The following is a 57,671-nucleotide window of genomic DNA, read 5'->3' on the forward strand; positions in this document are numbered from 1 at the left end:
TGGTTTAGATCTGGGAACTTAAGAGGATCACGAAGGAAGAATACTGGCGTGTTGTTACCCACCATATCCCAGTTACCTTCTTCAGTATAAAACTTCAATGCAAAGCCGCGAATATCACGCTCAGCATCGGCAGCACCGCGCTCACCCGCTACAGTCGTAAAACGGGCAAACAAGTCGGTCTTTTTACCTACTTCAGAAAACAGCTTTGCCTTGGTGTATTTGGTGATGTCATGCGTAACAGTAAATGTACCGTAGGCACCAGAACCTTTCGCGTGCATGCGACGCTCTGGAATCACTTCACGATCAAAGTGAGCCAATTTCTCTAAAAACCAAACATCTTGTAGAAGCTGTGGGCCACGTTTGCCCGCCGTTTGAACATTCTGGTTATGAGCAACAGGACAACCCGCAGCTGTAGTTAGTTTTTTACTCATGGTCTATTCCTTAAGGTAAAAGATATCGCATCGTTGCCATATCTCCGATTAAAGTGGATTCAGTACTTTAAAAACCACTAAAATAATATGGATAAAGAATAGACCTGAGTGACTAGAAAATATAATCGTTTATATTTATCGTTGCTATCTATGAAACCTATCGAACAGGTGAGTTAACTAAGCCTTTGTATCACCGAACTTTATTTAAGAATTACATGGCCTAACCTCAGAGTTGAGGCAATGTTCCTCGCCGTTCTGGTTAGGTTCAATTCAGCTTCTCGTAGTACTTGCTCGAGTGGCTGAGGAGAGCGCACTGTTCCGAACAAGCTGCTCATTTCACCATATAAGGCTTCGACTTCAGTGCCCAAAGATCCTGCAATCCCTATCGTCGGAATGACTTGCAAGCTCGCACGTTTAGCAATGCCATAAGGCGTTTTTCCTTGAAGGGTTTGATTGTCCATCTGACCTTCGCCGGTAATCACAAGGTCTGCGCCTTTCAATACTTCATCGGCTTGTAAAACATCGAGTACCATCTCAATGCCCGGTTTAATCTGCATATTGAATAGCAAGCCAAGTCCCATCGGCGTACCACCAGCCGCGCCATAACCCGTGCGCTTGTGAACGGATTCATCGCCACTAACACAACCTTGCGCTTCAGCTACTTGAGCAAAGTTCGCAAGCGCCTGATCCAGCATCACAACTTGTTCTGGGCTTGCGCCTTTTTGTGGGCCGAATATATGGCTGGCACCATTATCGCCACACAGTGGATTATCCACATCGCACGCCACAATCAATTCGATATCAGCACAGCGTGAATCTAGATCGGTAAGATCGATAGATGCTAAATCAGCTAGCGCAGCGCCACCTCGGCTGAGTTCTTGCCCTGCACGATCAAGCAATCTACCACCTAACGCTTGTACAATTCCTGCACCACCATCATTGGTCGCACTGCCACCCAAGCCAAGAATGATCGTTTGAACGCCCTGCTGCATCGCTTCTAAAATGAGCTGACCTGTACCAAATGAAGAGGCTACCAATGGATCACGCTGCTCTGGTGTTAACAAATCCAAGCCTGATGCGGCAGCAATCTCAATCAGTGCAGTTTTTTTCTGATTGCTTGCGGATGGCTCAAGTATCGCCCACTCCGCGTTTACAAGTGCCCCCAACGGCCCTTCTACTTGGTGGCTTCGCTTCTGTCCTGCTAAACCTTGCAACAACACATCTACCGTACCTTCACCACCATCGGCCAGAGGTAAAGTCACATAGTCAGCGTCAGGAAAGATTTCACGAAAACCCTTTTCAATACACGCCGCCACCGATACCGCCGATAAAGATTCTTTAAACGAGTCTGGTGCAATAACAATTTTCATACTGATAAATCCAAGGAAATAATAATTTTGATAGGCTGTCGATCCAAAAATGCCCCTATGTCAGATTAGCAAGCCAATCAAGCAATAGGGGCAGTATATAAAGGTAAGCGGTATTAGTTAGTAACAGCTGCCTTTACTTGTGATTTCTCTTTGCTTTTTAGCCAGATAAATACTGCTGCTAAAACTGCAATTGGAATCAATGGATCAATCAGTGTACCGCCTTTACCAAACACCAAGTTTAGAACCATGATGATGCTTGCACCAATCGCCCATGCGATAGTTGAAGACACAGACCAGATCTTGATTTGGTCTGCTAGTTCAGTAATCCCTAGCGTACGGTTGATGATGTGGAAGTACGAATCGTTCAAATGAGAGAAGCCAACCGGGCCTACCGCACATGCAAGTGCTACGAATACTGGGTCTAGACCTAACGTTTCAACCAATGGCAGCGTCATCGTTGCTGCAACCATCATAGATGCCGTTGCTGAACCTTGGATTAGACGAAGCATTGAAGCAATGGCTAGTGGTACAAGTAGAGGTGGAATACCGCTGCTCGCGATAGCTTCTGCAACTTGAGGACCAGCACCAGATGCTTTAAGTACTGCACCCATTGCGCCACCACAGCCAGTTACCACAAGAATTAGACCTGTTGTAGATAACGCGTCATCCATTGAGCTAACCATGTCTTTACGTTCAATGTGACGAGTAAGACCGTATAGCGCCATAAGAACACCGATACCAACAGCAACCACTGGGTTACCAATTAGTGAAATAACGGTATGCATTGCAGTGTCACCTTGGCCAACAAGCGTGTTGATTAAGATGAATGCGATTGGTAGAAGGATTGGACCAAATGATAAGAAGTTACTTGGTAGCTCTTTGTCATCTGTCTCTTTTACTTTCTCTAGGTTTGCCCAATCAGCTTGGTTAGTAATCCATGTTTCACCGTTTGGTACGCGGTAGTACTCGTTACCTACTCGGCGAATGTAAATCATAGAAAGCAGCATCATAGGGATAGAAACCATCAAACCCCAAAGCATGTACTCACCGAGGTCAACGCCAAGAATACCGGCTACTGCAACTGGACCCGGTGTTGGTGGTACAAGTGCGTGAGTGATCAGTAGGCCAAGCGCTAGAGTCACACCTAGGCCAACCGCTGACTTACCAGTGTCACGTGAAATTGCGCGAACAAGAGAATGCAAAATGATATACGCAGAATCACAGAAAACCGGAATAGCGACAAGTACACCTGTAAAACCTAGTGCTAAGTCTTCGCGACCTTTACCACACAGCTTTACAAACGTTTTTGCCATTCGAACAGCGGCTCCAGAACGCTCAAAACACGCGCCCATGATCACGCCAAACGCGATAATCAAACCAATCCCGCCAAGTACGCCACCAAAGCCAGCTTTAATTGCGTTGATCAGCTCTGTTGGTGCCATTCCAGCAAACAGACCCATGATGATACTGGCAATAATCATAGCAAGTGCCACCGGGATTCTCGTTTTAATGATCATACCCATCATGGCTAAAATGCCAATTACGATGCCTATCAGTGCTCCATCCATTGTATTTTCCTTTTTGTACTATTTGTTGTGTAGGGTTTGCATGCGAGAGGCATAGGAGTACCGCCCGCAGCACTTTATTGTGCAGCGACTTTTATTTTGGGCCGCTTTATCTTATTTTTACGAGTTCAAATCTGCCTTAAAGGCTCAAGCTGGCTGCTTCTATAAATAGGGTTTAACCCATTCCAAACCAGCTTCAGTTGTATTTTTTGGGGTGTATTCACAGCCAATCCAACCTTGATAACCCGAATCATCCAAAACACTAAATAAGTGTGGGTAGTTCAGTTCGCCTTCCGATGGTTCATGTCTTTCTGGTACAGAAGCAATTTGGATATGACCGGTATAAGCGGCAACCTCACGAATCAAAGTACTTAAATCGCCATCCATGATTTGTGCGTGGTACAGGTCAAGTTGCAGCTTCACATTTGACCTATCGACCAACTTAATCAGTTCGACAGCATCACGTTGGTGAGCAACGAAGTAATTAGGAACATCACGGCTATTCAGCGGTTCAATCATCAATTCAATGTCTTGCTCAGCAAACTTATCTGCGGCAAAACGAATGTTTGAGATAAAGGTTTCAACGTGTTGCTGCCTCGTGAAATTCGCATCATGTAGACCCGACATCGCGTGAACTTTCTTGCAATTCAGCGCTTTAGCGTACATAAGAGCTGTATCAACGCTGGCTTTAAACTCTTCTTCACGGCCAGGAATCGCTGCGAAGCCACGTTCACCTGCATCCCAATCACCTGGAGGCATATTGAACAGGGCCTGTTCAAAACCAAATTTCTGCATTTTTTCTGCGAGCTCGTCCGCTTCAAACGCGTAAGGGAATAAGTATTCCACTGCTTTGAAACCGGCTTGGTGTGCTTTTTCAAAACGCTCCAAAAATGGCACTTCTGTGAATAACATCGTTAAGTTTGCTGCGAACTTAGCCATTATTTGCCTCTCCCTTTTAAATCCATCACTTCTTCGTCCGTTAAGTAACGGATATCATTCCCTTTCAATAAGAATGCTAATTTGGCGGTCTCTTCTAACTCTTCTGCATTGTCCACGGCATCGACAAAATCAGTGCCTGTTACTACTGGACCATGATTCGCCAACAAAAAGGCTCGGTAGTCGCCAGCTCGCTTTGCAAGCTCTTCAGCGATCTGAGGGTCTCCTGGGCGCAAGTAAGGAATCACAGGTAATTCACCAATTCGCATCACAAAGTATGGCGTAAATGCCTTAATCGCGTTATTACGATCTAACCCTACAAGGCATGAAAGTGCAGTCAGGTATGTTGAGTGTAAGTGCACAATCGCATTGCACTCTGCATTGTTTCTATAAATCGCTAGGTGGAATGCCGCTTCTTTTGACGGTTTCTTGCCTGATATATGGTTGCCATCGATATCGACAACCGATAATTCCTCAGCCACAAGACGACCAAATGAAGAACCGGTTGGTGTTGCTAGAAAATGCCCATTTGGCAATTTGATAGAGAGATTACCGGCACCACCTGTCGCGTAACCTCGTTCGAACATCGAACGAGCGAGCGTTACCATTTGCTCTCTTAACTGCTGTTCGTTCATCAAAACTTTACTCATCTGAATCTCGCTTATGAAAAGAATGATTGCGCTCTAGCGAAGAAATTCTCGTCACCAAAGTTGCCCGATTTAAGTGCTAGTGAAAGATCACCTTCAACCGACTTAACCCAAGGCACACCCGGTGCGATTTGAGGACCGATATGGAAACCTTTAACCGCTAAACTTTGCGTCACAACACCTGAGGTTTCACCACCAGCAACGATGAAATTCTTCACACCATGTTGTTGTAGCTTGATAGCTAACAGGCTAAAGAATTGCTCTACGGCATGGCTTGAAGCTTGTGCACCGTACTCTTCTTGAATGGCTTTAAGTGCAGCCGCATCAGCGGTTGCATACACTAAAGGAGCAAGCTCACCTTGGTTGTTAGTCATCACCCAATCGAATACTTCATTGGCGTATTGATCGTTGGTTAAGCATGCCTTCACATCGATAGCGAAGTGAGGAGCGAGTTGCTTGTAAGCTGTAACTTGTTGGTTAGTCATTACCGAACAAGAACCAGAGAACACAACCGTTGGCGCTTTTATTGGACTACCTGCGTTTTTTGCATCGCTTTGGTCAGCAAGATGTTCAGTCCAGTTTTTTGCGATGCCCGCTGCTAAGCCTGAACCACCTGTGATTAACTTCAGAGATTTAGCTGCTTGGCCTAACGTCACCAAGTGTTCTGCGTTAAAAGCATCAACGACCGCATAACGGTTGCCTTGAGCTTTTAGTTCATCAAAATGAGCGGTGACTGCATCAGAGCCTTGTTCAATAATTTGGAAGTTAACCAAGCCAGAAACACCCTCTGATTGTGCATCCATCATTCGAACGACACTGGAATCTGTCATCGGTGTCACCGGGTGATTACGCATGCCTGAATCACTTAATAGCTCACCAAAAACAAACAAGTGGCCGTTGTAAACCGTGCGACCATTAACTGGCAATGCAGGACAAACCATAGTGAAAGATTCGCCAAGCTCAGCCAAAAGTGCATCGGTTACGGGACCGATATTGCCCTCAGCTGTGCTGTCGAACGTCGAGCAGTATTTGAAGTAAAACTGTTGGCAGCCTTGAGATTGAAGCCACTTAAGCGCAGTCACCGAATCGGTTACCGCTTCATCTACCGGGCAAGAGCGAGATTTAAGGCTGATCACGACCGCATCCGCTGAAGCATCAAAGTCACCCGTCGGAATGCCGTTCAATTGAATAGTGCGCATCCCGTTTTCAACTAAGAAACCAGCAATGTCTGTTGCACCTGTAAAATCGTCTGCAATAACACCTAATAACATGATTACTTCTCCACTTTTGGTGTATTAACACCCGGTAGGTCAATGCCTTGGAACACTTTGATTACTGCGCTATCGTCTTCTTGACCAAAGCCAGCATTACTCGCACTTAAAAACATATTCAGTGCTGCACTTGATAGTGGAAGCGGGAATTTTAGGTCTTGAGCGGTATCCGATACCAAGTTCAAGTCTTTTACGAAGATATCGACCATAGATTTTGGAGAGTAATCACCATCAACAACGTGCTTCATACGATTCTCGAACATCCACGAGTTACCCGCTGCGTTAGTCACAACGTCGTACATCAGATCTAGAGGGATATTCGCGCGAGCTGCTAATGCCATTGCTTCAGCGCCTGCAGCAATGTGAACACCTGCAAGTAATTGGTGGATGATCTTTACAGTCGCACCAAGGCCAATAGCTTCACCGATGTTGTAAACTTTTGCCGCCGTCGCATCGAGTACAGGAGCCAATGCCTCGAATGTAGTAATCGCACCTGAAGCCATGATAGTCATTTCACCTGCTTCTGCTTTTACTGCACCACCTGAAACAGGTGCGTCAAGCATCACAAGATCATGTTCAGCAAGCTGAGCTTCGATTTGTTTCGCGTCTTCTGCTGAGATCGTTGCCGAGACCATAACTGGCGTGTTAGGTCTTAGTGCCGCCGCAAGACCAGTCTTAAACAGTACCGTGTTAACTTGAGCAGCATTCACAACGAGTACCAAAACAGAATCAAGTTTGTCTGCAAACTCAACCGCATTCGTCGATACCGCTTTTGCACCATATTCACCCAAGGTTTCAAGCGCTTGCGGATTCAAATCGAAACCATATACATCAAGCCCTGCACGCACACATGACTTAGCTGCGCCCATGCCCATTGAACCTAAACCGATAACACCAACAGATTGAACTTCACTCATAACAAGATGCCTTTCACGTAATTATTGAATTTTAAATTTGTTAACTATTGTTTATGTTTGTGATTATATGTGAAGCAACCGAATGCGACTTAGTGATAAGTCACACTTTTAACAAAAGTTAACACACATGGGTGATTTACCCCTTTCGAGGCATTAGATAATGGTAATTTCCGCAACAATCACAGTTCTTATTGCTATATCACAACAGATATTCACAGATATTCACAAAACAACGAAAGGTTGATAGGATAATGAAAAATAAGAACATAGAAGAAGAATCATGATTCCAGCAGAACGTCAGAGAACCATTTTGTCACTATTATCACATCAAGAAGTGATCAGTATTTCTGAGCTTGTTGAGCACCTAGAGGTGTCTCATATGACCATTCGTCGAGATATCGTAAAGCTAGAGACATCAGGGAAAGTGATTTCAGTTTCGGGTGGCGTTCAGCTGACTAAAGCACTTCACAGTGAATTGTCACACGACATCAAGGTAGAACAGCAAGCAAACGAAAAAGCTCAAATAGGTCAACTAGCTGCTCAATTAGTTCCTGAGTATTCGACTATCTACTTAGACGCCGGAACCACCTCTTTGGAGATCGCCCACCAACTTGCAGGGCGAGATGATCTGCTTATCATCACCAATGACTTCGCGATTGCCGCGTACCTAATGAACAGTACACAATCTGAGATTTACCATACTGGTGGTAAGATTGACCGTGAAAATCAATCGAGTATTGGGGGCAAAGTAGCGGAGTTCTTAGCAGGGATGAATATTGATATTGCGTTTATCTCTTCTTCATCTTGGAATCTAAAAGGGCTCTCGACACCTTGTGAAAATAAGGTATTAGTCAAACAAGCCATTGTTCAAGCAGCTCATTCAAACTATCTGATTTCAGACTCAACCAAATACGGGCGCATCGCTACTTTCCACGCCTTAGATTTAAGTGCGCTTGATGGCGTGATCACCGATATTGATCTTTCGAGTAGTGTGATTGATGAGCTTCAAGATAAAGGTATTAAGGTCATTAACTCGTAACTGTTCCCCCCTTCAGCTTCAGGCTCACCAATCAAACATTCAGAGCCTGAATACCAAAACTCCAAAACCATCTATTTATCCACTCGATAAAAATAATTCTTACAATTAAGTTTCTATATTCATTAATAATATTATCAGCGGACGGCATAATGGGCACAAATCCCTTCAGCGAGTCTGGTTATGTTCTACAAGTACCTTTTGCCATTGGCTTTACCGCTTACTTTTGTGTTTCCCACCCATGCTGAAACGTTTGATGAGCGAATGGCGCGCATCGAACAAGAGAATGTACTGGCGAAATCCATGAGTGAAGAACAAGTCGAATTGATACAAAAAGTCGTACAGACCAACCACTGCGCTAAAGTGGCGTTAACCCACCATCAACGCATTTTAGGCCAATATAAGGTTGAAACGTCCTCTTCAGAGTTATTTGTAAAATGGCGTCAACTCGGTAAGCAGTTAGACGCTCAATACGAAACGGATTACCCCGGCTACCCTAAGCACGCTTTTCAGGAGCACCTTGCGGCTTCAAGCAAAGTCGATGGTTACCTTTTTGCTTTAATCGACAATGGATTAAACGAGCAATTGTGGATCGCCAAAGAGTTTAAGCAGTGTAAAAAGAATAAGCTGATATCCCGAACCTAAGCTCTAGTCTGCTCTGGTTCGAGAGTGCTCATTCGCATTGGTTTTAATAAAGTAAGAACAGCCCTTCATAACCGCCAATTTCTATTTCACTCACATAGTCACCAACGTTACCGTTAGCATCAACAGGTTTCATTGGAACATCCAACGCAATGGTGAGTTTTGACGTTTCATAAAAGCTCGGATTCTTACCGTGGAAATCCGTACGATACAACACACGACCATTGTTGAACTCTCTCGCTAACACCATGTCCTCAGGACCACCAGCGACCACCTGATTTTCAGATTGATACATAAAGTACGTAAACGTCGGTAGAACGTGAGTCATACCATTGGGTAGATCAGCATGCACCATTTCGTTCATCGAGGAGTCGCCAACGATGGTGTAGTCAGCGGGCTGAGGTGTCGTTGTCGATAGCATCAAAGGGATCGGCTCAAAGCCTTGTAGAATTTGATGACTCGGCTCTCCCAAATCAACGGCCAATAACGAACTTGGTTGATAGGCGATGTTTTTAGGGACACCACTTTGCCAGAAAGTATCTGCAGTCGTGTTACCACTTCCATAGACGTAACCATTGTTCCACTGATTGAAATAGCTATGTTGAGCATGTCGATTGAGGTGGTAGATCGCTAGGGTCGAGTATTGGTCTTGCTTCCAGTTCTCTTCACTATTTCCAAGATACTGAACTCGCCCATAACGCGTTGTCGCCTGAAAAATAACACTTTGTCCATTGTAGGCGAGCGCAGAATTATCCCAGAATTTAGAGATTCCCGAATAACCACTAAACCCAGTAGATGGAAAAATGTAGTGCTCTCGTAAATACAGAGATCCCGCCTCGCTAAGATGAGACTGTCCATTTCGACCCAGCAAGTTCGCGGTTCCGATGTTCAACCCAATCGACGCATCACTTTCTAAAGCAGATAGATTTTTCAGAAACGCTGAAAACTGCTTTTTGTAGAGATCATCCGCTTGATTCGAACCCGCAACGGATCCTAACTCTTGAACATGCCCGCCAGAATGAACATAGAATTGGTTTGAACCAATGAGTTTATTTGTGTCGTCGTTGTACGTACCATTCAAACCTTGGCTTGTCCAGCTTTGCTTGTAGTAGCGATGAATGGCAGATAGATAATCCGTGTTTGCGACGTTCGTTAACGACCAAGATGAATTAGCGCTCCACATTCGACCAAATGGCACCACTCTTGATTCCCAACGAAAACGCGCTGTCGCGTTCTTATTGGTTCGATTTCGATACTCGCTCGGCGACAAGTAGTTATCGCCATCTAGGTCTGCAGACACATCAAAACCGCGGATTTTGCGCCATTGGCTGATAGCATCGCCACCCGGTGTTGTGCTCGGGGCATCGGTTAATTTGACGGTTGGAAAACTGTTTTTGAGTTCTACTTCTTTTAAACGCGGCCTGTCGTCAGCGTTCTCACTTTGCCAACGAACTCTCACAGCGTATAAGCGCCCACCATCTCTCAAAAAGGTTGAACCAAAATACTGGCCGCCACCATAACTCGCACCGCTCCCATCATGAGTTGTCGCTCTCACCCAATCATTAGGTAGGTTCCAAATCACAGACTGGTTTTTGGTCATATTGAGGGTTCTGTCTTTCTTAATATCAAGCCTTTCCCACCGAGACACCATTCCGCGAGAATCAATAACCGTTGGGTATTCAATCCAGAGTTCTCCGCTGCCAGCAAACTGTGAGAAATTGAAGGTCAGCCGTTCGAACTGCTCGGCATGATAGACGTACAAAGCCCCGCCCTGTTCAAAATTCTCAAACACATCGGCATCCCATGGAGGCTCTTGATACAGCCAAAATCCAGCATGATCTTCACCTGAGGTATAACCGACGATCATGGGCTTACGATTTAGTAGAGTGTTTTCACCGTGAGTATTATCAACTTCGGCAATGACAGTATCTTCAGAAAAGTGTAGGAAATAATCTTCGAAATTGAGGCCTTCTACCTCAGCTTGGTTACGGAGATCGTTCTCCAGCCAACCCGAGTTCATCGCCATGACTTGGTTGTACATATAACCAATTGTCGTAGCCCGCTCATTGTCGGCTTTGTCGGCATAGGCACCGAAGACAATATCACTGTTGGTAATTTCCCAATCAATGACAGCATTCGCAGATAGTGGGGAGCCCGAAAGATCAACACCAGCTTCATGTTGCCCTGGCAGCACAACTGCTATACCAACAGCAAAAGCGTAGCCAGCGATTAAACATGACGGTATGAATGCGAGCAGCCCAGAAGTGTAGGTTTTCATGAATCATATTTCCTAATCGATACTGTCATGCCTTAAATCACAAGACGAAAAGTCAGCCAACTTACGTGTCAATTTAGGAATCAAAATACGAAAAAAGTATCGACTACATTGCTGAATTGTTCAAGTGCTCGTCTGTCTTGTTTCATCGGTGGTAAGGAAAACGAGAAAATGTCGATTAAAAATCAAGATATTAAGGAAAAGATAAATTTTTGTGATTTTAATTTTATTTGGAAACCAAGTATCTCCGGCTAACGAAAAATCAGCTCAGATTTTCTCAAAATGAGAATAAAGCAGTTTGGAAGACAGAAGATTATCAGAACTTAAAGCTCAGAACGGGCTGAGATTTACTGCATCTAATCTCAGTTCCAATGCCACTCTATTGAAACTCAATTGGGATAGGTTAGTCTCGGAAGCTATATAGGAACAATGACGATAGAGAGTGGTAAATAAAGCAATGTACGTTGACTATCATAAGCGGCTGATTCCGGTTGTCCGCTATTTAGAGAAACACTTTAACGAGCCACTCAACCTAATCGAAGTCGCGGCGTTAGCCAACTTTTCACCCTACCATTTTCATCGCACTTTTAAAGCCGTTCAAGGCGAGACGCTTGCTGATTTCATCAGGCGACTGAGGCTTGAATCCGCAGCTGATGATCTTTTCAAATCCAAGCAACCAGTCCTGAATATCGCACTGGAATATGGTTTCTCGTCCTCGCAAAGCTTGGCCAAAGCATTCAAACAGCACTTTGGAGTAACTCCTACGGCATTTCGTGATTGTGGAGACTACCAAGCGTTTTCTGAGTTGACGCGAAGTAGCAAGATTGGACACACGTTGCGCAAGAATGGAAACGCAGCAACCGCAAGCAATTCATATACTGACTCCGAACCAACAACATGGAGTAGGACAATGAAAACACAACAATTCGAACCGTCAAAACTAGCGTATGTACGAGTGACAGGCCCCTATGGACAAGGGTATGAAGAGCCAAGCGGTCGTCTTTATCAATGGGCAGAAATTAAAGGGTTATCAGGCAATACCTGCATGTTCATTTATCATGACAATCCAGAAATCACACCGACAGATAAGTGCCGAACAGACATTTGTTTAATGGTCCCTGAAGATGTGGAAGTACCCAGCGGTATCGAACTGAAGGACTTTCCCGGCGGGCAATATGCGGTGATGAGACAAACGATTACCGAAATCGGCCAATATGCCAAAGCGTGGGATGATTTAATGAGTAACGTCATTGAGTCCGGTATTGAAACAGACGATCGACCTTGTTTTGAGCTTTACCACAGCTACGACCCGCAAACTCAACATTCAGACGTTAGCTTCTGTACTGCAATCAAGTAACGACAATGAAAGCCTACCTCGCGTAGGCTTTCATTTCTCTGGATCGCTTACCAAATAGCACGACCAATAAAGCGCCTTAAAGCCGTTTGTTCCACTTCCCTTGATGGTCGCGGTCGCAATTTTCTTGTGTATCGTAACTGACGTGCTTATCGATATTCTTCAATGTAATCCCAACCTGACTAAACGCCTTTTGGGTAATAATAGAGACCTCCTGCTGCCCTCCTCCCTCTATGAAGTTAGCTCTATCTTGATTGGTGTCGAATACGCAGACGATTTTCAAACTTTGCGGGAATGAAGAGAAATTGACCGTATGAGTCACCCAAAGAAAACCATCGTAGCTTTTCAACGTATCTTCACACACGTCCGTTAACACGTCTCTGATTTGATTTTCGATCTTCTTATCTGATTTGCGCATGAAGCAAAGTTCCTATTTAACACCTTAAAAAATAAGGTTTTTCGGTCAATATTGTCTTAACCGACATTGGACACTGTGGATGTTTCAAATGCAAAGTATTTATACTTACCTGATAAATTCCACAATGTGGGACTCTTGTTTCACAAAGTGGAATGTTGATAGTTATCACATTATCAATAGCAAACTACCGCTATATTTCTCTCATACAACGAGAGGCGGTTTTATGAGCAAGTTACAAGGTAATCAAGCATTGGTAAAAGCAATCGCGGTCATCGACTCGATCGCTGAAGGTAATCGACAACTGAAAGATGTGTGCGAACATTTAGAATTGCCAAAATCGACCGTGCACCGAATCATCCAAGGCTTGATAGAGGCTCGTTACATCCGCGAAGTAAAAGGAATTGGGCTGGTATTAGGAACCAAAATGATTCAGCTTGGTATCCGAGCTCAACAAGATATGCCTCTTAAAGAGATTGCGAAGCCTTTTATACGCGAGCTTGCTGCACGAACTAAAGATACTGTCCATCTAGGCATCAAAGATGAAGACCAAATCTTCTACCTAGATAAGATCCCAGGTGAGCGTGCGATTCAGTTACGTTCACAAGTGGGAGATCGACTACCAATGTCCGCAACGGGGATTGGAAAAGCGCTAATGATTGATATGCCAAAGATGGAATGGATTCGACTTATTTCATCGCAAACTAATCACGACGTTGAGTCGATGCTAAAAAGAATGAATGAATATTCTAAGCATGACTATAGCTATGACTTAGAAGATAACGAAGACCTTGTACGTTGCGTTGCTGTACCAATAAGAAATAAATATAACAATATTATTGCAGCTATATCAGTAACCAGCATTAAAGAATACATGTCTGACGAAAGAATGACGGAATTAATTCCTGTTATTACTGAATATTGTCAGAAAATATCCAAGCAACTTAATTAACCCTACAGGTGTATGTAACGTACACTTTATATAAATAATAAATTAATCAGGTACGACTATGTCTAGAACCGGAAAAATTCTAGCCATTGGTGGGGTGTTTGTCGCCTCAATCATTGGTGCAGCTATTGCTACAAATTCTCAAGGAAATAACCAATCGAGTATTGCAGCAGGTGAATCTCAAGTTCAAACATTACGTTTCAGCATGAGCTCTAATAACAAACACCCTATCTATGATGGTGCTGCTAAGTTTAAAGAAATTGTTGAGAAATTTACTGAACTGAAGGTGGATATATACCCTTCAGCGCAATTAGGTGATGACCGTGCGGCGATTGAAATGCTCCAATTAGGAACACTTGACGTATCTATTCCATCGACGGGTCCACTGGCTAACTTCTACCCTGAATACAATGTGTTCGACCTTCCCTTTATGATCACCAGTGAAGATGTCGCAGATAAAGTGCTACGCAGCAAATTTGGTGACGACATGCTGAAAAGATTAGAGTCAAAAGGCTTAGTCGGCCTGGATTTCTGGGAAAATGGCTTCCGTCATGTAACTAATTCACGTCGTGCTGTGAAATCGATTGAAGATGTGAAAGGCCTAAAAATCCGTACTATGGAGAGCCCACTTCACCTAGACGCATGGAAAGCGATGGGCGCAACCCCAACGCCAATGGCTTTCAACGAACTGTTCACAGCACTACAGCAAGGCACAGTTGATGGGCAAGAAAACCCATACCCGAATATCGCACTGAACAACTTGTTCGAAGTACAAGAAACCTTATCAAACACAGGCCATGTATACACGCCATTGGCTTTAATTGTTAGCCAAGCGACATGGAACAAGCTAAGCCGTCACGATCAAAGAGTTCTGCGCCAAGCCGCTATTGATGCTGGCGATTACGAGCGTCAAGTTAACCGTCGCGTCAATCTTGAAAGCTTGGATGTTATTAAACAAAACATGGAAGTTGTCACACTGACACCTGAAGCTCTGGTTGGTTTCCAAGAAGCGACTAAGCCCGTTATTGAGAAATACACACCAATCATTGGCAAAGATGTTGTCTCCGCTTTCCAAGAACAAATTAAAAAAGCTGAAAACGAATTAGCCGCTCAGTAACTTAAGCCATCACTTAACATTTAGACCATTACATTATTAATACTGACTATTTTAATGAATAACCCTCAATAACTATCATTAATAAATAATAAACAAGTAATAGGTCTAAGTAATAAGTGAACAAGGAACCTTATTATGTTGAATTGGTTAGATAAGTATTTTGAAAATACGATAGCCGTAATACTGCTCGTTATTATGACGGCGGCAATATTCTTACAAGTAGTATCCAGAACATTCGATTATTCAATTGCTTGGACTGAAGAGTTAGCTCGCTATTGTTTCATTTGGTTAGTTTATATCGGTATCAGCTTTGCTGTCGCGAAAAAGAGCCACATAAAAATAGAAGCCATAGGAATGTTAATTGATGAGAAAGAAAAAAAGTACCTAAGCCTATTTTCGGACTTCGTCTTCTTAGCATTCTCTGTTGTTATTTTATTTAAATCAACGCAGATGGTGGCGAACCTATATTACCTAGGTCAAACATCACCAGCACTTGGATTGCCAATGTGGATCGTTTATCTAGCAGGCCCAGTAGGCTTTGCACTTACATCAATCAGGTTGATTCAACAGATGGTATCCACCACTGATGACATCAAAACAGCGAAATAGGAGGTAATCATGTCAGTATTTATTTTGTTTGCGACTTTCGCACTACTCGTTATTGCCTCTGTGCCCATTGCTATCTCATTGGGTATGGCAACGCTACTCACCATTATTTCAACCGGCACCTTAAGCGTTGATTTTCTTGTGAGTACCTTAATCACCTCTGTCGATTCTTTCCCAATTATGGCAGTACCATTTTTCATCCTAGCGGGTGACATCATGGGCAGCGGCGGTATCTCGCAACGTTTGGTGAACTTTGCTAACTCATTAGTGAAAAACATCACGGGTGGCTTCGCGATTGCTTCAATCATTACATGTATGTTCTTCGCTGCTATCTCGGGATCAGGCCCAGCTACAGTAGCAGCGGTTGGCGGCATCATGATTCCAGCGATGATCAAGTACGGCTACGACAAGGGCTTTGCAACCGCGGTTGTCACAGCGGCAGGTGCGATTGGTGTCATGATTCCACCAAGCATCCCAATGGTGATGTATGGCGTATCTGCAGGCGTATCAATTGGCGACTTATTCATTGCAGGCATCATCCCAGGCATCTTGGTATCGCTTTGTTTGATGGCTTGGGCATACATCTACTCTAAGAAAAAAGGCTACAAAGGTTCAGACGAACCGTTTAGCTGGAAAGAGGTGTGGGCTCAATTTAAACACGCTCAACTCGCACTGCTTATCCCAGTAATCATTCTTGGTGGTATCTACGGCGGTATTTTCACCCCAACAGAAGCAAGTGTAGTAGCGGTGGTTTATGGCCTTATTGTGAGCCTATTCGCCTACAAAGAAATTACCTTTACAGACTTACCAAAAATCTTCACTAAATCGGTGATTACTTCCGTGATTGTGTTGTTGATTGTGGGTACTGCGACTGCTTTTGGTAAGTACTTAGCACTTGAGCAAATTCCAACACAAATTGCTAACGCGATGCTTGAGTTCTCTGATAGCAAGGTGATCTTCATTATCTTGATGGTAGCACTACTGCTGGTTGTCGGCTGTTTCATGGAAACCGTTGCGGCAATCATTATTCTGACGCCAATCTTGGTTCCAGTGGCCATGCTATTCGGTTTCAACCCAGTACACACCGGCATCATCATGGTGGTGACATTGGCTATCGGGTTTATCACTCCTCCTCTGGGTCTAAACTTATTTGTTGGCTCGAGCGTTTCAGGGGTCTCTGTTGAGAAACTTTCTAAAGCCATTATCCCGTTCTTCCTAGCCATGATGTTCGCGTTAACGCTGATTGTATTTATTCCTCAGATATCTCTGATTCTGATTTAAGTAAGGTATTTATTGTGAAAATTATTGATGTCATTCCACACGCAATCTCAGTTCCACTAGAGACGCCATTTTACTTCGCACAAGGCTGGGTTCATAACCGTAGCTCAATGATCATCGAAATCGTTACTGATGAAGGGATTGTTGGTTTTGGTGAAGCTCTGTGTCACGGCCTACAGAGCCCACACATTGCGGCGGCATTTATTGAACATACCTTTAAGCCGCTACTGCTCGGACGCAGCCCGTTCGACGTGGAAGTGCTTTGGGAAGAGATGTATAACGTGACTCGCCCATATGGTCAAGGTGGTTCTGCGGTGAACGCAATCAGCGGTGTTGATATTGCACTGTGGGATGTCATTGGTAAGGCTCTCAATAAACCAATTCACTCACTGATCGGCGGTGCTTTCCGCAAGGAAGTCACCCCGTACGCAACTGGCTTCTATCGTGTCGCAGGCTCGAAATATCCAGAAGCAGCTATTGAGGAAGCACATCGCTATGTCGAAGGTGGCTTTGAAGCGTTCAAACTCAAAATTGGATTTGGCGTAGATGAAGACATCGCCTTCATTCGTTCAATTCGTGAAGCCGTTGGTAATGATGTGAAGATCATGGCTGATGCTAATGGGGCGTACAACGCGGCAGCAGCACGTCGCATCATCAAAGAAACAGAAGAGTTCAACCTGTACTTCTTGGAGGAGCTGTTAGCTCCAGAAGACATTGCTGGCTATCAAGAAATCAAGAACCTTTCTAAAACTTATATCGCCGCAGGTGAGCAACTGTTCGGGAAAATGGGCTACCGCCCTTGGCTTGAACAGAGAGCGTTAGACGTGATTCAACCTGATCTATGTTCTTCAGGAGGTATCACGGAATGTAAGAAGATTGCAGCAATGGCACAAGCAAACCACACCATGATGATTCCACACGTGTGGGGTTCTGGTATTGGTATTGCGGCCTCTTTGCAGTTTATTGCTTCACTTCCAAGTTCACCACTATCACTCAACCCTATCGAGCCCATGCTTGAGTTTGACCAGTCTTCACACCCATTCCGCAAAGATCTCATTTGCGATGGCATCAAGATGGAAAACGGCAAGGTACAAATCTCTACCAAACCGGGCATCGGTGTCGATGTGAATACCGACATCATCAAGCAATACAAGGTTTACTAAATAAACAGAGTTAGCTAGACCCAAACGTTAACGGTTCGACAAAGTAAACCGATAAAAAGTACATCAACTAAACCTAAAACTGCGCGCCTTAGGGCGCGTCTGTGAGCTGTAATTATGAATCAAAAAAACAAAATCAGTTGGCTAATTCTGGATTGGGGAACGACAAACTTTCGTGCCTTTGCCATGGATGAACAAGGACAGGTCGTTGATAAAACAGAACGCAAAATGGGGCTGCTTCAGGTTGAAGATGGTGCCTTTGCAACCGAGCTTGAATCATTGCTGAGTGAGTGGCTTGGCGAATACAAACACTTCCCAATTTATATGGCAGGTATGGTTGGTTCTGCACAGGGCTGGGTCAACGTCCCTTATGTTTCCACGCCAACTAATGTGCAGTCCTTGGCTCAAAACACCCATCAATTCAACCTCCCTTGGGGGGCAACAGCCACCATCATTCCGGGTGTCAGCCATTGTGATGAACATGGCCACTACGACGTCATGCGTGGTGAAGAAGTTCAGTTGTTTGGACTTCTTGAGTTAGCAGGTAAGCCGACGCTTGAAGCAGCCTTTCCGGGTACTCACAGCAAACACGCAAATATTGAAGCGGGTAAGTTAGTCTCGTTTTCAACCTACATGACTGGCGAACTTTTTTCTGCACTGTCGACACAGACAATCCTAGGGCGTGGCTTACCTAAACAAGTCAGCTCTAATGCTGCTTTTGTTAAAGGGGTAGAGGAAAGCTCGAACCCGTCAATCACTAATCAACTCTTCAAAGCCAGAACGCATCGTTTATTCGGCAATCTAGAAGAGAGTGAGGTGTTTGATTACTTATCAGGGCTGTTAATCGGCAACGAAGTACGAGAACTGCATCAAGAGAGCATCTACTTGGTGGGTGGAAAAAACCTATCAGAACGCTATGACCAAGCCTGTCGTCAGCTAAATAAAACAACCGAATACGTGAATGGCGATGACACTTTCATCGCTGGAATGTTAAAAATTAAAGAGGCAATGAATAATGACAAATAAAGACTTTAACCTAAGTGATCACTTACCACTCGTTGCCATTATCCGTGGTGTAGAACCAGCAGATTGTATTCGTGTGACGCAGATTTTGATTGAGGAAGGCTTCTCAATGATTGAAGTGCCATTGAACTCACCAGATGCATTGACCAGCATTAAAATGCTAGTCGAACATTTCGGTGATCAATACTTAATTGGCGCGGGTACCGTTACCACACCAGAAAAAGCACAAGCTGTGATTGAGACGGGTGCAAACTTAGTCGTAACACCGAACTTCAACGAACAGGTCGTGAAAATGTCAGCGGCTGCAGGTTGCGTCAGCTTCCCTGGTGTTGTTACGCCAACAGAGGCGTTCGCTGCGCTTGCTGCTGGTGCGACGGGGTTAAAACTATTCCCAGTTTCAGTGCTTGGCCTTGATGGCTTTAAAGCGTTGAATTCCGTGCTGCCTCCCGAAGCAATCTGCTTACCTGTAGGAGGAATCAACCCTGCCATCGAGAGCATGAAACCATACTTAGACATCGGTGCGAAAGGCTTTGGTTTAGGGGCGTCACTTTACAAGCCTGGCTTATCTGACGACGAGATTCGCGCCAATGCAAAGGCATTCAATACTGCCTTCAAAGCTTCTGTAGCTTAAGTAAGCTCGCCCAAAAAGTAAGCAGAACCAACAATACGGCTCATATTTGTCTATGTGATTTTGGTATCAAGTCATACAGAACAATATGAGTCGTATTTCTTTTACTAAGAAACTAGCTCGCCGCTTGTTCCCAATCAGTCAGTAACTTCATGATTACGCGAGAGTCTTGATGAGTTGCCATTGGCGCAGCAAGTTGTGTGTCACCTCGCTCAACCGCTTGGCGAACATTACGCACTTGATAATGGAAACCATCGCCTTGCGCTTCGACTTTCACTTCACGTTTCGATGTTTCGTAGATCTCAACCGTGAATGTGTTGTCTTCGGTCGGCAGCCATGGATTGGTGTCGAGCGTGATGCAACCTTTGCTACCTAGAATCGTGAAGCCATGCTTTAAGCCGTGGTCTTCCGCGGTGTGGATTTGCGCGTTAAAACGGTCGTTGAAACGCATCACTGCCGATGATTCACAGATATTGCCATCTTGGCCTCGTCGACCTATTGCTGAAATCTGCACATCATTGAATACGCTCTCGCCAAATTGCTGCTGCGCAACAGAATGAATCAGGGACATTGGGTAACAACCTAAGTTGTACAACGCGCCTTTGCTCGCAGGGTTAACGAACTGGTCAATCGCAGCAACGTATGAACCCTGAATTGAGCGCACTTCGCCAATCTCACCTGTCGCTAATTCTTGATGAAGCTTAGCGATAAGCGGGTGATTTAGATACATCAAACCTTCTGCGAAGAACACGCCAGATACTTTTACCGCTCGCAGAGCTTGCTCGGTTTTTTCCATATCAACCGATAACGATTTTTCACACAGGATCGCTTTGCCTTTTTGAGCCGCTTTAATCACGTATTCGTGGTGAACGTGATTTGGTAGAGCGATGTAGATGATGTCGACCGACTCATCTTCAATCAAAGCTTCATAGCTGTTGAAGGTCAATGTTGGTTGGTACTGCGCCGCAAACTCATTGAGTATTTTCTCTGTGCGTCCAGCTACGGCATACAGTTCACTTTGAGCATCGCCTTTAATCGCATCCGCCATTACACCTGATATAAAGCTGGTTCCTAGGATTCCCCATTTCATGGTTTATTTCTCCTACTTCTGAGTTTCGAACGCTTGAACCAACTCGGTAATGTCACGCTCAATAAACGCTTGAGTGTGAGGCATTCCAAAGTGCTGATTGATCGCTTCACGGTTCTCGTATTGTTCCAACAAGATCACGCGATCACTTTGGTTTTGATCATAGGTTGCTATTGCTTGTAGGCAGCCCGGTTCACTCTGCATGTCTAAGCAAAACTGTTCGATGGCTTCTACTGCAGCATCACGTTCAATGTTCGTTTTTATCTTAAGTTCGGCAGTAACAAAGATGGTTTCATTCATTTGAGACATTTCACGCTCTTATTTTAATTAATTATCGGTTTGCCATTAATATAATTAACCCCTAATAATTGATAAACTCACCTTTTGTTTATTATTTATCAACTGAGAGTGTTTAATGGATAAGTTAACCAGTATGAAGGTCTTCGTTTACGTGGTCGAGCAAGGCAGCTTTCGTAGCGCCGCAAATCACTTCAACCTGTCAGCGACCATGATAAGTAAACATGTCCATTCCTTAGAAACCGGTTTGAATTCTCAACTGATCCACCGCACCACGCGCAAGCAATCATTAACCGATTCAGGGCAGCTTTACTATCGAGAATGTAAGCGAATTCTCGAAGATATCAGCAATGCCGAAAACCTCATTCAAACCTTAGAAAATCAACCTCAAGGCACAGTAAAAATTAACTGCCCAGTCACTTATGGGAACAAGGTGATTGCCCCTATTGTGGCTAAGTTCCTCGCACATCACCCAACCATAAACGTCGAGCTGATGTTGAATAATGACCTTGTTGATCCTTACTCATCCGACATTGATTTGATGGTGCGAATTGGTGACCTATCCGATTCAAGTTTGGTCGCAAGATATTTAGGGGACTATGAGATGTGTTATTGCGCCGCTCCCGATTACCTTAACCAACATGCTGAAATCAAAGTATTAGAAGACTTGGCACAGCACCCATCGCTTGGGTTCGGTTACAGCAGCCAAGCCCCTCACGCCACATCGAATAAAGAACGTGTTCGCTTGATGTCGAATAATGGTAATGTGTTGCGATATGCCGCCCTACAAGGTGTGGGCGTGTTGTTGCAACCGACTATCTTGGTATCAGAAGAGATTGATCGTGGTGCACTATTGGAAATCCTACCCGGCATGGCACCGTTACCCAAGCCTATTCACTTACTCTACAAAACCAAGCAACTGTCGTTGAAGAACCGAACCTTTGTTGAGTTTTTATTAGCCTCTCTTTCCAAGTAACTAAGCGCTGACTAATTCAAAAAAGGCTTTTAAGTAATGAAGGATTTCCGGAACAACAAAGACCGCTAGACCGTTTGCCAATGGCTCATCAAGCGCTTGCCAACATCAGAAGGTGTGGTGTTATGGACGATCATCTCATCACATTGGTTGAACACCATGAAGTGTTTTATCTCATCGCATAAAGCATGAACCAGCGACTCATGGTTTTTAATTCGCTCTTCCACAACCAAGTTACGGATATTGAGCAAACCACTCTTCCTATCAACTTTACAATCCATTCGTGCCACCAGCTCACCTTGCCACAAAATCGGTAAGCTAAAATAACCAAACTGACGCTTAGCTTCAGGTACATAACACTCAAGAAGGTAGTCAAAGTTGAACAATGATTGCATTCGCTTTCGTTGAATCAACAGGTTATCAAACGGAGACAGTATCTTTAACTTGGTTCTAGAAAGAGGTTGATTCAACAGCTCAAAAGCATCCGGCAGGACATAATAGTTCGAGCCTTGAATATCCACTTTCAGCACCTGCTTGTCTTCAAGCATCTGTTGGAGTGTTTTCTGAACCAGAGACTTAGTGTTCTTGAGCAGGTAGCTTATTTCCGATGCTATTCCAACTCCGTTAGCCTCTAAATAACGTGTTATCAGATGCTCTATGTACTCTTGTTCAGTTGGCTCAGAGGTATCAATTCCGCTCGGCAAAACTCGCTCGGTGAGGTCATAAACCTTATGGAAGTTCACTCGGCTCGGCACCATTAAGTCACCTTGCATAAACAAAGTTTCTAGTGCCTGTTTGGCAGGTTTACCGCCCCATCCGCTGGGGTTTGGTCTATCCCCCTCAAAGTCTTTCGCCATTAATGGCCCTTCGTTCTCAATACGTTTGAGAACATGCGCCATCAGTGCATCATCCTTTTTATACCAATGCTTAAGCTTCCCGCTCGCAAAACCATTCTTGCGATGCAGGCTGAATCGGTAGTCACGCATGGGTAAATACGCGGCGGCATGCGACCAATACTCAAACACTTCTCGACGATCTAACAACTTATCAAGATGATTCAGTTGGTAGTCTTGATTACGATTCCACAGCGTATGATGGTGAGCTCGCTGAATCACAGAGATAGTATCAATTTGCACATACCCAAGGTTTTCAATCGCAGACAGCGTGTTCGCCAAAGCGCCGCCATTGCGTTGCTTCTTTGGGGACAGCTTCTTAGGCGGCAGCTTTTGCGAAAGCAATACAATTTTTTGCGCTTGAGCGAGTGACAATGATTCCATGTAATTCAGACTCTAATTGATACCAATAATTGGCTTATGATTCAGCAATAAGTTCTTGAAGAATTTGCTTGTACGTTTCGACCGTCTGCGCACCCGTCACTGCACTCTTTCGGTTGAATACCACGGTAGGAACCGCTGAGATTCCCATGCGTTGCCATTCAAACTCTTGCGCTTCAATTTGCTTCAAGTTATCGATGTTCTTTAGGCACTTCAGTGCCTTCGTTGAGTCTAAGCCAACCACTTCAAGTTCTTGCGCGATAACCTCAAGATCAGACAGATCTTTCTGCTCTGAAAAGTGCGCCGTGAAAAAGCGTAGCTTTAACTCAGTCTGTTTACCGTGTGCTAGAGCAAAATCAAGCAGTACATGCAGGTGACGTGAATTCACCATTCTCATGCTGTCATAGAAATTGAAATCGAAACCAACCGCTTTGCCACGCGCCGCAAGCTGTTCGCGTGAACTTTGACTCTCTTCTGCGCTAGAGCCGTATTTTCTCATGATATGGTCACGCAGGTTTTCACCTTCTTGCGGCATATCCGGATTCAACTCAAACGGCTGCCATTCAAGTTCAATTTGCTCCGCTAAGCCAAGTTCAACAATAGCTTGCTCTAGGTTTTTGTAACCGACCACGCACCACGGGCACATTACGTCAGAAATAATATCAAGTTGAAGTTTCTTGCTCATCGTCATTCCAAATGTCGTTGATAAGGCGCATCCAATACAACTGAATACCCGTCTTTCTAATCAGACTACAACAAGATGAACACTCGTTCAAATTTAACTCGATGCACCAGTAGCCAACAAAAAAGCCAACTCATCTTCACGAGTTGGCTTTGATAAAAATCGGATTGAGCTTAACCGCGTTACGCTAGCAGTTTCTCAAGCACTTGAAACACACCTGCATCGACGTTACTTGGCGCACCAAAACGAGCGATCTCTTTTAACTTAGGGTGTGCGTTTTCCATTGCGTAAGAGTGGTAGCTCTCTTTAAGCATTTCCAAGTCATTGAGGTAGTCACCAAAACTCATGGTCTGCTCGTAAGTGAAGCCTAATGTGTTTTGTAGGTGCTTAATCGCCGCACCTTTTGACGCTTCAGCGTTCATCACATCTAACCAAATTTTTGCACTTACCACCACTTGGTAGTTCTCACCGAATTTGGCATCAATAGTTGGGTTCACTTTCTCTTGTGAACCGTCAAAGTGACAGATAGCTACCTTGATGAAATCGTCTTCTACCGCCAGTAAGTCTTCTACTTGCTCACGGCGATGGTAGTACTTAGAGATTTCCGCTAAAGCACGCTCATCTTTGGTTTCGATGTATGCTGACTTCTTACCACATAACACCACATGTGCGCCTTCAATAGCACGCGCTTCTTTGATGATATCTTTGATGGCATCGGTATCAAGCAAGCAGCTGTAGAGTTCTTGGCCTTTGTGCATGACCAACGTGCCGTTTTCAGCAACGAACATCATGCGATCTTTTAGCGGAGCAAACGTCTCCATCAGACTGTAATACTGACGACCCGATGCCGCAGCAAAGATGATGTCTTGAGCTTCTAGTCGTTCGTAAAGATTGAAAAATTCAGGGTCTAACTTTCCGTGCTCATTAAGCAGAGTGCCGTCCATATCAGCAGCGATAAATTTGATGTTCTGTTGTGGCATTTCAGGGCTTACCTATAAGTAAAGATTAAAGTGTAAATTATGATTTTTCGTTATCTTGTGTAACGGTACTGCGCTCGATTATATCGCTAGAGTAGCCAGTGAATGCAATGCTTTTCGGTAGGCTTGTCTGTTTGAGTCTGACTTTGAATCAAGCTGACCAAATTCACCTCTTACAATAAGTCCTTCGATAAAAGTCATAACCGATTCACTGCGTAATTCGAGTATTGCAGTGTCTACTTCTTCATTACCTCTTACCACATCACGAATGCTGTTTTTGAGCCAAACCTTGTGCTGTCGCGAGAGCATCGTAATGTCATCTTCCGACTCTTTAAATTCGGCTAGCGCGTGCATGAACATGCAGCCTTTGAAGTCAGGTTGTTCAAACCACGCAAGATGCCAATCTAACAGCGCATCCAGTTGGTTTTGTAATCCAGAAGTTGATAATAGCGCCGCTTCTAAACTCGACTCGAAACGCTGATGACGCCTTTCTAACACAGCTTCAATCAGCTTGGTTTTCGAGCCAAAATGGCGGTACATAGATGTTTTGGAAACCGCCGCTTCGTCTCGGATCATATCCACCCCAACAGCGGTATAACCAAACTGATTAAACAACGACTCTGCTACATCCAGAATCAAATCTTTTTTACTCATCGTTCATCAACCTCAAATCGCTCTGAAATCGTAGAGCTCAATTTATCATTGCAAGAAGTGTACAGATCTGTATCATCCAAATCAAATGGTACAGATCTGCACACTTAATATAAAAGAGATAACGAAGAGGAAACGATTATGATCAACAAACTATCTGGTGGTGGAGCCCTTCCTCCGAAAGCAAGCATTAGCCAGCTTATTAAAGGTTTTATTGGCGGTACGCTGGGCATCTTGACCTTGTGTCTATTAGCCGAAAGTTCTGGGTTCCCGTGGTTAATGGCTCCATTTGGTGCGACGTGCGTACTGCTGTTTGCGGTGCCAACATCGCCGTTAGCTCAACCTAGAAACGTCATTGCGGGACACTTTATTTCAGCTGCTGTGGGCTTAATCGCGTTATATGGCTTTGGGGATTCTTATTTGACTATGGCTATCGCTGTCGGCTCATCCATCATGCTAATGCAATACTGTCGAGCGGTTCACCCACCCGCTGGCGCCAATCCGATTGTGATAGCTTTGGCAGGTACCGCACATGTGGATTGGATGTTCTTATTCACTCCCGTATTAGTAGGCAGCATCGCTTTGGTTGGTATTGGTGCGCTATTGAATAACAGCTATTCAGAACAAAAGTGGCCGTTATACTGGTTTGGTTCATCCAAGTCTTAGTCCATTGAATTTCAATGATAAATATGGATTTTGACATCAAATTTAGAAGCAAATTGAAAGATCACATTGACCCTTATATAAAATGGGCTTACTATTAATCGTCTTTTAACGATTATGGAAAGCGAAACATCAATATGAACGAAACTTGCCCTACAACTGGTGGCTGTGCTCTGCCAATCGGACATGGTGATGCCGAAGCTGAAACACAAATGGCAACTCTAGCGAAAGCGCTCGCTCACCCAGCAAGAGTTCGTATATTGAGTATCCTTTCAACGTTAGAAAAATCGGGGGGCTGTTTGAACAGTGACTTGGTTAGCGAATTAGGTTTAGCTCAGTCAACCGTATCAGAGCACCTAAGAATCTTGAAAACCTCAGGCTTCATCACTGCTGAATCAATACCACCGAAGATGTGCTACCGAATTAATCGAGATAATATTCAGCAATTTGAGTCGCTGATAGACACCATATTAAAATAGATTAACCACGCTTAGTTTGTCGAACACAATAAACTAAGCGTATTTTTTGCCTTTAAATATCGCTTTTCGACGATTAACGATAACAACCAAAGAGATAATATAATGAAACCAAAATTAGGTTTTCTCGATCGCTACTTAACGCTGTGGATCTTCATCGCCATGGGCATTGGTGTACTGCTTGGCACCTTGTTTCCACAAATCGAACAGTGGAACGAATCAATGTCTGTTGGCACAACCAACATTCCACTGGCAATTGGCCTTATCTTAATGATGTACCCACCTCTGGCTAAGGTTAACTACAACCTGCTAGGCACCGTGGTAAAAGATAAGAAAGCGATCAAACTATCTTTGATCATGAACTGGTTTGTCGGCCCAATTCTGATGTTTGTGTTGGCGCTAACATTCTTAGGCGACCACCCAGGTTACATGGTCGGTGTGATTCTGATTGGTCTTGCTCGTTGTGTGGCAATGGTTCTGGTTTGGAACGACATCGGCGGTGGTAACAAAGAATACGGTGCGGCATTAGTTGCTCTAAACAGTGCATTCCAAGTGGTGAGCTACAGCTTTATGGCGTGGCTATTCATCAGCGTTCTTCCACCAGTATTTGGTTACGAAGGCATGATGGTTGATATCTCAATGATCGATATTGCACACAGTGTTCTTATCTACCTAGGTATACCATTCCTAGCGGGCTTCTTAAGCCGTAAGATCCTAGTGTCGATGAAAGGCGAGCAGTGGTACAACGATGTGTTCATTCCACGTATCTCACCAATCACACTGATTGCTCTACTGGCGACTATCGTGCTGATGTTCAGCCTAAAAGGCGAGATGATTGTTGAACTGCCAATGGACGTATTGTTGATTGCTGTTCCACTGACTATCTACTTCACAGCGATGTTCTTCATCAGCTTCTTCATTGGCAAGAAGATGGGCATTGAGTACGACAAGAACGCATCAATCGCATTCACAGCGACAGGCAACAACTTCGAGCTAGCGATTGCCGTTGCTATCTCAGTATTCGGTATCAATTCAGACCAAGCGTTTGCAGGCGTTATTGGGCCACTGATTGAAGTACCTGTGCTGATTTACCTCGTGAACGTTGCACTTAAGATGAAAGGCAAATACTACAACGGTCTAACAGTGAAATCTGCGAACTAGAAAATCGAGTATCGCTTTAAACAGAAAGGCTCACAAATTACTTTGTGAGCCTTTTCTTTATTCTAGTTCATCCAATTTAAGTCTCATCCAGCTTATGTTTCGTCTAATAGGCCTTTCAATGCTTGTTCAAGCCATAGCAATGCAGGCCCCTTCGAGCGTGTTTTAGATAAAACCAAATCAACCGGAGGCGACCACGTTTTGTGGTCAAATGAGACGTTCACCTCAACTAAGCGCTGTTTACTCAGCTCTTCTTCAACAAGGTGTTTAGGTAAGTATGCCCAACCGACGTCACTACCGAGGATCATTTCTTTGATGACGATAAAACTGTTTGACCACCATACTTTGCCCGCTATGAGTGGAAACTGATCCATCATCTTACCTTTATCGCCCCTTAGCATGAGCTGACGATGTGGCAACAAATCAGACAATTTCGCGACACCTGTTTTGGCTAGCTTGTGGCTTGGGTGACACACAGCAACAAACGGCAAATGCCCAATAAAGCAAGGTTCAGAACCTACATCAAAAGCCAAGTTGGTGAACATCAAACCAAGGTCTACCTTCTCTTCAACTACAAAGGGATTCACTTCGGTGGTGGTACAAGCGATCAACTCAACCTCTGTCGCAGGGAAATGTTGGCTGAATTCACTTAGGATTCTAGATAGATTAGGGACCAACAAGGAATCGTCTAATGCGATTTTAATAAGCCCTTCTTCGCCAGTTCCTATCGCACTAACGGAAGCATTGAGATCTTCAACCTGAAGGACGATTGCTTTCACTTGTTTAAACAGTTGCTCCCCTTCTTTCGTCAGCGAAGGTTTGCGAGTCGAACGATCAAATAACTCTACATTGAAATCTATTTCAAGATTGCTGATGCCTTGGCTTACCGCCGATTGCACCTTCCCCAAATGACGAGCGCTTGCTGAGAAAGAACCCAGCTCTACTGCGTAAACGAACATTTTAAGCTGTTCAATGTTATACATGCCACCAACCTATTATCACCATTAGTGATAGTTACTATCTTTCTATAATCATAATTAAAGATAATATGCCTTTCAAACAGCAAATATAGATTCAACAGAAAGAGAAAATACATGTCACACAAAGAACGAATTCTACATATGGTGCTATTTGAAGTGTTCGCACTGATCATGATGGCGGGGCTAGCAACCTACATTACTGGTAATGGAGCTGGGGAAATGGCGGGGTTAGCACTTGCGATGTCGCTAATAGCAATGGCTTGGAACTACGTCTACAACTACGGCTACGACAAAATCTTCGGGGCAGACAGAACAAAACGAACCAAGAAAACACGAGTTTTACACGGATTGGGATTTGAACTTGGTTTAATGACTGTAACGCTGCCAGTCTTGATGTGGGTGTTGAAGCTAGATTTTCTAACCGTATTGATTATGGACATCGGCCTAGTCATTTTCTTTGTACTCTACGCTATCGGATTTAACTGGGCGTACGATTCAGTAAGAGACTACTTTGTTACACAAGGAAAAGTTAGCGCTCTCAATTAAGTCACCAATTCGTTCAAATATCATCACTGAGCGATAAACAAAACGAATTGCCAGATTCAGTATGGATCTGGCATTTTTTGTCATAGCTTAAGTACATCCTTGTTTGTTAACGCTTTTCCAACATTTGAGAACTAGGATAGGCCCACAAGATCCAAGTTTAATAAACCACCACTCGCGAATCAGCATCACAAATCCAAACATAAACTCCTCGTACCAGTTGCGCATTCATTTACATATAGGTAGTTTTAGCGGCTTCGCAACCTATCAATTCGAGCAATGACGTTCATGCGAGCATCTTTTCCGAACAAAAGTGTTCGGATTAACATTTCAAGTGACTTTAATTAACAATTTTATGTTCAAACGCTCATTTTTGATGTTCGTTTATTTTCGAGTTCGCAAATTTATGCACAATACACGTGCTAGATAAGCAAAACTAAAAAGGACTCGAACATGACAACAAACAAACAACCTTCTTTATTTGGGCAATGCCTCGCCGAATTTATCGGTACAGGCCTGCTCATCTTCTTTGGCGTTGGCTGTGTGGCTGCACTGGTATTAACTGGCGCAACATTCGGACAATGGGAAGTTAGTATCATCTGGGGCTTCGGTGTTGCGATTGCAATTTACTGTACTGCTGGCGTTTCTGGCGCACACATTAACCCGGCGGTAACCATCGCGCTGGCCATGTTCCATGGCTTTGATAAAGCGAAAGTGGTGCCTTACATCATTTCTCAACTGCTTGGCGCATTCTGCTCTGCTGCGCTGGTATACAGCCTGTACAGCAACCTATTTACTGATTACGAAATCGCACATAACTTCGTTCGTAGCAGCCAAGACGCACTATCAACTGCTGGTATCTTCTCGACTTACCCACACGCTTCACTCTCTTTCTTCGGCGCTTTTGCTGTGGAATTCGTGATTACTGCAGTGTTGATGTTTGCCATCTTAGCGTTAGGTGATGAGAACAACGGCGCATCTCGCGGTGCGATGAACCCTCTACTGATCGGTATTCTTATCGCGGTAATTGGTGGTTCTTTAGGTCCACTGACTGGTTTTGCAATGAACCCTGCTCGTGACTTTGGACCAAAACTGTTCGCTTACTTTGCAGGTTGGGATTTCGCACTAAGCGGTGCTCGAGATATTCCTTACTTCATCGTTCCAATCCTTGCTCCAATTGCGGGTGCGTGTTTTGGTGGTTGGTTGTACCCACGTGTTATCGGTGCTTACCTACCAATTGAAGGCCAAGGCTGCACAATTCCAAACCAATGTGAAACAGAAGAAGAAGCTGAACAAGCTCAAGCTTAATCCCTAAGCGACCTTACATTTACTAAAATATAAATAACGAAAGAAAAAGGATTCTTACCATGACCGAGCAAAAATACATTGTTGCCCTAGACCAAGGCACTACAAGTTCTCGCGCTGTAATCCTCGACCACGATGCAAACATCGTTAGCTCTTCTCAAAGAGAATTCACTCAGATTTACCCGAAAGCCGGTTGGGTTGAGCACGATCCAATGGAAATCTGGGCAACTCAAAGCTCTACATTGGTTGAAGCGCTTGCTAAAGCAGGCATTCGCAGCGACGAGCTAGCGGGTATCGGTATCACTAACCAACGTGAAACCACCATTGTTTGGAACAAAGAAACTGGCAAACCGGTTTACAACGCAATCGTATGGCAGTGTCGCCGTACAGCAGATATCTGTGAAGACCTTAAAGCACGTGGCCTAGAAGACTACGTACGCGACAATACAGGTTTAGTCCTTGACCCGTATTTCTCAGGTACCAAAGTAAAATGGATTCTAGACAACGTTGAAGGCGCTCGTGAAGACGCTGAAGCTGGCAAACTATTGTTCGGTACGGTTGATACTTGGTTAGTTTGGAAGATGACTCAAGGACGTGTTCACGTTACGGATTACACCAACGCGTCACGTACTATGTTGTTCAACATCAACGACCTATGCTGGGACCAGAAGCTACTTGATGAAATGGGCATTCCAGCAGTCATGATGCCTGAAGTGAAACGCTCTTCAGAGGTTTACGGTCAAACGAACCTTGGTGGTAAAGGCGGTACTCGTATCCCAATCGCGGGTATTGCGGGTGACCAACAAGCTGCACTTTACGGTCAAATGTGTGTAGAAGCTGGCCAAGCGAAGAACACGTACGGCACAGGTTGTTTCCTTCTGATGAACACAGGCCAAGAGAAAGTAACCTCGAAAAACGGCCTACTAACAACACTGGCATGTGGCCCTAAAGGTGAACCTGCATACGCACTGGAAGGTGCGGTATTCATGGGCGGTGCATCAATCCAATGGCTACGTGATGAGATGAAGTTACTGGCTGGCGCAGAAGACTCTGAGTACTTCGCAACCAAAGTAGACTCTTCAAACGGCGTTTACGTGGTTCCTGCATTCACTGGCCTAGGTGCACCATACTGGGATGCTTACGCTCGTGGTACGATTGTTGGTCTAACTCGTGGTGTTAACTCGAACCACATCATCCGTGCAACGCTGGAAGGTATTGCTTACCAAACTCGTGACGTACTAGACGCGATGCAAGCGGACTCGGGTATCAAGCTCGCCAATCTACGTGTTGATGGCGGCGCAGTAGCGAACAACTTCCTAATGCAATTCCAATCAGACGTGCTAGATACAGAAGTTCACCGCCCTGAAGTAACGGAAGTGACTGCTCTGGGTGCCGCTTACCTTGCTGGCCTAGCGGTTGGTTTCTGGGACAGCATTGACGAGCTTCAAGACAAAGCCGTTCTGAACCGCACCTTCATGCCACACCACGACGAAGAGAAGCGTAACCGCCGTTACAAAGGCTGGAAGCGTGCAATCAAGTGTGCACAAGTTTGGTCTGAACTGCACGATGACGACGAAGAGTAAAATCGAGCGTTCGAATAATCACTCTCTTATCGATTGAATTGTTCGTTCCTCAGTAAACGAAACTAAAAAGAGCACTATTTTGTGCTCTTTTTTGCGTTTGGAGCCAATTTTTCATGTTTTGATCAACGTTTTTGCGGTTTGGACATAATTCCTTACCATCATTACTTCTCTCTCCTCATCAATTCGAGCACAATAGCGCGAGTTAATATTTTCGATTGTGACGCGCTAGAACCCATAGCGTGCAGGGAGTGGTAAGTTAAGTGAAGCAGATACCAAGACACCAGCAGATTGTAGACCTGGTAAAAACACAAGGATATGTGAGCACAGAAGAGCTCGTTGAAAAATTCGATGTCAGCCCACAAACCATCAGACGAGACCTCAATGAGCTGGCTGATAGCAACAAAATCCGTCGTTATCACGGTGGTGCAACCATTCCTCTTAGCTCAGAAAACACCTCTTACAACACGCGTAAAGCGCTTAACTTCAATGAAAAAGATGTGATTGCCGACGAGCTGGTAAAACACATTCCAGATGGTGCAACCTTGTTCGTTGATATCGGCACTACGCCAGAATCGGTGGCGCGCGCGCTCAATAAAAATCACAAACAATTACGAGTTGTCACCAACAACATTAACGTTGCCAGCATCCTTCTTCCAAACCCAGAGATAAAGGTTATCTTGGCGGGTGGCGAAGTGAGAAACCGTGATGGCGGCATCGTGGGTGAAGCAACACTAGATTTCGTTAAACAGTTCCGTCTTGATTTCGGCATTTTAGGGATCAGTGGTATCGACTTTGACGGCTCACTGCTCGATTTTGACTATCATGAAGTTCGAGTGAAACAAGCCATCATCGAAAACAGCCGCAGTATCTTCTTAGCCGTCGACCACACTAAGTTTGGCCGTAACGCGATGGTTAAGCTCGGCAATATCTCTCAGGCACACATGGTGTTTACTAATAAGCAGCCGCCGGAAGAGATTCTTAACATCCTTAAAGATTCAGACATTCCGTTAGAAGTCATCGATACCGCTCAGCCTTCGACACCAAATCAATAGCCTCTGTTAAGCCAAGTTAGATTAAATTGAGTTGAATGGAGTTAAGCACTCGCATTCGTGAGCAATCAAAAGCCAGTTCTATTGATAAACACTTATCGATAGCTGGCTTTTTTAATAACTGAACTATCAATACTTAATCCTCGTTCATGTCACTTCTATGCTCGAATAAGTTTTATTTGAACCTCTGCATTCATAAGCAGAGGTTTTTTTATGCGCAAATCACATAAAACGCGCATAAACGAAAATAATAAATGACCGCAAACGAAAGTTAAGATAGGATTCACTTATGTTCTAAAATGCTCGTTCGCTCAGCAAGAGGTCAAAATCATGAGTGCTCAACAAAATAATTCAAACAACAGTACATCTTCCACTTTAGACTTGATCGTGATTGGCGGCGGCATCAATGGTGCAGGTATCGCGGCAGATGCAGCAGGTCGTGGTCTCAACGTTGGCTTATACGAAGCAAATGATTTTGCTTCTGCTACTTCATCTGCAAGTTCAAAACTGATCCACGGTGGCTTACGTTACCTTGAACATTACGAGTTTCGTTTGGTTTCGGAAGCGCTTGCAGAACGCGAAGTATTGTTAAGAAAAGCACCTCATGTTGCTCAACCAATGCGTTTCCGTTTACCTCATCGACCATTTTTACGCCCAGCTTGGATGATCCGCTGTGGCTTATTCCTTTACGATAACTTGGGTAAACGCACCACACTTCCTGGAAGTAAAACGGTGAACTTGGCTAAATCAGGTTTACTGAAGCCAGAAATGAAGACCGGTTTCGAATACTCAGATTGCTGGGTTGATGATGCGCGCATGGTATTGCTCAACGTATTAGCAGCAAAAGAAAACAACGCAGAAGTACGTAACTACTGCCGTGTTGAAAAAGCGCACCGTGAAGGTGGTATTTGGCATGTGACGATCCTTGATGTCATGACAAACCAACGCTTTGAACGCAAAGCAAAAGCGCTTGTTAACGCTGCAGGCCCTTGGGTTAAACAGTTCTTTGATGATGGATTAGAGCAGGCTTCGCCTCGTAATATTCGTCTGATCAAAGGCTCACACATTGTTGTGCCACGCATTCATGACGAACCACAAGCGTACATTCTGCAAAACAAAGACAATCGCATTGTGTTCATGATCCCTTACCTAGATAAGTTCTCGATCATCGGCACTACCGACCTTGAATACAAAGGCGACCCGCGTAACGTCGCAATTGATGATGTTGAAGTGGATTACTTGATTGATATCGTTAACCAGCACTTTGTTAAACAGCTTGGCCGTGAAGATGTGGTTTGGACATACAGTGGCGTAAGACCGCTTTGTGACGACGAATCGGATTCACCACAAGCGATCACTCGTGACTACACGCTGGAATTAGATGCAGAGCTTGATCAAGCACCACTGCTTTCGATCTTCGGTGGTAAGTTGACCACTTATCGTAAACTCGGCGAAGCGGCACTTAAGAAGTTAGAACCACACCTAACCTACATGGGTGCGCCTTGGACAGCCAACAACACGCTTCCAGGCGGTAACTTTAGCTGCAGCAGAGAGCAGCTTGCGAAGATGATCCACACTAAATACCCTTGGGCATCTGAAGCGCTATTGCTTCGCTACGTGACTCAATTTGGTACTTACACGTGGAAACTACTGGAAGGTGCGAATAGCGAAGCTGACCTTGGCAGCCAATTCTCAAGCGAAGCCCATGGCGTTTATCAAGTTGAAATCGATTACTTGATCAATGAAGAGATGGCGATGACTGACGAAGACATCTTGTGGCGCAGAACCAAGCTTGGCCTGTACATGAGTGAATCAGAGCAGCAAGCAGTGACTGATTACTTAAAAGAGAAACTACAAAGTAAGGTAGTGAGCTTTTCTCAAGTAGGCTAACCCCACCAGCCTAAAAATGGTTCAAGAACATACTTAACAACGAAGCTTAGCGTCCCCCGCGCTAAGCTTTTTTTATACCCTATTTACAAAACCATAGTGCTAATTGAGTTTACCTATATCTAAGGTTTCTTGTATCCAAACATTCTTATGCGTTCAGATAGGGACTGGAGTGCAGAAACAAAAAAACTCCCGAAGGAGTTTTTATTATCTCAATCTGCAATTCGCTAACTAACTATTTAATTTAGCTATTCAGCAAAATAACCCGCTAGCTAGGCAATTAAGCGAGCATGCAGTGAATCTTTAAGCTCAGAACGATCATGTTTTAGTTGGTGCATCGAGCCGTCATCAATGGGTGAATCTTTCAGCTCTAGTTTACGAATCTCTTTATCAAGGTTGTCGTATGTCTTCATATCTGCTGCAAAGCCATCGTCAGTTTTAGCAAGCTCAGCAATTTTGTCTTTCATTTCAGGAAATTCGTGAACAAGAGAGTGATTTTCACCTAGCATAGAAACCTCTTAAGTTGAGTAAAGTGATTGGTATTACACATTCATTATTTACCTTAGCAAGGGACTCAAATGACAAATGAGATCCAGTACACAGCCTAGAATTTAAACAATTCAAATTAACAAATTTACAACCTTCCACCACAAAGCTATGGTATTGGATTGAGGTTTTTCTCAATAACAAAATCTGCCACTGACGATATGCCATATCACCAAGTTGTTTTTTATAGCCTTTGAATAAAACAAAACCTCACTTGATCGTGAGGCCTTAGACTGGTCGTTGTTATAAACGATAGCTAACAAATTTTGCTACATAAATTGGGGCTAGCTACTACAACCACCCGAATGTACTCGATTCATATCATCACCAACCTGTGATTCAGACCCCGTAGATTGGCATCCTGCCACGAATAATAGCGTTACAGATAAGATAAGCCATTTCATAATAATTCCTCTTTTAGTCATGACTAAAGCATAGTGCTTAAAAGCGCGGATACCTCAGCTATTAACTAAAGCCTTACCTGTCGATAAAGCCTTGGTTAATGAATAAAGCATCGCTTCATTAATTAAAGACCTGCTTTTGTACAAAAAACTTTCACTCCTATGAATAAAAATTGCACAAGAGTGAAAAAGAGGACAGTTATCGAGCTAAGAATAAGAGCTATAAGCTAATCACTCGTCGCCAAGCGCACCGCCGCCTCTGCATGAATGGCTGTAGTATCAAACAAAGGAGCATCAGTATGTTGTTGCTGAATCAGTAAGGCGATTTCAGTACAGCCCAGAATAACGGCTTCAGCGCCTTGCTGACTTAGTTTCTCGATGATTTGACGGTATATAGCTCTAGACTCTTCTTTTACTTCGCCTCGACACAACTCCTGATAAATGATGTTGTGCACTTTTTCTCTGTCACCGTCATCAGGAATAACAACATCAATACCGAACTTGTTAGTCAGGCGCCCTCTATAGAAATCTTGTTCCATCGTGAAAGCGGTACCGAGTAATCCTACTTTCTTCACGCCCTGCTCCAGCAGCTTCTGCGCTGTGGTATCAGCGATATGTAAGATAGGGATCGTGATCTTCTCTTCGATCTCAGGAATGACCTTATGCATGGTATTGGTACAAATCAGAATGAAATCAGCCCCACCCCTCTCTACCGATAAAGCCGCGTCCGATAAGATATCGGCTGTCTCCGCCCAGCGGCCTTGATGTTGAAGCTTTTCTATCTCATCGAAGTTCACGCTGTACATACAAACCTTTGCAGAATTGAGCCCACCAAGGGTCGCTTTAACGCCTTCATTGATGGATTTGTAGTAGCTTACTGTCGACTCCCAACTCATACCGCCGAGCAAACCGATCGTTTTCATTTTCCTATTCCTTTAATTTCCACATCTTCCGATTAAAGCGTCATGCGCTAAAAATTTATAGTACGTTCTTGCTAAAAATGAGATGAAGCTTTCGCTACTTAGCAAAAAGGCTCGAACTAACAATTCGAGCCTTTGTTGTTTTATCTGAAAGTCTATGAGGGTTAATACACCTCACACCAATCGGATTCCATATCGATCAGCGTCCAATCATCTCTAGAATTCGCTTCATCGAGTGCTTTATCTAGCTTGCCCACATGGGACTCACGATCGTACTGCCACTCGCGCTCAGCATCAGTGTGATGAACAATCATCGCCATAGGGTTGGGTTGGCTCGTTGCCCATTGCATCATGGCTTGATCACCGTCTGAGTTACCGACCGCTAGAATAGGTTTCTTGCCGATAATATGCTGAATATTGGTGACCTTTCCGGCTTTATCATCAATCGTCAAAATGGACGAGTCTTTGGTTACAGTCGGGTTGCCGTCGTTGAAGCTGTAGTTGTATTTAAGCGCGCTGCCAATGATCTGTTCTGGCGGGATATTATAGGCCTCGGGAGCCCACACTCTCATGAAATCAACGCCGCCACCCGACACTATGTAAGTTTTAAAGTCATGCTCTTGCAAGTAAGCCAGCATCTCTTTCATTGGTTGATAAGTCAGATCGGTATAGGCTTTATTGAAACGTTCGTCTTTCGCTGCAGCTAACCATTGCTCAACATCTTTTTGGTATTGTTCGACTGTCATACCAGAGTGCGTCACCATGATAATTTTCAATAAACCTTCTTCGCCGCTTCCTAGAACACTCTTGATGTCATCTTCAAGCACGAACTTAAACGGTGCTTCCGTTTTCCATTCAGGATGTTCAGGCGCCTTCTCTTTTACACGATCTAGTGCAAAGGCCAGCTGGAAGTAATAAGGCTTTTCTGACCAAAGCGTACCGTCGTTATCGAATACAGCGATGCGATCTTGGGCCGCAACGAACATATCAGACTCCGCTTTCGTAGCTTGACCAACAAAATCCACGATAGCGGATTTACTCTCACTATCCTTCCATGAAGGCAGCAAATTGGGGTCGCAGTCTTTAGCAAAAGATGAGAAAGAGAGGCTAGATAAAATCGCAACTGACAAAAGGGTTATTTTCTTCATAGCAACTACCATGTTATTGAATTAATTGTAGGGTTTAATTCAATTCATCCTAATTGGTCTACTCTGATTTTCCACTTATGAACACTATAACCGCTGTTTATGTTGCCGTTAGATTAGTGCCACAACGAGTTCTGCTTTTTAGTTCGTTACGGCTTACGCTCTGCGCTTTTTGAACGCGTGCCAGCCGGCGCTGAGAATTGTTTTTAACACCACACCGAGTGCGCTTAGTTTAGGGTCGGCATTCTTGCCAGAGGCAATACGCCACATCTGATGTTCATACCAAACCAGCCCTACCATAGCAATCTTGTCTAATGCGGGTTTACCTGTGGTGGGCACCGTTAGCGGCATGCCGTGGCTAGGGTTTTCGATTAACTTGTTAGGAAAATCAGGATCAACCGCCATTGTGCGCGCAATACCAATAAAATCGGTCGCCGATGTGTTTAATGCTTCATTCATTGCTTGCGCGGTTCGAAAGCCACCCGTGACCACCAGCGGTGTGCTGACGATCTTTCTCGCCTTGACCATGTAATCCATAAAATACGCTTCACGTTTTACTGTGCTGGCCTTGATTGGTTCATCCTTGTTCTTTGAACCCATCATTGAAGGACTTTCATAGGTACCGCCGGAGATCTCAATCAGGTCGATGCCATTATCACTCAGTGTTTGCACAACCTGCATCGACTCTTCTTCCGTGAAGCCTCCTTTCATGAAGTCAGCGCTGTTGAGTTTAATTCCTACAGGGAAATCGTCACCAACCTCTTTTCGAATCGCACGATAAACCTCAAGTACGAAACGAAGTCTGTTTTCGAGTGAGCCACCCCATTTGTCTTGGCGTTGATTGTGTCTCGAAGACAAAAACTGACTGACAAGATAACCATGAGCACCGTGAATCTGCACGCCAGTAAAACCCGCTTGTTTTGCAAGCTTTGCACTCAACGCGAACTTATCAATGATTGCGATTATTTCCGTCTCAGTAAGAGCTCGTGGCGTATTGAAGCCTGTTTCTAATCCGCGCTCTAAAGAGATAGCTGAAGGGGCAACCGGGCTATCACATAAGAACTTAGGAATTTGCTTACCTGGGTGATTCAGTTGCATCCATATCTGAGAACCGTTCTGTGTCCCAGCCTTCGCCCACTCACGAAATATGGTTAAGTCACTGTGCTCATCCAACACAACGTTCTTAGGTTCACCAAGCGCACCTCTATCGACCATCACGTTGCCCGTCATGGATAGACCAATTCCTCCTTGAGCCCAACGCAGGTAAAGCGTGACCAAACCTTGCTTAGGGTTATGGTGTTTATCACCTAGCTGTTCACTCATTGCCGATTTGAACAGGCGATTTTTGATTACTTGGCCATTAGGAAGAGAAAAAGGGTCGTTGAGGCAGATTGGATTCATGCGCGTGGTTACTTTCTTGGGTTTATATATTGCGTCCAGTATGCCCTATTTTATCTGACAGTTCTGAGCATTTAACGCCTATTTCGAAGCAATTTCTGCTCAACAATCAAAACCAGCAGCATAACAACCGACATGAATCAATTATCAACAGGAGCTCAAAAATCGGAGCTAGCACTACAACATTACGCTAATCAGAAAGGCTCTAACGCCCTTTACGCTCATAGTAATTGTCGTTATTGTGATTCTCTACACCATCATCACAAGGACTGTCTGAGAGTTATGAACAGCACGATTGAAACTATTCTGGGGCACCGCTCCATTCGTCAATATACCGATCAACCAATAGAGAAGGAGCACCTCGATTTAATTGTCCAGGCAGGTCTCGCTGCGTCATCATCAAGCTTACTGCAGGCTGTTTCTATCGTGAGAGTGACCGACAAAGAGAAGCGAAAGCTGCTAGCAGAATACGCAGGCAACCAAGCTTACATTGAAAATGCGGCTGAGTTTTTAGTATTCTGCATCGACTATCAACGCCACGCTCAAATCAACCCTGAGGTGAAAACCGACTTTACTGAACTGACACTGATTGGCGCGGTCGATTCAGGCATCATGGCGCAAAACTGCATGCTGGCTGCTGAGTCTCTTGGCTTAGGTGGTGTGTACATCGGAGGCTTGCGCAACAGCGCTCAACAAGTCGATGAACTACTTGAGCTACCACTACACACTGCCGTGCTATTTGGGATGTGTTTAGGTCACCCGGTACAGCAACCTGAGATTAAGCCTCGCCTTCCTGCTCATGTGGTGATGCACGAGAACCAATACCAGCCGTTGAGCTTAGACGAAATTGCTCGCTACGATGATTCAATGCAATGCTACTACGCGAATCGCTCAAGTAATCAGAAGCAGAGCAGTTGGTCACAGCAGATCACTCAAAAGCTGTCTGGCGAATCTCGTCCGCATATCCTGCCTTACTTGAACAGCAAGCAGCTGACCAAGCGCTAAGCCGTTAAAAAATAGCAGCAAACAGCAACACAAACAAAAATGTCAGCGTACGATACGCTGACATTTTATTAATCCGGAGGCCGCTAGCTTACAGATATTTCTCTATCGGAAGTAATTGTAGAAAGCCAGACTGCATTCTCTCCCACTTGCCAGTTTCAGGTTCGCTGTCCCAGCTTTGCTCACCGGAATACCAATACACATCACCGTCTTCCAGTTCCAAGCGCCAGCTATTATCTTCACTCATCGCTTGCTCAATAGTGTCCGCTAATGTTTCAGCAATACCTTTGTTCTTGATGATCAAAACCGATTCCGTATTGAGGTAGGTAGAACGTAAATTGAAGTTAAATGAGCCAATGCTTGCGATACTGCGGTCAAATACCACTGATTTAGCATGCAGACCATAAGCTGTCTCAGGTGCACATTTAGTCACGTCTTGAGTCGATGCTTCACACAGCTTGGAATCTGGTTTTAACTCAAACAGGTCGATGCCATGCTCCAACATGTCGTAACGTCTGCCCGCATAAGCTGAATGATTAGTCACCAAATCATTAGACGCCATTGAGTTAGTTAAAGCCTTTATCTCGACGCCGCTTTTGTTCAACACTTGCCACTCTTCTAATTGGCCGTCATCAAATACTAGGTACGCCGATTCTAGCAAGATCTCTTTCTTCGATTCACTGGCTAGCTGACCTAACAGAACTGCGGTCGCTTTCGGTTGATCGGTATTACCTGAGTCAACTGGAACAGGTCGGTCATAAGCGAAACTCGCGTTAACCCAAGTCATCTCACCAAGTGCCTTTTTTAGCAGGCTGTCTGCCGCTTCACGATCTAATGGTAGCTCTGGGTAATTCTGATAATGCGGAGCAGCAATATTCTCAATGATTGAGATATCGGGTTGTTCTTCGTCACCTAACATATCGACTGGATAAGACCATCGGCTGTTCCAGTATTCGATAAAGCTAGTTTGGATAGTGGTGACGACTGAGCCCATGACCAATACATCACGATCTCGGAAGTTAATCTCATCGGAAAGGTCAAAGTATTCATCACCAATATTGCGCCCGCCAACCACAGACAAAGTGCCATCCACGGTAAACGATTTATTGTGCATGCGACGATTTAATCGAGAGAAATCGCCAAGGAAGCTTAGCCACTTACTGAAACCACGGCGTGTTGGCGTTGGGTTGAAGATACGAATCTCGACGTTAGGGTGCGCATCCAGTGCTGACAACAAACCTTCACGTTCGTTGAGGTTGATATCATCCAACATCACTCGAACCTTCACACCACGCTCGGCTGCTGCCAATAAACGGCTGGCTAGGTAACTGCCCGATTCGTCAGAGTTCCAGATGTAATATTGAATATCGATGGTGTGTTCTGCACTTTCAACCAACGCCAAACGCTGTGCCAATGCATCCCAACCAGACTCTTGTAAACGAACGGCGGTCGTCGCCTGCTCTGATGCTTCTGGTTGATATTCATCCGCTAAAACCGACAGAGTGCTTGGTCCATAAGAGGTATACGGTTCTACAGGATGGTCGATGCCTTCTGGTAATGAAGAACAACCACCAAGAATAGCGACTAAAATTAAGGTTAAACTGATGCGTTGGAGCACAGGCATATGTCTGACTTCCTTTTCACGGTGACATCTTAGAAACTGTCCCTACAGCTTTGCGACTCACAAGCTGTTCAGGTCTATTCATTGATTATTACTGCTAAAGCCTGAAATTTATAGGTAATTATCCACTATAAATGAAACATCAGTACTCCATCGAGAGCAGCACATAGCTAAACCGCGCCCTGAAACCCTCACCTTTGCTCTGAAATTACTGCGATCTCAACTGTTCGATAGCCAAACAATAAAGGCCTAAAGGCTTTCTTACCATCTCAACCGTAATCTCTGTTCTATCCGGGTTACAGTTCAATGCAAGCGCATAACCGTGCAAATAGTCCACTAGCAAGTGAAGGGCGTCTTCGGTTTGTTCTGATGTAAGGTTCAGCGGACTCAACACCGCTTCAAAGCGTTCACCAAACACCTCAACAGGCCCAAGCGATTTCATCGTTAGTAGAGTTTCTAGCAACCCACGGTAGTCATTCAATACCGACAAGTAACTCACACTAAGCTGATAAAGGTTCTCTTGCCACACTTGGTTTTTCTCAGGCTGTGCCACTTCACCTACTAATGAAACAGTGATCGACTCCAATAGATCATTTTTGTTTTTGAAGTAATGGTATATCGCCATCGCATCGACGCCGAGCTCTGTGGCTAACCCTCTGATACTCGGCACTTTACCACCTTCCCGCATCATGCACTTTGCCGTATCTAAGATCTTTTCGGCACTTAGTTGGCTTGATCCACTCTTTGGTCGACCTCGCTTTTGATCCTTGACAGTCATAACACCACCTCTTAAACTTACATTTCTACACTGTAGAATATTTTAATTTAATACAGCGTAAATGCCAAGTTTCTGTTCAATTTCGGAGTTAACAATGTCAAATATTGTCTTTATCGGTGCGAGTCTTGATGGTTACATTGCAGACAAAAATGGTGGTCTAGATTGGCTACAAGCCATCCCAAATCCAGAAGGTGATGACATGGGGTACAACGCCCATATCGATCGTATTGATGCTTTGGTAATGGGCCGAAACACAATGGATATGGTGCTGAGCTTCGGTATTGATTGGCCTTACACAAAACCTGTTTATGTATTGAGTAACACGTTGACGGAAGTACCTAAAGAGGTTGAAGGAAAAATGTTCTTGATAAAGGGTGAGCTCACTCAGATCATCGAAGAGCTGAACGGTAAAGGCTTTAACAACCTGTATATTGATGGCGGTGTGACCATTCAAAACTTCCTGAAAGAAGACCTGATTGATGAACTGATCATCTCGACGATTCCCGTTGTTCTTGGTGGCGGATCTCCGCTATTTGGTAACTTAGTCTCTCCTCTCGACTTTACGCTCAAAAACGTCACGACTTACCTTGATGAGATCGTCACTACTCACTACTTACGTAAGTGTTAAATCTGTTGTTCGCATAAAGGTTATGTACCGATCAACACTGAATGACTGCATACATTAACAAACAACAAAAAGCCCGTTCATAATGTCTGAACGGGCTTTTTAATCAAACAAGAATATTCGCTAAGCTGGAGACTCGCTCAGTGTTGGCTCAGATACTGTTGTTTGTTGTTTCTGCCATTTATCCACGACCAGTGCAGCAATCATGTCACCTTCAACGTTAACCGCGGTACGGAATGTATCTAACGGGCGTTCAATAATCAGCAGAATCGCGATTGCTTCCAGTGGTATACCAGCGGCCAATAACACCAGCTGCATGCCAGACATAGATCCAGATGGCATACCCGGAGCCCCCACAGACGAGACCATCGCCATAATGAAGATCATCACCAAGCCAGAAGTCGTGAGGTCCACACCAAACAGTTGAGCCAAGAAGATTGCCGCGACACCTTCGAAGAGTGCCGTACCATCCATGTTCATCACTGCGCCAAGCGGTAACACCATGCTACTTGTACTTTGCGATACGCCGAGCTTTTCTTCTGCGCTCTGCATCGCCAGTGGCAAAGTAGCAGAGCTTGATGACGTTGCGAACGCCATCGCCATCGGTGCCGAGATACCTTTGAATAGTGTGCTAAGACGAATCCCAGTCATCACCTTCGCAATAGTCGGCAAGACAATCGCTCCGTGGATCAGAGTCAGCACAAACACGAGCAAAGCAAACAGTGCCAATTGCTCAAACAGTGACTCACCACCACGAACGGTAAAATCGAGGACAATGGCGAAAACCGCTAGTGGAGCTAAACGAATTATCCAACCAACAATGGTATTGATGCTCTTGTTCAAGCCATGAAGCACCTCAAAAATCGGGTGTTTTTCTGGCAATGAAGAAAGCAGAGCAATACCCAACATGAATGAGAACACAACAATCGCGAGCAAGTTACCATTGGTTAATGCCGCTACCGGGTTCACTAATGCCATGCTAAACAGCTTGCTGGCAATAGCAGCTCCTCCTGCCGCATCTTCGCTGATAAGCTGAACATCGTCTCCAATCGCAGCAACGCTGGTTAAAGGTTCCCAAGCAGGCAACAACAGTGAAGCCCCCAAGCCCAAAGAGATGGCTATCAGCGTCGTGAAGCTATAGAAAAGTACGGTATTTCGGCCAATTTGCTTCAATCGAGTTATCGAACCAATGCTTGTTATACCTTGCAATAGCGAGAATAAAACTACCAAGCCAACGACCATTTTTAGCAAGCCGATATAAGTAGTTTTGCCAAGCATTAAGAACTGATACCACCCCGTTTGGGTAATGCCAGAGGTTGAAGCAATAAGTTGTGCAAAAAGCCATGCAAGCAAAGCAGCTAACATTAACTGAAGAGGTAAAGAGTGGCGAAGTTTAGTCAACATAAGGACAATTCCAGTAACCCTGTAGGACAATTCAGATACCTTTATTAAAGGGAACAACCTTTAATAAAAATATTCCTTGGTAAAGTGTGCCTAGGAAAAAATAAAGTCCGTTAGAGATTCAATCTAACGGACTTTATGAAAACCAGATGAGGTTTAAGATTTAAGGCTATTTATCCATGTGTAGAACAGTACGGATAGACTCGCCTTTGTGCATTAGTTCGAATGCTTCGTTTACGTCTTCAAGACCCATAGTGTGAGTGATGAACTCTTGTAGTCCGAACTCACCCGCCATGTAACGGTTTACGATTTCTGGAAGCTCAGAGCGGCCTTTAACACCACCGAAAGCAGAACCACGCCATACACGACCTGTTACTAGTTGGAACGGACGAGTTGAGATCTCTTGGCCTGCACCTGCAACACCAATCACAACTGATTCACCCCAACCTTTGTGGCAACACTCAAGCGCTTGACGCATCACGTTTACGTTACCGATACATTCGAATGAGTAATCAACACCACCGTCTGTCATCTCAACGATAACGTCTTGGATTGGCTTGTCGTAGTTCATTGGGTTGATGCAATCAGTAGCGCCAAGTTGTTTTGCTAGCTCGAATTTGCTCTCGTTGATATCAACACCTATGATTTTGCTTGCACCCGCCATACGAGCACCGATGATTGCAGAAAGACCGATACCGCCTAGGCCGAATACAGCAACTGTGTCGCCTTTTTCAACTTTAGCTGTGTTCAGTACTGCACCCATACCTGTGGTTACGCCACAACCTAGAAGACAAACTTCCTCAAGAGGTGCTTCTTTGTTTACTTTCGCTAGTGAGATTTCTGGAAGTACTGTGTACTCAGAGAAAGTAGAACAACCCATGTAGTGGAAGATTGGCTCACCGTTGATAGAGAAACGGCTTGTGCCATCTGGCATTAGGCCTTTACCTTGAGTTTCGCGAACCGCTTGGCAAAGGTTAGTTTTACCAGACTTACAGAATTTACATTCGCCACACTCAGCTGTGTAAAGTGGGATCACGTGGTCGCCAACTTCAACGCTTGTTACGCCTTCGCCAACCATTTCAACGATACCGCCACCTTCGTGACCAAGGATAGAAGGGAAGATACCTTCTGGATCGTCACCTGAAAGAGTGAATGCGTCAGTGTGACAAACACCAGTAGCAACGATACGAACAAGTACTTCGCCAGCCTTTGGCAGTTCAACGTCAACGGTTTCACGCTTTAGCGGCTCACCCGCTTTCCAAGCAACCATAGCTTTAGATTGGATATGAGTTTGACCAGGTTTGATTTCGATAGTCATGTGATATTTCCTATATTAGTCAGTCAACGTTGAGCTTGTTTGTTATCGCTCTCTCGTTTTGTTGGGGCTAGTATAGGTAGGGATATTAATTTTGATAATCCCCTATTTTTGGAAATGATTATTACATATTGGTAATAATTAATCGAGAAAGCTAAGTCCCTCACGTACACATAGAGAATCGCTCTAATGTAGATGATGGAAGTATTCAGTAAACTTAGTCGTTATCGATCGATTTCAGCACTTTACATGGATTGCCCACTGCAACCACATTGGTTGGAATGTCTTTAGTCACCACACTTCCAGCGCCAATCACACTGTTCTTACCAATGTTCACGCCTGGGCATATGATTACGCCCGCACCAATCCAAGCATTGTCACCAATAGTAATTGGTGTACCGAACTCAACACCTTGTTCAACGCGTCCTTTAACGTCTAGCGGGTGTCCTGCTGTTAACACCTGAACATTTGGCGCGAACAACACATTGTCGCCAATCGTTACCTCTGCCACGTCTAAAACTACGCAGTTAAAGTTGGCATAGAAGTTCTTACCCAGCTTAATGTTTGAGCCATAGTCACAACGAAATGGCGGCTCTAAATAGGCACCTTCAGAATCAGGAATCAGCTTATCAATTGCCGTGCGCCACTCATTGGTATCTGGAATGCTGTTATTAAGTTTTTGCAATACCTTACGACACTCGATTCGCTCCGCGTACAGCTGCTCATCCCATGCTAAATAAGGCTCACCAGCTAACATTTTTTGTTTTTCTGTTTTCACGTTACTTACCTCTTTTCACACTACTTACCTAAAAATGGTCAATTCAACGACCAAAGAACGCAATATCGCATATCTAATAAAGCGGAGTAAGCAAGGCTTTAGCACGATTTCAGAGATGTATAGCCCATCACTTTTTGTAGGCCAAATATGAAATCGACTCTCTGTTAATTGAGCTTAAATACGCTGAGCAACTGAATCGCGCAGCACCAAACTGCCGGTAGTGTTGATGGCCTCAGCTTGTTCAGCATCACCAACAATTTTCAGGATCGCCTTTTGTATCATCTGCTCCAGCGGTACGCTGACAGAGGTTAAGCTTGGTGTGAGGAATTCACCCACTTTGCTGTTATCAAAGCCGACGATAGAGATGTCTTTGGGCAATGAATAACCCAGCTTTGTTAACGCCTTAATCGCGCCAATCGCCATGTCATCGTTTTCAGACAAGATCGCAGTGAAGCTTGCTTTGCTCTCCGCTAAAGCTCGCCCGGCACGGTAACCACTTTCCATCGTCCAATCGCCCTGAACGACTTTGGTTTCATCTAGTGCAACACCGTGCTTGGTTAGTACATCTTGATAGGCTTTAAAACGCTGTTCATCGGTCGATGAACTAGCTTTACCACGAATGACCGCAATATCTGTATGGCCCTGTTCAATAATGTGTTCAACCATCAAACAAGCACTTTGATAATGATCGGTGGTGATCGCGTGCTCAGGCTTCGAAGGCATTTCGCGGTTAAGCACCAGAATCGGAGTATCGGTGCTATCGATGATCTGCGCTATCTCGATTTCCGTTAAACATTGCGGATAGATGATGATGCCCGCGCATTTCATATCGAGTAGGAAGTTGATCGCTTTTCGCTCATCTTCAGCACTGTGTTTACCATCGGTGATCACCAATTGGTGATTCGACTTTTCACTGTATGAAGCCGCGTGGTACATCAAGGAAGAAAAGTAAGGGCCGTTGAACAACTCATTGGTGATAACAAAGCCGATGAAGTTGGTCTTCTTGGTCGCCAATTGCTGAGCTAACAAGTTTGGTCGATAGCCCGTTTCTTGAATCGCATCAAATACCTTTTTCACCACATCCGCGCGCACGATATTCTTGCCGTTTAAGACACGAGAAACCGTCGATTTAGATACGCCAGCGCGGTTCGCGACATCAAGCATTGTGACCATTCACTTACCCTTCTATAAAAAATTAGCCGACCTAAGCCAGCTAATTGTATCCGTGAAACGACAACGCACGCTGCCGCTCAATTGCAGGCATTCTAAATAGTGGCACCGTTAGATGCAATCACGCCTTTATACCACTCGAACGACTTCTTGCGTTTGCGTTCTAGTGAGCCAGATTGATCGTTGTGCTTATCTACGTAAATGAATCCGTAGCGTTTTTTCATCTCGCCCGTGGTGAACGACACTAAATCGATACAGCCCCAAGGGGTATAACCCATCAAATCAACACCATCAATCACAACGGCTTTTTTCATCTCTTTGATGTGGTCGCCAAGGTAAGCTATGCGGTAATCGTCATTAATGCTGCTATCTTCTTCAATGGTATCAACAGCGCCAAAACCGTTCTCAACGATAAACAATGGCACTTCATAACGTTCATACAGAGACGCTAAACAGAAACGCAAACCTGTTGGATCAATTGGCCAGCCCCAATCGCTCGACTTGATAAACGGGTTATCGACCGAGTTTTCATGACCGCCGTCCATCGCTTCTTCTGTCGATTGGTGAGAAGACGAATCCAATGTATTCGACATGTAGTAGCTAAAGCCTAAGTAATCGGCCTTACCTTCTTTTAGGATCTGCTCATCTTCTGGCTGCATTTCAATATTGAAGCCTTTAATAGCCCAATCACGCTTGGCGTAACTTGGGTAGTGACCACGAACCATGACATCAGAGAAGAAGTAACGATCACGCATCGCTTGCTGCGCCACCATGATGTCTTCTGGCTTTGAAGAACGAGGGTAGAAAGGCACCATCGCACACATTGCACCGATCTGAAGATCTGGGTTGATCTCATGACCTTTCTTAACTACCAATGCGCTTGCAACAAACTGGTGGTGAACCGCTTGGTACATCGCTTCTTGCGGTTTTTCGCACTGTGGGAACTTCACGCCAGAGCACAACCAACCGAAGATATCTGCCGAGGTATTCATTTGGTTGTTGATCTCGTTAAACGTCATCCAGTATTTCACTTTGTGCTGGTAACGCTCCATCACCGTGGTTGAGTACTTAACAAAGAAGTCGATCACTTTACGGTTCATCCAGCCACCGTATTCTTTGGCTAGGTGGTAAGGCATTTCAAAGTGGCTCAGCGTCACAACTGGCTGAATATCGTATTTCAGAAGCTCATCAAACAGGTCATCGTAAAATTTTAAGCCCGCTTCACATGGCTCAGCTTCATCACCATTCGGGAAAATACGCGTCCACGCGATACTAGTACGGAAACACTTAAAGCCCATCTCAGCAAATAACTTAATGTCTTCTTTGTAGCGATGGTAGAAATCAACCGCCACTTGGTTTGGGTAGTTTTCACCATCGATTACACCATCGGTGATTCGACGTTGTACACCGTGAGCGCCCGCTGTCAATACATCAACAACACTGACACCTTTACCATTCGCATCCCAGCCGCCTTCTAGCTGATGCGCCGCAACCGCGCCACCCCATAAAAAATCGTTTGGAAATTCGTTGTTCATACCATCACTCGCTACAAGTTATTCGCTAGAAAATAGATAGGTTTAAGATAACAAACTTAAAAGCTGCAACTCTGAAACCGGTTTCAAGGTGCAATAAAGATACACACCGAAACCGGTTTCAGCAACTGTTTTTGATCTTTTTTTGATCACAAAGTGAATCTAAGGGAAGTGCTCATGATTTACAGCTAACGTTCAAAAACGCCAATAATAAATACAAAAAAACCAGCTCAACTAAGATTGAGCTGGCTTTACATTGTTCAAGAAAAAATAGAGCAGGCTAAGACAATGGCAATTGACGGATCATTTGCTGTACTTCATTACCATATTTTATGCGCTGTCTGGTCTCTTCGAGTGCGTACATTTGGGTCTTCTTAGCAGCAGGGTTAGCACTTCTGCCTTCAGTTACCATATTATCCGCTGATGACTTTTCCTGATCCAAGCGCCCAGGTATCGTTTTGACCGTAGACCAGCCCAAACTGCCAATCGAGCGCGCCGTCATTATACCTTGATAGATGGTATAGCCTCGTGCACCAACCTTTACCTGCCCAAGGAGGATCTTTGTGTAGCCACCGTGAATCGGGGGAGGCGTGTACGTCATCGTCTTGCCGCCCTGAGTCATTCTGGTCGCAATCACCCGTCCCTCAGAGCTGCCTATTCGCATGGCCGGGTTCGTTTTACTCGCCCATGCCACATTGTACTCACTCGAAGGCCTGATTTTATTCATTAAGCGAGAGCCAAGGCCTGGCTGTGTCACATCTTCCAGAGCACCGCCAGCTCTTACCCAACGCAGATTCTGAACCGACTTATAGGCCGAATACCCGCCACTTACCACACCAATAATATCGAAAGGAATCGTCGCTATATCAAGTTTACGGGAAATGTCCCCATCATCGATAACACCAGATGCAATTTGCAATGCGCCACTGGTCATCCCAGCAATACCACCGATGATACCAGCCGCCAACACCAAGCTTGAACCACCAGTAGGTGCCGCCAATGCAATACCAACTATCCCAGCAAGTACACCAAAAGCACCAAACAAGATCTTGCTGATATTCAAGTGCCCACTTGGGTCAGTGAAATTAATAGGATCATTGTGACAATACACATAAGCATTATGAACACCCTCATTAAAAGGCGCCAAACTGTCGGGGGCATTGAAACGCATCAGCTTAGGTTGGTAAACACGATAGCCTTGTCCTAAGTGATAACCTTGCAACACGGGGTCTAGCCACTCACCATTGAAGCCAATGTCTGAATGAGAGATTGTCATCGACTGCGCCATCGCCAAACGAACTGAAGTCGGTAGCAAGGATATGCCACCAGCCACTGCCGCTGTTTGACCAATTTTAATCAGAAACTGACGGCGATTAAGTGGGGTAATAAATACCGAGTCTTTATTCTTCATTTACATTCCCCGCTTGATCGCGTTGTCCATATGGAGAGTAACGGTACATCGAACCCGCTTTCCCTGAAGTATTAGAGGCAATGACAGAACCATTTTGATCCGTCGCCAACAACGTGGTTTCCGAGTCCATCTCTGACCATTTAGGCACTCCTTCGTGATAGATATACTGAGTGAGTTTGCCATTTTCCTCGATCGAAGCGAGGTCACCCCATAGATAGTTAAAGTGACGAGATTCAGAAACGGACTGTTGTGTAGACAGTCGGTCGTTGCTGTCATATTGATAGAGCCATTCGGTATTATCAGCTAACACACGCTGTAATCGGTCGAAATTGTCATATTCAAGAATTCGACCATCCGCATCTTGAGTCATGTTGCCATTCAAGTCGTACTCGATTGATATTTGGCTATCAAGTTTTGGATGAGAGTGAGTAATACTGGTCAACCGACTAGGGTCATCCGACTCGTAAAAATAACGAGCGAAATCTTCAGATTCGGCCGTCAATGTACGCTGAGTCAACATATTACCCAGCTCGTCATAGCTCCATTCAATTGAAGTCATTGGCTGTCCCCAATCACTCAAAGGTCCCGCCCCAAAGAATTCGACTTTAGTAAGCTGAGCAAGCTCGTCATAGGTATAGCTTTCTGTCAGGTTGCCTAATGTCGCACACTCTTTGGTACGAGATTCGAGCATACCCAGCGCGTTATATTCTTGTGATTGCTCAAAGATATAATGGTTGTTCAAGGCAACAGCACGATTCACTTCACGGCTGTACTCATCCCAATCAAGCTCCGTAATTTGGGTTTGATTACCAGACACTAAAGTCTCGACGATCACCCGATCAAACTCGTCATACTCGTAATAAACCGTTGTCGAGTTTGAGCTCAGCTTCACCAAGCGTCCGAGTTCATCATAACCATACTGTCGAGTATCCGTGTCGCTATCAACGGCAGCGATAACCCCGCCATCCGAATAGCTGTAGTAACGAATCTGTCCATCATTTACCTCAACTTCAGGCAACCCCTTCGACGAATAGGTGATGGTACTTTGATTGCCTTCACTATCTTGACTCCCGGTTTGCAAGCCGGATATTGGGTCATGACTATAGTTAGCAACCTGCCCATCAGACGACTTGGCACTCAATACACCCAATTGACTATCGCGAGTAAACTTACGCACTGGCGCTGACAAGCTAGTTTCAGTTTCAGGAATATTACTGCTGTCTGAGTAGGACCAACTCAGCGCCGCTTGAGTACTCGCACCGCGTCGTAGTGATCGCTGACGCCCTAAGCCATCAATGTCACGTTGTCCCACCGTTGTCCCACCAATCTTCAGGTCTACAACCTGTGACTGATCGGTATGCTCAGCATAGTTGATGTCGTGATCGACACCGTTCGCTTGAGTCATGCGAATCACGCGATCAAAACGGTCGTAATGGTAGTGCTTAGATTGAGCAAGCGGGTTGGTTTCTTTGATCAGCCTTCCCCACGAGTCATACTCATAATTCCAGCTATGGATCCCTTGCTCTTTTTTATCTTCAAGGCCCCAAGTGTTTAGAGAGCTCACCGTCATGGTTAAGCCTTCAATACCCTGAGTTTTCTTACGCGATGCAAGGTTGTTAAATTCAACGCGACGTTTTCCGTTCGCAAGCAGTGTCGATTTAACCTGCCCCCAATCATCGTATTCATAGCTCTCAGTTAACACTACAGGCGCTGATCTGGAGTTTCGATCGGGCAGCACATCATAGGTACTCTTGCTTTGCAGCCTGCCAAACGCATCGTACATTTTGGTCCATACGACTGAACTTCCAACCTTGGCTTCTAATTCTCGCCCTTGACCATCCCAGCTCTGCTCACACAAGTTACCTTTGCAGTCAGTTAACAGCAGAGTTTGTCGGCTCAAGCCAGTATCAACAATGTATTGGTACGAACGGGAAGCACTTCCTTCAATTCGCTCTTCGGTGGTTCTTCGAAGCGTGTCATAAGCAAATGAACAGCTGACACCGTCAGAGTCAACATGTCGTGCTAACTCACCAATATCAAGGTAGTGACCAACAACAAGATTGGTTTTCGTATTATCATGACAAGTCAGTTCTTCGTGTTCTTCAAGAACATCATTATCCAATGCATACTGATAACGTGAAGTAGCAGAATAGACACCGTTAGGGTGAAGAATGTCATTTTGTACCGAAGCCAGTCGGCTAAATGAATAGGTATCACTAGTATCAGTTTGATAAGCGTAATGAGTTTGGTAACGTTGTGTATCTTCTTCTAGGCTCAGCACTACGTCTCGCTGACCATTTAACCCCTCTAGAGAAGCATACTGGTAAGCAATCACTCTTTGTTCAGAGCCATTGTCTAACGTGCGGGATTTAACGAAATTAACCATGCCCGTTGGTGATGCAGGACAGCCCGCTTCTCCATTTTTAGCGTAGTATTCATAGTGTTCTGTAATACTATTCTCGTCGACAAACCTGAGCATGTTGCCGTATTCGTCATAGTCCCAGAATCTATTTTGAGCTTGGCTATCCGCTCCAGAAAGCCAAACCTGCTCCTCTTTACTGATCAATGAGTACTGAGCGGGTTGAGCGGAGAACTCTTGATTATCAAGGGCGGGGTAATCCAACCTTTTCAAATGAACCAGGTTGCCATCGACGTGTCGAGCTTCTTCAACAAGCAAGTGGAATTGATTGTAGGTTTGAGCCGTGACAATAGAGCCATTTTCAATTTTTTGTACGCGATAGCTGTACTCTCTGCCGCGCTCCAGCAAATTATCAAGCCCTTCGCTCAATTCTCCACCGGGCGATCCGTACCCCATAAAATTACGACTATCGGTACCAATACTGTCATAGGTCGTCGTGATGACAGGAGAGTTGAGAGTCAGTACATCATGAGAAGTCACCGCAGGCAAATAGGTCATCGAATTAATTCGAATGCCATTAGCTTTGTATCGCAGACTTTCCGTTAAACCACAAGGATGAACCACTTTCTCAATTAGCGTGTATGTACCAATGTTTAGATAACCAAAGCTATAGCTACCAGCGCGCTCAGGTAAGTCACACTTAACCAGCTTACTGTTATTTAGCGTAAGACCAAAAAAGGCCTCGTGGGTACTGCCAAGATTGGTAAAAATATTGACGCGACCTGTGCTCACATATTCAATCCACAGCAGCGCTGTTTGCTTGTTTGTTCTATCGTCCCAAATTTTGTCCAAGCGTTTCTTGCCGCCAACATTGAGCCAAGAGAAATAGAGGGCATGCCCATTGCTTTGGAGTACCTTAATGATGTCACCATCTTTATCTAAAATATCAGTACGGCCATTTTTATAAGTAATTTCGTAACCATTCGCGCTAGACGATACCGAAAAATCGAGCAACTTTTTGTAACGAATACTCATTTCTAGATTGGCATTTAATTCAGCGCGATAAGATTGCCCGTTGGCTAGATAGAGTTGTTTATTTTCAATATCGTATCTCGGAAGATTTAACTTCCAGCCTTTACCAAAACCAAGGTTATCTGCTGAGTATGGTGAGAATTGAATGGAGATATCGAGGTTTGGTCCCTTGAGCCAGTTACCAATAAGAGAGCCAAGTAAGATTTGGTATGAGTAGCTTCTGGTCCTTTGGTCTACACCGCCCGAACAAAAACTATCAAAGTTAAAAGCATTTGAAGTCCAATTAGACATAAATTTCCCCTAAAGTGGATGAGTTAGCCCAAATGGTTGAGCTAACTCAGTTTTTGTTCGAATGTTATTGGCTAACTAGGGTCCAACGGGTGTAATCCCATTTCTGACCACCACCAGTAAATTCACTTTGAGGATAAGTAAGCTTCAATGGTCCCTTGTTACCGTATTGGTCAAATACAGTAAATCGGTACTCCTTTTGCGAATCGTTGTTTGATGTTGCGTTATTCGAATATAACAGCTTGCTAAGAGTCACTGATCTTAGCTGTTGGTTAACACGCCACACAGCAGTTCGGCCTTCACCAGCAGCACTATTCCAAACATACTCGTCAGAGACATTGCGCTCTGAACCTGGAACAAATATATAGCCTTTCACAGAGCGATTATCGTCTGGGCAATCTGAGTAGCAGCCCAACCATTCATCGTTTAGGAACACTTTATCGCTATCCGACTCGTCAAAGTTATCCATAGCAACCTGAACCAGTTGAACGGACGTATCTTTCGGCGTCACATAAAAGTTACGCATCTCTGCTTTATCAAAATAGAACCCGTCGGCGTTGGCTTCTTCCCACACCAACTCACCTTCTCCAAGCTCAGAAAAATCAGCAGCGCTGTAAGACTTAGGCTGCACGCTTTGGTAGAACGCACTGCTTTCATTCGGGAAGGCACAGCTATCGTAGTAATTGTTGTCATACTGGCTTCCGGCATCGAACTTAACCTTCATACACACTTCACGATATTGAGCGACTTCGTTGCTATACACCCAAGCGGTTAATTTAGTATCACTTGCTGAAACACGAGACGTAGGAAGGGTTTTCGAGTAACCGTAACTGCTGCCCATTTGGTGAGAGTAGTCATTTGGATTCAACGTGTATCCCCAACAACCGCTTCCGTAACTGCAGTCTTTATCTTTACCTAACTCCTGCCCACTATTCTTTAGGTAAAAAGATATCGCTCCCTCTAAGTCACTCTTAGATACGGTCACTGGTCTGCCGTAGCTATCCGCAAAAGAAACAGAAACACTGAGTTTGGACTGCATTCTCCCGTTAGCATAAAAAGGCATCGGCACACCGTTGCTTTCGTTATGATCAGCCGTTAGGTCATCATCTACCACATGATAGTCGCCATTAATTGCAGCAACACTTACATTAGAAAAAACACACGCTGACATTGCTATTAACAATGACTTATTTATCGACAACTTCATAGTGTTGACCTTACATATTATTTATTAAGAAAATTAAAGAACAGACAACGTTATCACTGTATATGACGATTTTTTGATAATTAAACTCATCCTAAGGTCTTCACCTTATTTTTAAATTTATATTATCAACTATTACAAGTGGCATTATCCATTCTGATAACTATTGCTTACACGCTATTTAATTATTAAACAGCCAACACAAACTTAATTAATAACTTAATCAATGTAAAATCAGCCAGCATTCATGACACCTACCACATAACAGAAAAAAATGAACAACAATACCAAACATAAACAAACACTTAAATTGACAAATGCAACATCAAATCAAGATTATTCATTTATCAACCACGCTAATAATATAAATTTAATTATTTTTTTGTAAAAATAGCATATTTATTTGTCGTGACTCGCATCGTTACACTACCTTACTGTCAATACTATCACTGATTTTACATTGTTTTTATATTAACAAGAACTATTCGAGATAAATACCCTTATCAATAAAATGGGAATATTCATGATTCAGCTTATTCCCTCAGAATTTATCCAGCTCGTTAATTACGTCAAAATATGAAAGTTGCCGTGGAATTACGAACATGTTCATTTATTAACCGAGATTTTTATGTTTTCATCTGATTTCTATTAATATAAATAATGACAAGTTAATGAGTTCTATTAATGATTCCTCTCAATATTTTGAAAAGCTTGTTTGACCCGTCTACCAGTGTAGGCTTTAGACTTCATACTCAATTTACATCGAGGTATGTCATGTCTATAAATCGTTCCTTTGCAGTGCCTCAACCACTGCTGTCATTTTTTAATTCGCTATCCGACCCAGCCAAAGGAATTGCACTCGCGCTTATCTCGAACGCGCTGTTTATTTTAGTGGGTGTGATCGTGCGAGAGTTAAGCCAAACCATCGACATCTTCCAAATTCTACTGTTTCGTCAGCTTGTTTTTGTGACTCTGTTAATGCCTTCTATGGTCAGTAACATGGATGCGATGCTCAATCCTAAGATGGTGTCGATGCATGTGTGGCGCGTCACCGGGGCGTTCATCGCCCTCTACTTTAGCTTCTTAACCGTGAGTAACATTCCCTTTGCCGACGCGACCGCGTTAGGGTTTATGAAGGTGTTGTTTGTGGCAGTCATTTCCCGCCTGTTCCTGCAAGAAAACGTAGGCTGGGCACGAATGGCAACCATATTGGTAGGGTTTACTGGGGTGATGTTGGTCGTGCAACCGACGTTAGAAAGTGAGTCTTTGTTCTATATCGGGACGGGGTTGGTTGCTGCGTTAGGTGCGGCGATAGCGGTTATCTGTGTGAGAAGAATGGCTAATATAGAATCCAAGGTCGTGGTGTTGGCTTATCAAGCGATATTCGTTGGCGCAGTCGCTCTAGTTCCGGCAATTATTGAGTGGAAATGGCCAACAGGTTCTGAATTCCTGCTGTTGATATTGGTTGGTGTGATCTCGTCTATTGGTCAATGGTTTGGTGTGACGGCCTACAAATGGGGAGAAGCGAACGTGGTGTCGA

Annotated in this window: 52 protein-coding genes (2 of these 52 only partly in view); 22 read left to right on the top strand and 30 right to left on the bottom strand. The window is 44.4% G+C overall.

The window, feature by feature from the left end:
• The 7 genes from CWO13_RS02195 to ltnD form a co-directional block, all read right to left on the bottom strand.
• On the bottom strand, nucleotides 1–431 hold the 5' portion of the coding sequence (locus tag CWO13_RS02195) for a catalase (RefSeq protein ID WP_108019594.1). Its footprint begins 1,021 nt before the window's first position; 431 of the gene's 1,452 nt are visible here — the first part of the coding sequence; it begins with the start codon at nucleotides 429–431; its stop codon lies off the left edge, out of view.
• Between the two features lie 200 nt (nucleotides 432–631).
• Nucleotides 632–1,801 carry a glycerate kinase gene (locus tag CWO13_RS02200; protein ID WP_108019596.1) on the bottom strand — a complete coding sequence of 390 codons (1,170 nt, stop codon included), beginning with the start codon at nucleotides 1,799–1,801 and terminating at the stop codon, nucleotides 632–634.
• 113 nt (nucleotides 1,802–1,914) lie between these two features.
• Nucleotides 1,915–3,369 carry a GntP family permease gene (locus tag CWO13_RS02205; RefSeq protein WP_102431792.1) on the bottom strand — a complete coding sequence of 485 codons (1,455 nt, stop codon included), beginning with the start codon at nucleotides 3,367–3,369 and terminating at the stop codon, nucleotides 1,915–1,917.
• Between the two features lie 159 nt (nucleotides 3,370–3,528).
• Nucleotides 3,529–4,305, bottom strand: a complete 777-nt coding sequence (gene otnI, locus CWO13_RS02210) for a 2-oxo-tetronate isomerase (RefSeq protein ID WP_102431791.1) — start codon at nucleotides 4,303–4,305, stop codon at nucleotides 3,529–3,531.
• A complete protein-coding gene (otnC, locus tag CWO13_RS02215) occupies nucleotides 4,305–4,952 on the bottom strand; it encodes a 3-oxo-tetronate 4-phosphate decarboxylase (protein WP_181359905.1) in 648 nt (215 codons plus the stop codon). The genes otnI and otnC overlap by 1 nt, the downstream gene beginning before the upstream one ends.
• An 11-nt stretch (nucleotides 4,953–4,963) precedes the next feature.
• Nucleotides 4,964–6,220 carry a 3-oxo-tetronate kinase gene (otnK, locus tag CWO13_RS02220; protein WP_102431790.1) on the bottom strand — a complete coding sequence of 419 codons (1,257 nt, stop codon included), beginning with the start codon at nucleotides 6,218–6,220 and terminating at the stop codon, nucleotides 4,964–4,966.
• Nucleotides 6,221–6,222: 2 nt separating this feature from the next.
• The gene (gene ltnD / locus CWO13_RS02225; protein WP_108019600.1) at nucleotides 6,223–7,137 is read right to left on the bottom strand and encodes an L-threonate dehydrogenase; all 915 of its coding nucleotides are present in this window, start codon (nucleotides 7,135–7,137) and stop codon (nucleotides 6,223–6,225) included.
• Between the two features lie 280 nt (nucleotides 7,138–7,417).
• Between ltnD and CWO13_RS02230 the strand changes: the two genes are divergently transcribed.
• The gene (locus CWO13_RS02230; RefSeq protein ID WP_102479567.1) at nucleotides 7,418–8,176 is read left to right on the top strand and encodes a DeoR/GlpR family DNA-binding transcription regulator; all 759 of its coding nucleotides are present in this window, start codon (nucleotides 7,418–7,420) and stop codon (nucleotides 8,174–8,176) included.
• Nucleotides 8,177–8,356: 180 nt separating this feature from the next.
• Nucleotides 8,357–8,818, top strand: a complete 462-nt coding sequence (locus tag CWO13_RS02235; protein ID WP_108019602.1) for a hypothetical protein — start codon at nucleotides 8,357–8,359, stop codon at nucleotides 8,816–8,818.
• Between the two features lie 43 nt (nucleotides 8,819–8,861).
• Here CWO13_RS02235 and CWO13_RS02240 read toward each other — a convergent pair whose 3' ends face one another.
• The gene (locus CWO13_RS02240) at nucleotides 8,862–11,093 is read right to left on the bottom strand and encodes a hypothetical protein (protein WP_108082456.1); all 2,232 of its coding nucleotides are present in this window, start codon (nucleotides 11,091–11,093) and stop codon (nucleotides 8,862–8,864) included.
• Nucleotides 11,094–11,547: 454 nt separating this feature from the next.
• On the opposite strand from CWO13_RS02240, the gene CWO13_RS02245 reads away from it, so the two are divergent.
• Nucleotides 11,548–12,447 carry an AraC family transcriptional regulator gene (locus CWO13_RS02245; protein ID WP_108082457.1) on the top strand — a complete coding sequence of 300 codons (900 nt, stop codon included), beginning with the start codon at nucleotides 11,548–11,550 and terminating at the stop codon, nucleotides 12,445–12,447.
• Between the two features lie 76 nt (nucleotides 12,448–12,523).
• Here the strand turns inward: CWO13_RS02245 and CWO13_RS02250 are convergent, their stop codons facing one another.
• Nucleotides 12,524–12,862, bottom strand: a complete 339-nt coding sequence (locus tag CWO13_RS02250; protein WP_108082458.1) for a Fis family transcriptional regulator — start codon at nucleotides 12,860–12,862, stop codon at nucleotides 12,524–12,526.
• 223 nt (nucleotides 12,863–13,085) lie between these two features.
• Here CWO13_RS02250 and CWO13_RS02255 point away from each other — a divergent pair, with 223 nt between their 5' ends.
• The 7 genes from CWO13_RS02255 (at nucleotide 13,086) to CWO13_RS02285 (ending at nucleotide 19,623) form a co-directional block, all read left to right on the top strand.
• A complete protein-coding gene (locus CWO13_RS02255; protein WP_057623547.1) occupies nucleotides 13,086–13,811 on the top strand; it encodes an IclR family transcriptional regulator in 726 nt (241 codons plus the stop codon).
• A 58-nt stretch (nucleotides 13,812–13,869) separates the two neighbouring features.
• Nucleotides 13,870–14,925, top strand: coding sequence for a TRAP transporter substrate-binding protein (locus CWO13_RS02260; RefSeq protein ID WP_057623545.1), 1,056 nt, complete (start codon nucleotides 13,870–13,872; stop codon nucleotides 14,923–14,925).
• 135 nt (nucleotides 14,926–15,060) lie between these two features.
• The gene (locus tag CWO13_RS02265; RefSeq protein ID WP_108082460.1) at nucleotides 15,061–15,534 is read left to right on the top strand and encodes a TRAP transporter small permease; all 474 of its coding nucleotides are present in this window, start codon (nucleotides 15,061–15,063) and stop codon (nucleotides 15,532–15,534) included.
• 9 nt (nucleotides 15,535–15,543) lie between these two features.
• Entirely contained in the window at nucleotides 15,544–16,812 is a 1,269-nt protein-coding gene (locus CWO13_RS02270) for a TRAP transporter large permease (RefSeq protein ID WP_102431557.1), read from the top strand.
• A 14-nt stretch (nucleotides 16,813–16,826) separates the two neighbouring features.
• Nucleotides 16,827–17,972 (top strand): mandelate racemase/muconate lactonizing enzyme family protein, encoded by a 1,146-nt coding sequence (locus tag CWO13_RS02275; protein WP_108082461.1) that lies wholly within the window; start codon nucleotides 16,827–16,829, stop codon nucleotides 17,970–17,972.
• 114 nt (nucleotides 17,973–18,086) lie between these two features.
• A complete protein-coding gene (locus CWO13_RS02280; protein WP_108082462.1) occupies nucleotides 18,087–18,995 on the top strand; it encodes a 2-dehydro-3-deoxygalactonokinase in 909 nt (302 codons plus the stop codon).
• Nucleotides 18,985–19,623: a 2-dehydro-3-deoxy-6-phosphogalactonate aldolase gene (locus CWO13_RS02285; protein ID WP_057623535.1), complete on the top strand. Its 639-nt coding sequence runs from the start codon at nucleotides 18,985–18,987 to the stop codon at nucleotides 19,621–19,623. The genes CWO13_RS02280 and CWO13_RS02285 overlap by 11 nt, the downstream gene beginning before the upstream one ends.
• 112 nt (nucleotides 19,624–19,735) lie before the next feature.
• On the opposite strand, the gene CWO13_RS02290 is transcribed toward CWO13_RS02285, so the two are convergent.
• Together CWO13_RS02290 and CWO13_RS02295 are read right to left on the bottom strand one after the other, a co-directional pair.
• The gene (locus tag CWO13_RS02290) at nucleotides 19,736–20,710 is read right to left on the bottom strand and encodes a Gfo/Idh/MocA family protein (protein ID WP_108082463.1); all 975 of its coding nucleotides are present in this window, start codon (nucleotides 20,708–20,710) and stop codon (nucleotides 19,736–19,738) included.
• Between the two features lie 12 nt (nucleotides 20,711–20,722).
• Nucleotides 20,723–21,016, bottom strand: coding sequence for a putative quinol monooxygenase (locus CWO13_RS02295; protein WP_108019609.1), 294 nt, complete (start codon nucleotides 21,014–21,016; stop codon nucleotides 20,723–20,725).
• A gap of 106 nt (nucleotides 21,017–21,122) precedes the next feature.
• Between CWO13_RS02295 and CWO13_RS02300 the strand changes: the two genes are divergently transcribed.
• Complete coding sequence (locus tag CWO13_RS02300; RefSeq protein ID WP_108082464.1) at nucleotides 21,123–21,980, top strand: LysR substrate-binding domain-containing protein; 858 nt, start codon at nucleotides 21,123–21,125, stop codon at nucleotides 21,978–21,980.
• A gap of 65 nt (nucleotides 21,981–22,045) precedes the next feature.
• Here the strand turns inward: CWO13_RS02300 and CWO13_RS02305 are convergent, their stop codons facing one another.
• The 4 genes from CWO13_RS02305 to CWO13_RS02320 all read right to left on the bottom strand — a co-directional run bounded on the left by CWO13_RS02305 (nucleotide 22,046) and on the right by CWO13_RS02320 (nucleotide 25,564).
• The gene (locus CWO13_RS02305; RefSeq protein ID WP_108082465.1) at nucleotides 22,046–23,254 is read right to left on the bottom strand and encodes a winged helix-turn-helix domain-containing protein; all 1,209 of its coding nucleotides are present in this window, start codon (nucleotides 23,252–23,254) and stop codon (nucleotides 22,046–22,048) included.
• A 34-nt stretch (nucleotides 23,255–23,288) separates the two neighbouring features.
• Nucleotides 23,289–23,936, bottom strand: coding sequence for a DsbA family oxidoreductase (locus CWO13_RS02310; protein WP_102478796.1), 648 nt, complete (start codon nucleotides 23,934–23,936; stop codon nucleotides 23,289–23,291).
• Nucleotides 23,937–24,115: 179 nt separating this feature from the next.
• A complete protein-coding gene (locus CWO13_RS02315) occupies nucleotides 24,116–24,913 on the bottom strand; it encodes a Cof-type HAD-IIB family hydrolase (protein WP_102431551.1) in 798 nt (265 codons plus the stop codon).
• Between the two features lie 78 nt (nucleotides 24,914–24,991).
• Complete coding sequence (locus CWO13_RS02320) at nucleotides 24,992–25,564, bottom strand: TetR/AcrR family transcriptional regulator (protein ID WP_108082466.1); 573 nt, start codon at nucleotides 25,562–25,564, stop codon at nucleotides 24,992–24,994.
• 138 nt (nucleotides 25,565–25,702) lie between these two features.
• On the opposite strand from CWO13_RS02320, the gene CWO13_RS02325 reads away from it, so the two are divergent.
• The 3 genes from CWO13_RS02325 (at nucleotide 25,703) to arsB (ending at nucleotide 27,861) form a co-directional block, all read left to right on the top strand.
• Nucleotides 25,703–26,227 carry an HPP family protein gene (locus CWO13_RS02325; protein WP_108082467.1) on the top strand — a complete coding sequence of 175 codons (525 nt, stop codon included), beginning with the start codon at nucleotides 25,703–25,705 and terminating at the stop codon, nucleotides 26,225–26,227.
• A gap of 134 nt (nucleotides 26,228–26,361) precedes the next feature.
• Nucleotides 26,362–26,703 (top strand): ArsR/SmtB family transcription factor, encoded by a 342-nt coding sequence (locus tag CWO13_RS02330; RefSeq protein ID WP_108082468.1) that lies wholly within the window; start codon nucleotides 26,362–26,364, stop codon nucleotides 26,701–26,703.
• A 102-nt stretch (nucleotides 26,704–26,805) separates the two neighbouring features.
• Nucleotides 26,806–27,861, top strand: a complete 1,056-nt coding sequence (gene arsB, locus CWO13_RS02335; RefSeq protein WP_102478792.1) for an ACR3 family arsenite efflux transporter — start codon at nucleotides 26,806–26,808, stop codon at nucleotides 27,859–27,861.
• A gap of 92 nt (nucleotides 27,862–27,953) precedes the next feature.
• Here arsB and CWO13_RS02340 read toward each other — a convergent pair whose 3' ends face one another.
• Nucleotides 27,954–28,841 (bottom strand): LysR family transcriptional regulator, encoded by an 888-nt coding sequence (locus CWO13_RS02340; RefSeq protein ID WP_108082469.1) that lies wholly within the window; start codon nucleotides 28,839–28,841, stop codon nucleotides 27,954–27,956.
• A 111-nt stretch (nucleotides 28,842–28,952) separates the two neighbouring features.
• On the opposite strand from CWO13_RS02340, the gene CWO13_RS02345 reads away from it, so the two are divergent.
• The 5 genes from CWO13_RS02345 (at nucleotide 28,953) to glpD (ending at nucleotide 35,208) form a co-directional block, all read left to right on the top strand.
• Complete coding sequence (locus tag CWO13_RS02345) at nucleotides 28,953–29,384, top strand: PACE efflux transporter (RefSeq protein ID WP_055319949.1); 432 nt, start codon at nucleotides 28,953–28,955, stop codon at nucleotides 29,382–29,384.
• A 450-nt stretch (nucleotides 29,385–29,834) separates the two neighbouring features.
• A complete protein-coding gene (locus CWO13_RS02350) occupies nucleotides 29,835–30,689 on the top strand; it encodes an MIP/aquaporin family protein (RefSeq protein ID WP_108082470.1) in 855 nt (284 codons plus the stop codon).
• 59 nt (nucleotides 30,690–30,748) lie between these two features.
• Nucleotides 30,749–32,269: a glycerol kinase GlpK gene (glpK, locus tag CWO13_RS02355; RefSeq protein ID WP_102431545.1), complete on the top strand. Its 1,521-nt coding sequence runs from the start codon at nucleotides 30,749–30,751 to the stop codon at nucleotides 32,267–32,269.
• Nucleotides 32,270–32,529: 260 nt separating this feature from the next.
• On the top strand, nucleotides 32,530–33,321 hold the full coding sequence (locus CWO13_RS02360; protein WP_108082471.1) for a DeoR/GlpR family transcriptional regulator: 792 nt from the start codon (nucleotides 32,530–32,532) through the stop codon (nucleotides 33,319–33,321).
• A gap of 327 nt (nucleotides 33,322–33,648) precedes the next feature.
• Nucleotides 33,649–35,208, top strand: coding sequence for a glycerol-3-phosphate dehydrogenase (gene glpD / locus CWO13_RS02365; protein WP_108082472.1), 1,560 nt, complete (start codon nucleotides 33,649–33,651; stop codon nucleotides 35,206–35,208).
• Between the two features lie 269 nt (nucleotides 35,209–35,477).
• Here glpD and CWO13_RS02370 read toward each other — a convergent pair whose 3' ends face one another.
• The 4 genes from CWO13_RS02370 to CWO13_RS02385 all read right to left on the bottom strand — a co-directional run bounded on the left by CWO13_RS02370 (nucleotide 35,478) and on the right by CWO13_RS02385 (nucleotide 39,618).
• Nucleotides 35,478–35,714 (bottom strand): YdcH family protein, encoded by a 237-nt coding sequence (locus CWO13_RS02370; RefSeq protein ID WP_012600119.1) that lies wholly within the window; start codon nucleotides 35,712–35,714, stop codon nucleotides 35,478–35,480.
• Nucleotides 35,715–36,379: 665 nt separating this feature from the next.
• Nucleotides 36,380–37,075, bottom strand: a complete 696-nt coding sequence (locus tag CWO13_RS02375) for an aspartate/glutamate racemase family protein (protein WP_108082473.1) — start codon at nucleotides 37,073–37,075, stop codon at nucleotides 36,380–36,382.
• 161 nt (nucleotides 37,076–37,236) lie between these two features.
• A complete protein-coding gene (locus CWO13_RS02380) occupies nucleotides 37,237–38,220 on the bottom strand; it encodes an HAD family hydrolase (protein ID WP_108082615.1) in 984 nt (327 codons plus the stop codon).
• A gap of 153 nt (nucleotides 38,221–38,373) precedes the next feature.
• Nucleotides 38,374–39,618, bottom strand: a complete 1,245-nt coding sequence (locus CWO13_RS02385; protein WP_108082474.1) for an NADH:flavin oxidoreductase/NADH oxidase family protein — start codon at nucleotides 39,616–39,618, stop codon at nucleotides 38,374–38,376.
• 279 nt (nucleotides 39,619–39,897) lie between these two features.
• On the opposite strand from CWO13_RS02385, the gene nfsA reads away from it, so the two are divergent.
• On the top strand, nucleotides 39,898–40,620 hold the full coding sequence (nfsA, locus tag CWO13_RS02390) for an oxygen-insensitive NADPH nitroreductase (RefSeq protein WP_108082475.1): 723 nt from the start codon (nucleotides 39,898–39,900) through the stop codon (nucleotides 40,618–40,620).
• Between the two features lie 88 nt (nucleotides 40,621–40,708).
• Here the strand turns inward: nfsA and CWO13_RS02395 are convergent, their stop codons facing one another.
• Both CWO13_RS02395 and CWO13_RS02400 read right to left on the bottom strand, forming a co-directional pair.
• The gene (locus tag CWO13_RS02395; RefSeq protein ID WP_048669073.1) at nucleotides 40,709–42,241 is read right to left on the bottom strand and encodes a phospholipase D family protein; all 1,533 of its coding nucleotides are present in this window, start codon (nucleotides 42,239–42,241) and stop codon (nucleotides 40,709–40,711) included.
• A 205-nt stretch (nucleotides 42,242–42,446) separates the two neighbouring features.
• Nucleotides 42,447–43,016 carry a TetR/AcrR family transcriptional regulator gene (locus tag CWO13_RS02400; RefSeq protein WP_108082476.1) on the bottom strand — a complete coding sequence of 190 codons (570 nt, stop codon included), beginning with the start codon at nucleotides 43,014–43,016 and terminating at the stop codon, nucleotides 42,447–42,449.
• Nucleotides 43,017–43,077: 61 nt separating this feature from the next.
• Between CWO13_RS02400 and CWO13_RS02405 the strand changes: the two genes are divergently transcribed.
• Entirely contained in the window at nucleotides 43,078–43,644 is a 567-nt protein-coding gene (locus CWO13_RS02405; RefSeq protein WP_108082477.1) for a dihydrofolate reductase family protein, read from the top strand.
• Nucleotides 43,645–43,764: 120 nt separating this feature from the next.
• Here the strand turns inward: CWO13_RS02405 and CWO13_RS02410 are convergent, their stop codons facing one another.
• From CWO13_RS02410 to CWO13_RS02445, 8 genes are all read right to left on the bottom strand, one after another.
• Nucleotides 43,765–45,045, bottom strand: coding sequence for a dicarboxylate/amino acid:cation symporter (locus CWO13_RS02410; protein WP_102530198.1), 1,281 nt, complete (start codon nucleotides 45,043–45,045; stop codon nucleotides 43,765–43,767).
• 166 nt (nucleotides 45,046–45,211) lie between these two features.
• Entirely contained in the window at nucleotides 45,212–46,360 is a 1,149-nt protein-coding gene (locus tag CWO13_RS02415) for an S-(hydroxymethyl)glutathione dehydrogenase/class III alcohol dehydrogenase (protein WP_017631496.1), read from the bottom strand.
• Nucleotides 46,361–46,574: 214 nt separating this feature from the next.
• Complete coding sequence (locus CWO13_RS02420) at nucleotides 46,575–47,135, bottom strand: sugar O-acetyltransferase (RefSeq protein WP_102530197.1); 561 nt, start codon at nucleotides 47,133–47,135, stop codon at nucleotides 46,575–46,577.
• 174 nt (nucleotides 47,136–47,309) lie between these two features.
• The gene (locus CWO13_RS02425) at nucleotides 47,310–48,308 is read right to left on the bottom strand and encodes a LacI family DNA-binding transcriptional regulator (protein WP_102530196.1); all 999 of its coding nucleotides are present in this window, start codon (nucleotides 48,306–48,308) and stop codon (nucleotides 47,310–47,312) included.
• A 92-nt stretch (nucleotides 48,309–48,400) separates the two neighbouring features.
• The gene (locus CWO13_RS02430) at nucleotides 48,401–49,840 is read right to left on the bottom strand and encodes a 6-phospho-beta-glucosidase (protein WP_107899339.1); all 1,440 of its coding nucleotides are present in this window, start codon (nucleotides 49,838–49,840) and stop codon (nucleotides 48,401–48,403) included.
• A 277-nt stretch (nucleotides 49,841–50,117) separates the two neighbouring features.
• Complete coding sequence (locus CWO13_RS02435) at nucleotides 50,118–51,248, bottom strand: RHS repeat-associated core domain-containing protein (protein ID WP_004736818.1); 1,131 nt, start codon at nucleotides 51,246–51,248, stop codon at nucleotides 50,118–50,120.
• Complete coding sequence (locus tag CWO13_RS02440) at nucleotides 51,238–54,930, bottom strand: RHS repeat protein (RefSeq protein ID WP_108082478.1); 3,693 nt, start codon at nucleotides 54,928–54,930, stop codon at nucleotides 51,238–51,240. The genes CWO13_RS02435 and CWO13_RS02440 overlap by 11 nt, the downstream gene beginning before the upstream one ends.
• Before the next feature lie 64 nt (nucleotides 54,931–54,994).
• Entirely contained in the window at nucleotides 54,995–56,122 is a 1,128-nt protein-coding gene (locus tag CWO13_RS02445) for a hypothetical protein (protein WP_108082616.1), read from the bottom strand.
• A 783-nt stretch (nucleotides 56,123–56,905) separates the two neighbouring features.
• Between CWO13_RS02445 and CWO13_RS02450 the strand changes: the two genes are divergently transcribed.
• Nucleotides 56,906–57,671, top strand: the 5' portion of a protein-coding gene (locus tag CWO13_RS02450) for a DMT family transporter (RefSeq protein ID WP_108082479.1). 149 nt of this gene lie beyond the right edge of the window; 766 of the gene's 915 nt are visible here — the first part of the coding sequence; it begins with the start codon at nucleotides 56,906–56,908; its stop codon lies beyond the right edge, outside the window.

The organism is Vibrio sp. ZF 223 (assembly GCF_003050585.1).
Taxonomy (GTDB): Bacteria; Pseudomonadota; Gammaproteobacteria; order Enterobacterales; family Vibrionaceae; genus Vibrio; species Vibrio crassostreae.

Coding starts and splice junctions, on each gene's coding strand:
- CWO13_RS02200 (WP_108019596.1), bottom strand. CDS start 1,801: ATGAAAATTGTTATTGCACCAGACTCGTTTAAAGAATCTTTATCGGCG.
- CWO13_RS02205 (WP_102431792.1), bottom strand. CDS start 3,369: ATGGATGGAGCACTGATAGGCATCGTAATTGGCATTTTAGCCATGATG.
- otnI (WP_102431791.1), bottom strand. CDS start 4,305: ATGGCTAAGTTCGCAGCAAACTTAACGATGTTATTCACAGAAGTGCCA.
- otnC (WP_181359905.1), bottom strand. CDS start 4,952: ATGAGTAAAGTTTTGATGAACGAACAGCAGTTAAGAGAGCAAATGGTA.
- otnK (WP_102431790.1), bottom strand. CDS start 6,220: ATGTTATTAGGTGTTATTGCAGACGATTTTACAGGTGCAACAGACATT.
- ltnD (WP_108019600.1), bottom strand. CDS start 7,137: ATGAGTGAAGTTCAATCTGTTGGTGTTATCGGTTTAGGTTCAATGGGC.
- CWO13_RS02230 (WP_102479567.1), top strand. CDS start 7,418: ATGATTCCAGCAGAACGTCAGAGAACCATTTTGTCACTATTATCACAT.
- CWO13_RS02235 (WP_108019602.1), top strand. CDS start 8,357: ATGTTCTACAAGTACCTTTTGCCATTGGCTTTACCGCTTACTTTTGTG.
- CWO13_RS02240 (WP_108082456.1), bottom strand. CDS start 11,093: ATGAAAACCTACACTTCTGGGCTGCTCGCATTCATACCGTCATGTTTA.
- CWO13_RS02245 (WP_108082457.1), top strand. CDS start 11,548: ATGTACGTTGACTATCATAAGCGGCTGATTCCGGTTGTCCGCTATTTA.
- CWO13_RS02250 (WP_108082458.1), bottom strand. CDS start 12,862: ATGCGCAAATCAGATAAGAAGATCGAAAATCAAATCAGAGACGTGTTA.
- CWO13_RS02255 (WP_057623547.1), top strand. CDS start 13,086: ATGAGCAAGTTACAAGGTAATCAAGCATTGGTAAAAGCAATCGCGGTC.
- CWO13_RS02260 (WP_057623545.1), top strand. CDS start 13,870: ATGTCTAGAACCGGAAAAATTCTAGCCATTGGTGGGGTGTTTGTCGCC.
- CWO13_RS02265 (WP_108082460.1), top strand. CDS start 15,061: ATGTTGAATTGGTTAGATAAGTATTTTGAAAATACGATAGCCGTAATA.
- CWO13_RS02270 (WP_102431557.1), top strand. CDS start 15,544: ATGTCAGTATTTATTTTGTTTGCGACTTTCGCACTACTCGTTATTGCC.
- CWO13_RS02280 (WP_108082462.1), top strand. CDS start 18,087: ATGAATCAAAAAAACAAAATCAGTTGGCTAATTCTGGATTGGGGAACG.
- CWO13_RS02285 (WP_057623535.1), top strand. CDS start 18,985: ATGACAAATAAAGACTTTAACCTAAGTGATCACTTACCACTCGTTGCC.
- CWO13_RS02290 (WP_108082463.1), bottom strand. CDS start 20,710: ATGAAATGGGGAATCCTAGGAACCAGCTTTATATCAGGTGTAATGGCG.
- CWO13_RS02295 (WP_108019609.1), bottom strand. CDS start 21,016: ATGTCTCAAATGAATGAAACCATCTTTGTTACTGCCGAACTTAAGATA.
- CWO13_RS02300 (WP_108082464.1), top strand. CDS start 21,123: ATGGATAAGTTAACCAGTATGAAGGTCTTCGTTTACGTGGTCGAGCAA.
- CWO13_RS02305 (WP_108082465.1), bottom strand. CDS start 23,254: ATGGAATCATTGTCACTCGCTCAAGCGCAAAAAATTGTATTGCTTTCG.
- CWO13_RS02310 (WP_102478796.1), bottom strand. CDS start 23,936: ATGAGCAAGAAACTTCAACTTGATATTATTTCTGACGTAATGTGCCCG.
- CWO13_RS02315 (WP_102431551.1), bottom strand. CDS start 24,913: ATGCCACAACAGAACATCAAATTTATCGCTGCTGATATGGACGGCACT.
- CWO13_RS02320 (WP_108082466.1), bottom strand. CDS start 25,564: ATGAGTAAAAAAGATTTGATTCTGGATGTAGCAGAGTCGTTGTTTAAT.
- CWO13_RS02325 (WP_108082467.1), top strand. CDS start 25,703: ATGATCAACAAACTATCTGGTGGTGGAGCCCTTCCTCCGAAAGCAAGC.
- CWO13_RS02330 (WP_108082468.1), top strand. CDS start 26,362: ATGAACGAAACTTGCCCTACAACTGGTGGCTGTGCTCTGCCAATCGGA.
- arsB (WP_102478792.1), top strand. CDS start 26,806: ATGAAACCAAAATTAGGTTTTCTCGATCGCTACTTAACGCTGTGGATC.
- CWO13_RS02340 (WP_108082469.1), bottom strand. CDS start 28,841: ATGTATAACATTGAACAGCTTAAAATGTTCGTTTACGCAGTAGAGCTG.
- CWO13_RS02345 (WP_055319949.1), top strand. CDS start 28,953: ATGTCACACAAAGAACGAATTCTACATATGGTGCTATTTGAAGTGTTC.
- CWO13_RS02350 (WP_108082470.1), top strand. CDS start 29,835: ATGACAACAAACAAACAACCTTCTTTATTTGGGCAATGCCTCGCCGAA.
- glpK (WP_102431545.1), top strand. CDS start 30,749: ATGACCGAGCAAAAATACATTGTTGCCCTAGACCAAGGCACTACAAGT.
- glpD (WP_108082472.1), top strand. CDS start 33,649: ATGAGTGCTCAACAAAATAATTCAAACAACAGTACATCTTCCACTTTA.
- CWO13_RS02370 (WP_012600119.1), bottom strand. CDS start 35,714: ATGCTAGGTGAAAATCACTCTCTTGTTCACGAATTTCCTGAAATGAAA.
- CWO13_RS02375 (WP_108082473.1), bottom strand. CDS start 37,075: ATGAAAACGATCGGTTTGCTCGGCGGTATGAGTTGGGAGTCGACAGTA.
- CWO13_RS02380 (WP_108082615.1), bottom strand. CDS start 38,220: ATGAAGAAAATAACCCTTTTGTCAGTTGCGATTTTATCTAGCCTCTCT.
- CWO13_RS02385 (WP_108082474.1), bottom strand. CDS start 39,618: ATGAATCCAATCTGCCTCAACGACCCTTTTTCTCTTCCTAATGGCCAA.
- nfsA (WP_108082475.1), top strand. CDS start 39,898: ATGAACAGCACGATTGAAACTATTCTGGGGCACCGCTCCATTCGTCAA.
- CWO13_RS02395 (WP_048669073.1), bottom strand. CDS start 42,241: ATGCCTGTGCTCCAACGCATCAGTTTAACCTTAATTTTAGTCGCTATT.
- CWO13_RS02400 (WP_108082476.1), bottom strand. CDS start 43,016: ATGACTGTCAAGGATCAAAAGCGAGGTCGACCAAAGAGTGGATCAAGC.
- CWO13_RS02405 (WP_108082477.1), top strand. CDS start 43,078: ATGCCAAGTTTCTGTTCAATTTCGGAGTTAACAATGTCAAATATTGTC.
- CWO13_RS02410 (WP_102530198.1), bottom strand. CDS start 45,045: ATGTTGACTAAACTTCGCCACTCTTTACCTCTTCAGTTAATGTTAGCT.
- CWO13_RS02415 (WP_017631496.1), bottom strand. CDS start 46,360: ATGACTATCGAAATCAAACCTGGTCAAACTCATATCCAATCTAAAGCT.
- CWO13_RS02425 (WP_102530196.1), bottom strand. CDS start 48,308: ATGGTCACAATGCTTGATGTCGCGAACCGCGCTGGCGTATCTAAATCG.
- CWO13_RS02430 (WP_107899339.1), bottom strand. CDS start 49,840: ATGAACAACGAATTTCCAAACGATTTTTTATGGGGTGGCGCGGTTGCG.
- CWO13_RS02435 (WP_004736818.1), bottom strand. CDS start 51,248: ATGAAGAATAAAGACTCGGTATTTATTACCCCACTTAATCGCCGTCAG.
- CWO13_RS02440 (WP_108082478.1), bottom strand. CDS start 54,930: ATGTCTAATTGGACTTCAAATGCTTTTAACTTTGATAGTTTTTGTTCG.